Below are 57,671 nucleotides of genomic sequence, written 5' to 3'. Positions count from 1 at the left end.
GTCTTCTGCGTAGGGACTATGTGGGATTCCGTAATTCCATTCGTAAGCTACAATTGCCTGAAGCACAGGGGAACGTACTTGATGGTATCGTGCGATTACGTGGGGGTAAGGAAATATGTGAGCAGGCGTTGAAGCTAAGCTCTAACCTACGGGCTAGAGAATCGATTGATCATTTATGTAAGGTATGGGAAGTGCTTGAAGCCTATGGTGTCTCACAACATGTACTGATTGATCTAACGATGATTGGTGACTTCTCCTATTATACAGGCATGACATTCGAGGGGTATGCATCCGAATTAGGGTTCCCTGTATGTAACGGTGGACGATATGATAATCTACTACAGCAATTCGGGCGAGCTATCCCAGCTACAGGCTTTGCACTTAAGACGAATCGAATTCTAGATGGTGTACATGGATTCCAAGATGCAGATGAGAAGCCAATATTAATTCAGTATGATGCAGATCGGCGTCAAGAGGGACTAGCGAAAGCGAATCGTCTTCGGAGTGAGGGGCAGATCGTCATTACAGAATTAGTAACAGCAGCTAATGGTAGTTATGAATCATTACCCGAAGAACAGAATGCTAATAAAGAAAGAACAGGATATAGCCAAACGATCACGTACACTACACAGAAGTAATACATACCAAAGGATTGGAGGGGATGAGTTCGTGAGTGAAACGTTAAAAGTGGCAATGCCCAAGGGGCGTATATATACGAAGGCAGCAGCCTTATTTCGTCAAGCGGGATTAGCCATTCCATTAGAAGTAGATGAATCACGTAAACTGGTGGTTCCATTGCCGGAGATGGGGATGGAGTTTATTCTAGCCAAACCGGTGGACGTACCGACATACGTAGAATATGGTGTAGCTGATATCGGCATCGTTGGTAAGGACGTTCTATTGGAAGAGAGTAGAGATGTATATGAGTTGCTTGATCTTGGCATAGCACGCTGTCGAATGTCCGTTATAGGACTGCCTAATTGGGAACCAGGTATTCAGCAACGAGTAGCTACGAAGTATCCCAATGTCGCTTCCCAATATTTCCGCGAACAGGGACAACAGGTTGAAGTCATCAAATTGAATGGGTCAATTGAGTTAGCACCTTTGATCGGATTAGCCGATCGGATTGTGGATATGGTAGAAACGGGGCAGACGCTGAAGGATAATGGACTCGTTGAGATGATGAGTATTTTTGAAATTACGAGTCGTTTAATCGCGAACCGTGTGAGTTATCGAATGAAGAACACTCAGATTCAAGCGTTGTGCGATCTTCTCCAACAGGTCATTCCCGTACCCAGTATCAATAGTGTGAAGTTATAAAAGAAGCATAGAGCGGATGCATGGCAACAAGTAAACAGTAATAGGTAACCCTTGGGAGAGGAACGGATAAGGATGAAAATTGTACCGATTCAAGACTTTAATTTACAGCGTGAAGTGGACTATGGCACGCCTGAACAGAATGCCACCGTTAAACAAATTGTACGTGATATCAAAACAGAAGGTGACGCGTCCCTCCTACGTTATACCGAACAGTATGATAAGACGTTTCTATCTTCTGAACAGCTTCGGGTTACTCCCGAGGAATTGAAGGCTGCGTATGATCACGTGGAGCCATCCTTCGTTCAGGCAATTTCAGCTGCAGCGGCGAATATTAGAGCATTCCATATGCGGGAAAAGAGAAACTCTTGGATGGATCTACAACCGGACGGGACCATCTTAGGACAAATCATTCGCCCACTCAAACGTGTAGGCGTCTATGTTCCCGGCGGTAAGGCTGCTTATCCATCATCTGTCTTAATGAATGTTATCCCAGCCCAAGTAGCTGGTGTGCCTGAGATTGTTATGGTTACTCCACCCGCAACGAATGGAAAAGAGGGCATTGACCCTTATATTCTTGTTGCTGCTGCTGAAGCGGGTGTAAATGAAATATATAGAGTAGGTGGAGCACAGGCCATCGCTGCTTTGGCATACGGAACCGAAAGCATAGCTCCCGTTGATAAAATATGTGGACCCGGAAATATATATGTGGCTCTTGCGAAACGTGAAGTGTATGGTGCTGTCGATATCGACAGCATTGCTGGACCGAGTGAGATCGTCGTATTGGCTGATGAGACAGCAGATCCAGTCTATGTTGCGGCTGACCTGTTATCACAGGCAGAACACGATGAGATGGCCTCTGCCATCCTTGTGACACCCTCACAAGCATTCGCAGAAGCGACTTCAGTAGAAGTAACACGTCAGTTAGCTTTGTTACCGCGTCGAGATATCGCAGGTGCATCGATTGAGAATTATGGAGCCATTATTGTGGTGGAATCTATTGAAGAAGGAATATCGGTCGTGAATCGACTAGCCCCTGAGCATCTTGAGATCGTTGTTCAGGACCCGATGTCTTATGTAGGAAGTGTAGAGAACGCTGGAGCTATCTTCCTCGGACCGTATAGTTCTGAACCTGTGGGTGATTATTTTGCAGGTCCTAACCACATTATTCCGACGAATGGCACAGCAAGATTCTCTTCACCAGTGGACGTCGATGATTTCATTAAGAAATCAAGTATGATCTATTATAGTAAAGAAGCGTTGTTACAGAACGGTGCAATGATTATGGAGCTTGCGCGACATGAAGGGTTAGAAGGCCATGCTAGAGCGATTGAGGTTCGGCTAGAAAAGGAAGGAAAGGCGGGTATTCATAATGGACAATAATGTGAATGAGAACTTGCGTACAGCAAGTGTGAAACGTGTAACGAATGAGACGAATATCGAGCTTTCTTTTGGCATAGATGGTACTGGGGTTTCAGAAATGGAGACAGATGTCCCTTTCTTAAATCATATGTTGGATTTATTTACGAAGCATGGTCAGTTCGATCTTTCTGTGAAGGCTATGGGTGATATTGAGATTGATGACCATCATACGGTGGAGGATATCGGGATTTGCTTAGGGCAGACCCTTCGAGAAGCTCTAGGGGATAAGCGTGGTATTAAACGTTATGCTAGTGTCTTCGTACCGATGGATGAGGCTTTAGCACAAGTAATCATTGATGTTAGCAATCGACCACACTTCGAATACCGTGCAGAGTATCCATCATCGCAGGTTGGCAGTTTCTCTACAGAGCTAGTTCATGAGTTTCTGTGGAAGTTTGCGCTTGAAGCTCGTATTACGCTACATGTGATTGTACATTATGGACAGAACACACACCATATGATTGAGGCGGTGTTTAAAGCGTTAGGACGCGCGCTTGATGAAGCGACGAGCATTGATCCACGTGTTACAGGTGTACCATCCACGAAGGGAGTGCTGTAGTCGTGGCCATCGCGATTGTAGATTACGGGATAGGGAATCTTCATAGCGTGAGCAAGGCGATCGAGCGACTCGGATATGATGCGCTCATCAGTAGCGACGAAGGCGAGATTCTATCCGCCGATGGTGTGATTCTGCCAGGCGTCGGAGCCTTCGGCGACGCTATGGTGCATTTGCGGCAGAGCTCGCTCGATGCCACAGTGCAAAAGGCCGCAGCTGGCAATCAGCCGCTGCTTGGCATCTGCCTTGGCATGCAGCTGCTATTCAGCAGCAGCGATGAGCATGGTAGTCACGATGGCCTCGGCATTCTGCCAGGCTCAGTGGTTCGATTCAAAGGTGGCGATTATAAAGTGCCACATATGGGATGGAATAAGCTTCAGTATCGTGAAGAGGAGAGTCCATTATTCACTGGGCTGGAGGAAGGATACGTATACTTTGTACATTCCTATCATGTCCTTCCGGAAGTAAAGACGGATATTCTGGCAACAACGGATTATGGACAGCCGGTAACGGCGATTGTGGGACGGGATTCTGTCTTTGGGATGCAATTCCACCCAGAGAAGAGCGGGGATCTTGGAATGAGCTTGTTGCGAAATTTCCTTAAGCTTACGGGGGAGCCCGTGAAGGAAGCACGTGTATAGAAAGTGATGTAAGAACGAATAGAATGAACGAATTAAATGAACTGAAATTATAGGATTGTATTTACTATAGATCAAGAAGAAAGTGGGGCTACCGAAGATGTCTTCTTTTATCATTTATCCTGCTATTGATATTCGTGATGGGAAATGTGTAAGGCTAGTGCAAGGAGATTATAACCAAGAAACCATCTATAATGATAATCCATTGAAAGTAGCAAAAGAGTGGGAGGAACAAGGCGGAACATACATACATCTAGTTGATCTGGATGGTGCCAAGGCTGGCCATCCTGTGAATGACGCTATTATTGGTGCAATTACTAAGGGGGTAAATGTACCCGTACAGGTGGGGGGCGGGTTACGTACCCTAGAAGATGTAAAAAGGTTACTCGCACTTGGAGTGAGCCGGGTCATTATCGGTACAGCAGCGATAGAGGATCGCCCCTTTACCGAAGCGGTTCTAGGTACATTTGGAGATAAGGTAGCGATCGGAATTGATGCAAGAAATGGCTATGTGGCTACACGAGGTTGGCTTGAGACATCCGAAGTGAAAGCGGAAGTGTTGGCAAAGGAACTAGCTTCCAAAGGGGCAGAGACATTCATTTTTACAGACATTTCGCGTGATGGAATGATGCAAGGACCAAACGTTGAAGCCATCCGATCTTTGGCAGTGAGCAGTGGGCGTACCGTTATTGCTTCTGGAGGCGTTACGGTCTTAGATGACCTTCTAAGTCTTAGCGCTTACCACCATGAAGGTATAGGTGGAGCCATCGTAGGCAAAGCATTGTACACAGGAAGTGTTGATCTGGAGACGGCGGTACAAGCGATCAAACAGCAGGGATAGACTAGTCTGGACCTATTCTTATACACTGACGCAACTATTGAATTTAAAGGTAGAGGGGAAGAGAAGCATGCTAGCTAAACGTATCATTCCGTGTCTGGATGTGAAGGATGGTAGGGTGGTAAAGGGCGTTAACTTTGTCAATCTACGTGATGCGGGTGACCCGGTAGAACTGGCGGCGCTTTATGACCGCGAAGGGGCAGATGAACTCGTTTTTTTAGATATTTCAGCTTCTGTTGAAGGTCGGGCAACGATGATCGAAGTCGTTCGACAGACGGCAGGTGAAATTGCTATTCCGTTTACGGTTGGCGGAGGGATCTCCCATGTAGACGATATGAAGAGAATTCTACGTGCGGGTGCAGATAAGATTGGAATTAATACCGCAGCGGTGAAGAATCCACAGTTGATCTCTGAAGGAGCACTTCGCTTCGGTTCGCAATGTATCGTTGTAGCTGTTGACGCCAAGTACAATGAGGCTTGGGGTGAGTGGGAAGTCTATACCCATGGTGGCCGTACACCTTCGGGCATTCGAGCATTACAATGGGTTAAAGAAGTGGAAGCTTTAGGAGCGGGCGAGATTCTTTTAACAAGTATGGATGCCGATGGTACGAAGGATGGATTCGATATTCCACTGACTTCGGCTGTATCTGGACTTGTCGGGATTCCTGTCATTGCTTCTGGTGGTGCCGGAACGAAGGATCATTTCTATGACGTCTTTACAAGTGGTAAGGCTGACGCAGGGTTGGCAGCAACTATTTTTCATTATAAAGAAATGACGATTCAAGATTTGAAGTTGGATTTAAAGCAAAAAGGGGTGGAGATTAGATGAGTAACCTAAATCAAGAAAGTTCATTGAAACAATTACAGGAACAGATTCGTTGGGATGAAGCGGGACTTGTACCTGCGATCGTACAGGATATCACAACGAAAGAAGTATTAATGCTGGCCTATATGAATAAGGAATCACTTAAGCTTTCTGTAGAAAGCGGCGAAACGTGGTTCTGGAGTCGTTCTAGAAAAGAATTATGGCATAAAGGCGCTACTTCTGGTAATACACAAAGCATTGGTTCCATGAGCTATGATTGTGATGGAGATACCTTGCTACTTCAGGTTCAACCTCAGGGTCCAGCCTGCCACACAGGGAAGGTGACTTGTTTCTTTAACGAAGTTGCTGTGGAAAAGAAAGAAGATGTTAAACCAACAATTTCCTCAAGTGTCGATCGTTTCGCTGTGCTAGCGGAGTTGGAGCAGATTATTTCAGACCGTGAGAAGGAACGTCCAGAGGGTGCCTATACTACGTACTTGTTTGAAAAGGGTATCGATAAGATTCTGAAGAAGGTCGGAGAGGAAACATCCGAGGCAATCATTGCTGCTAAGAATAAAGATAACGATGAGTTACGGCTTGAAGTAAGTGATCTAATCTATCATTTGTTGGTATTGTTAGAAGAACGGAAGCTTCCATTAGATGAGATTATGACTGAACTTAGTCTGCGCCACGAGCGTCCTAGACGCGACTAAAGGAGGAAATACGTACAATGCTGATCGATTATCATACACATCACGTCCGTTGTGGGCATGCAGTCGGAGAACTAGAGGAATATGTTCTTAGAGGTATTGAGATGGGATTATCCCAACTCGGACTATCGGATCATATGCCTCTGCTTCACGTGGACCCTGCGACATATTATCCAGAGATGGCTATGCCTATGGCAGAACTTCCACGTTATGTAGAAGAATGCCTTGCGCTTAAAGAGCGCTATAAGGACCAGATTGATATACGTTTGGGACTCGAAGGGGACTACATTGAAGGGTATGAATCAGAGATTGAGCAGATCATTACATCGTATCCCTGGGATTATGTGATAGGGTCTGTTCATTTTCTAGGAGAGTGGGATATAAGTGATTATCGTCAGACGCATAACTGGGATGGCAAGAATATCCTTGCTGTATATGAACAATATTATGATGCTGTAAAAAAAGCCACCGCAACTGGCTTCTATGACATTATGGGTCATATCGATGTGATTAAACGATTTGGTTACCAACCACAACCGGAAGCCTACAACGATGTAATTTCACTAGAACATGCTGCGCTCGAAGCTGTAATGAAAAGTGGGATGGCAATGGAGTTAAATGCATCGGGCTTATCCAAAGCTTGTGAGGAGATGTTTCCTAGTAAACGAATGGTATCAGAAGCGTTTAAGCTGGGTATACCTGTAACCGTGGGTTCTGATGCACATGATCCGCTAAAACTTGGAGAACACTTGAAACAAGCTAGGGCTTTACTATGGGAAGTGGGTTATCGACAACTGTCCGTATTTGAGAAACGGATAAGAACTGAGGTTCCTTTTGAAATCTAGCTTAATCCTGTATAATACAATTACATATTGATTTAACTCAAGTCTGGTATAGTCTTGAAATCAGGAGGATGCTATGCAACACAAGATGCGTATTTTTACGGGCTCGTCCAATCCAAAGCTTGCAAAGGATATTTGCAGTCAACTAGGTGTGGAATTGGGAAGTGTCAAGGTTTCACGGTTCAAGAGTGGTGAAATCTATGTTAACTATGAGGAAAGTATTCGCAATTGTGATGTGTTTATAGTTCAGTCGTTATCGCATCCGATTAATGAGATGTTTGTAGAATTGCTTGTGATGATAGATGCAGCCAAAAGAGCCTCTGCCCATACGGTTAACATTATTGTCCCTTATTACGGCTATGCAAGGCAGGAACGGAAATCAGCACCACGTGAACCTATTTCTGCGAAAATGGTAGCGGATGTTCTAACAACAGTGGGTGCTAACCGAGTAATCACGATGGATTTACATGCCCCGGCCATACAAGGGTTCTTTAATATACCTGTGGATCACTTAACGGCATTAGACTTAATTAGCCAGTATTTGAGATCTAAGAATATTGCTAATCCAGTCATTGTCTCGCCGGATGCTGGTCGTGCTTCAACAGCAGAGAAATTGGCGAACCATCTTGATTCTCCATTTGCAATTATGATTAAGAAGAGACCTTCACATAATGAATCTGTGATCACGCATGTGATCGGAGATGTTGAGGGCAAGACGCCTATCATTATTGAAGATATTATTGATACAGGTACGACTATTGTGAATGTAGTGGAAGGGCTGAAGGAACGTGGAGCAGAAGACGTGTATGTCTGTGCTACACATGGCCTCTTCTCGGGTGATGCCTTAGAACGTTTGAATCATTCGAACATTAAAGAAGTTGTTGTGACGGATTCTATCGTACTTCCCGAGAATTATAGTGGATCGGTCAAAGTGCTATCTATAGCTCCAATGCTAGCACAGGCAACTCGTATTATTATAGAAGGTGGATCGATCGCGACTTTATTTAAAGACTCCGGCATTTAATAGATGCGGTGTCTTTTCTGCGTTTATGAAGAAGAACTTCCCTACTTAAAAGGACTCATGAACTTGTGGTATACTATGAGGAGCAATAGGTTAGTAGGAAAAGGAGGTGCCTTGCTTCAATGAACGATGATACACTACGGACAAATGTCCTACACAATAAAATAATACCGGTCCATTTGGACGCGAACTTCTTCTTTGAGAGGGCTGTTCAATCGTTAGATCGCAATCATTATGCTAAGGCATTGAAATATTTCAGTAAAGCGGTAGAGTATGAACCAGAGAATCCAGTGAATCATTGTAACATGGCCGGAACCATGTCAGAGATGGGGGACTACGAAGGTTCCAATTCCGTACTTGTCGATATTATAGAGCATATTGATCCAACAATGACGGAATGCTATTTCTATATGGCTAACAATTTCGCTAATATGGAGAAATTTGAAGAAGCCGAGAAAGCATTAGTCACCTATCTAGAAGAGGATTCAGACGGTCAGTTTCTAAATGAAGCTGAAGAAATGATGGATCTGCTCCTATATGAGTTAGATCGTCCAGCTAAATTGACTCGAATAAAAAGTCGCCAAGGCATGGTGGAACATGAACATGCCCGTACACTTTTAGAACAGGGCAAGTTCGCTCAAGCTGTAGATCTACTTGAAGAAATTGTAGAGAACTATTCTGATTTCTTAGCAGCACGTAATAACTTAGCCCTTGCTTATTATTACGTTGGATTATTCGATAAAGCGAAGGAAACGATCCAGCAGGTGTTAGAACAGGAGCCGGGAAATCTACATGGGTTATGTAATTTAGCCATCTTCTATCAACATGAGAACAATCTAGAACAATTGCTTCCGTTAGTACATTTACTTACGGTTACTGTGCCATTCCATCAGGAGCACTTATTTAAATTGGCTACAACGATGGGAATCTTAGGTCAACATGAACTAGCCCATCGGCATTTCCGTCGGTTGCTGAAGGATGAAGAGCTAAGTGGCGATCCGAGTCTATATCACTATACGGCGACAGCTGCATTCAACTGTGGACGGTATATTGAGGCAGAGAGATACTGGCGATATACAGCGAAGCTTGATCCAGATTCTGATGTTCCGAGATTCTACTTGTCTCAGCTTCAACAGTTTCAAGAAGGGAAGACGCAGCAACCTAAGATCAGCTACCATTACCATCTACCTTTTGAAGAACAGATGAAGCTGTGGGAGAATAATGGTGAAGGAATCACGGATGAAGTTAAGCATAATCCGCTTCTTCGCTCGTCTTTTTTCTGGGCGTTACGGCATGGTGATCATGCGACGAAACTACAAGTGATTCAGTCCTTTGCATGGATTGGAGATGAAGAGGTAAAACAGGTACTAGAAGCCTTTTTACTTGATCCAGATGAGGATCCCCAGCTAAAAGAGGCAGCCCTGCTGGTTCTACAAGGACTAGGGATTGACAAATCGCTATTGGATTTCCCAATACAGGAAGAAGTGTTATCTCAACAACAAGTATCGACAACGAACGATCTTCCTATGGATTGGGAACAGCCATCGCATATGGTCGTAGATAAGACGTTGCAAATGATGACTCACTCATGGGATCTGAATCAACAGCAAGAGATACAGAACTTATGGACTGAATTCCTGCATAAGAGCTATCCTAATACACCAGAATTTCGCCATCCAGAAGGTTGGTCAGCAGCGCTTGAATATTGGGCTTTCAAAATGGTTGGTCTTCCGACTACCTTCGAGGAAGTAGCACGACGATATGGGCTGTCTCCTTCTACTGTCAGTCGATATGCGCGGCGTATCGATAGTGTATGCCATATGAAGGATAGAAACGGATAATCTAATATATAATTATAGGTATGCAAAATCAGTAATAGGAGGTCACACGTATGTATAAATCAATCGTCATCGGAACAGGTCCTGCAGGATTAACTGCAGCTATATACTTAGCACGTGCGAACATGAAGCCACTCGTAATTGAAGGTATGCAACCAGGTGGTCAGTTAACGACAACTACTGAAATTGAGAACTTTCCAGGATTCCCAGAGGGGATTATGGGACCTGAATTAATGGATAATATGCGCAAGCAGGCTGAGCGTTTCGGAGCTGAATTCAAAACAGGTTGGGTAGAGAAGGTGGATTTCTCGCAACGACCGTTTAAGGTTCAAGTAGACGGCATGGGCGAATTAGTAGCTGAGACGATTATCATTTCAACAGGTGCATCGGCGAAATACCTAGGTATTCCAGGTGAGCAAGAGAACATTGGGCGTGGTGTCAGCACATGTGCGACATGTGACGGGTTCTTTTTCCGTGGGAAAAAGATTATCGTTATTGGAGGCGGAGACTCCGCTATGGAGGAAGCTAGCTTCCTAACGCGTTTTGGTTCTAGTGTAACCCTAGTACACCGTCGTGAAGAGATGCGTGCTTCTAAGATCATGCAAGATCGTGCTCGTGAGAATGAGAAGGTCCTGTGGGCATTGAATCGTACTCCACTGGAGGTTGTATCTGAAGGAATGGGTCTCAAAGGACTAAAGGTCCTGAATAATGAGACGAATCAAGAAGAACTGATCGAAGCAGACGGCGTATTTGTAGCGATTGGACATACACCAAACACGAAGTTCTTGGATAATCAGATTACTACGGATGATGTAGGTTATATTCTCGTAAAACCAGGTACAACAGAAACCAACATTCCAGGAGTATTCGCTTGCGGTGATGTACAAGATACTCGTTATCGCCAGGCAATATCGGCAGCTGGATCAGGATGTATGGCAGCGATGGATGCTGAGAAATTTATTGAAGGCAACATGGTACATGACTGGAGCGAGACTCTAGATAAGTAACTATAATGGTCACTTAATTAAAAAGACCCTGACGGATAAACGTTCCGTCAGGGTCTTTGTGTTGTATTTAAGACTCTCAATATTTATAACCACCCCTTCTCCTCGGCCGTCCGAATGGCCTCCATTCGATTATTAGCGCCTAGTTTATTCAACGCTTCGGAGATATAATTGCGTACCGTTCCATAGGAGAGATGGAGCATTAATGATATTTCATTAGCCGACTTTCCTTGGGAAGACAGGGATAGAATCTCACGCTCGCGAGGATTGAGAGGATTTGCTTCCTTTAGAGTTCCGAAAATGAGCTCAGGGGATATTTCTCGATGTCCCATCATGACCCGTCGTATAGACTGGGCAAGTTTTTCACTAGGTTCATCTTTTAATAAATAACCCTGCACGTCAGCCTTTATGGCACGTTCGAAGTACCCTGGGCGGGCAAAGGTAGTTAGAATAATGACTTTACATGGGGAACCTTGTTGATATAGCTGTTCAGCAACATCAAGACCTGTCCTAACGGGCATCTCGATATCTAGCAAGCAGACATCAGGTACATGAGAAGCGATGAGAGTGAGGGCTTCTTGCCCGTCTGAAGCCTGACCGATCACCTCGATATCACTTTCTAGATTTAATAATAAGGCTAACGCACCACGCAACATCCGTTGATCTTCGGCAAGAAGAACCCGTATCATGCTGTCTCCTCCTCTGAATGATCTTTCATAATAATAGGTATAGTAATTGTTAAGGTAGTGCCTTCCTCCGAAGATAAGATTAGAGAACCGTCAATTAAAGAAAGCCTCTCACCCATCCCTTTTAATCCATTGCCATCTTGATGATCTTCACGTAACCCTATACCATCATCGCTAATGATAAGGGTGACCTTCGACAATTGCTGTTCGATCCGTATCATACAACGATTGGCTCGGCTATGTTTCACCATATTTGTGACGGATTCCCGCAGGCATAGGCTAAGAATATTTTGAGTGAGATCGGGAACCCCCACTAACGTAACATCACCTTCGAAGGAGGATATGATATTGGCATTGTGCAAAATAACCTGAACATCTATTAACTCCTCAGCAATGGTCACTGCCCTCATGTCCGATACAAGTTCACGAACCTGTCGAAGAGCCGCTCTTGAGGTACGTTCAATTTCCTTAGCTTCAAGCTGTGCCCGCTCTGGATCCATGGTAATGAGCCGATTCACGATCTGGCTTTTCAAAGTAATTAAAGACAATGTGTGCCCCAATGTGTCATGTAGATCTCTAGCAATGCGCATCCGTTCTTCCCGCTTAACGAGTTCTCTGATATGTTCGTTAGCTTCATCTAACTGGATCTCCAATTGCTGATGCTTATTCATAGATCGTATTCCAAAAGGAGTAATAAGCATGATGATAATAAACGGGAGTAAAATCAAATATTGCATTGGTGGAATGGTCTTCAAATGTAGAATAAGCGGTAGAAATTCAATGATGGCTAATATACATAAGGAGACTTTGAATTTTAGTGAGTTGGTGTAATATCCAATGAAGTTAGCGGTAAAGAAACCCATAAATAAGTTGTATGGATTATAAAATAGGCTAAGAATAAAAATAATAACCATTTGTGAGGCAAGCCAATAAGAGAAGCTTCTATGTTCTGAGGCGAAATAAAGTTGGCGATAGGAGACTACGAATATACCAATCATCAAATAACCATATACCATCTTCATCCCCTGCTCCTGGGACATAATAAAGATAGGTATGAAGATATAAATTAACCAAACGTAAGGGTAGAATCCTAGTTTCTTGGGGAAAACTTGAAATCTCTCGGGCATGAGGTAGTTTACACCGCTTCCTGTTTTTTACGAATATATGTCGATAATACCATGAAAAATACAAGATATCCCAGCAGAATCCATATGTTATTCCACTCGGGTGTATTCCCACGTACAATCTCCCAAGCACCATTCCCAAAATTATAAGAAGGAAGCCAGTGGCCAATAGTCTGTAACACCTTAGGGAAAGCATCGATAGGAAACCACATTCCACCCATGATTGCCATGATCATGTAAATCGCATTACTAACGCCACTTGCCGTATCTACTCTTTTCATAGTTCCAACTAAGGTTCCTAGGGCTAAGAATGGTGAGCATCCGATTAATATCCATAGTCCACTGAGAATCCATTGCCATGCAGATAAGGACACGCCATTCATTAAATATCCTGAAGCAAAAATAACAATAATAGAAAATAAATGCATCATCGTTTGCCCGAACATTTTGCCGAAGAAATAGATGCCATCAGGAAGTGGTGTTATGCGAATGTAGGTAGACCATCCATGCACTCGTTCTTGAACAATACGAATGCCTAACGTCATAATTGATGAACCCATGACACTAAATGTGGTCATAGACATCAAGTAATGTGCCTGCCAAAGTTCATTATCATCGGTATTGGTGTTTATAAGTTTCGTAAATACGTAATAAAACAGAATAGGTAATACTAGTGACCAGAATACATAATAAGGATTGCGGAAAATTCTTCGTATCTCTGCCTTACACTGCATAGTTAACGCATACATGTTAGATAGCCCCCTTCTTGTGATTCATAGAATCAGGATGAAGTGTTAATTGTTCGAAGGCGTCATCAAGACGGCCATGCTCGACGCGAATATCATTGACTGCAAACTTATGTTTAAAAAGTGACGCCAACATCCTGTCTGTATTCTCGGTCACAGCATAGATTCGCCCTTCTTTTTCATATACATCCACAACCATTGATAAATTGAGAAGTGCCTCAGTCAGATGAGGGTCATTCGATTTGAAGGAGACAGAAGATTTCGTGAGTTTAGATTTGATATCATCAGGAGTACCATCAGCTATAATGACACCTTGGTCAAATAAAATAACACGATCTGCACAATCTTCAGCTTCGGAAAGGTAATGTGTGGTAAATAGAATGGTTTTGCCCTGATTAGTCAGTGAACGAACTTGATCCCAGAACAACCGACGAGCGGTAACATCTAAACCTACGGTTGGTTCATCTAAGAAAATGAGATCAGGATTGCCTATAAGAGCCAGTGCGAACCCAAGTCTTCTTCTTTGTCCTCCAGATAGCTTATATGCGAATCGATTGAGATCTTCCTCGTTCAGTCCAGTTAGTGGTATTAGTTGATCAAGATCAAGTGGATGCGGATGATAACTTCGAATTAAGGTAATCAACTCACGTACTTTCAGACCATCCATGACACTCACTTCTTGGAGCATTGCCCCAATCTTCTTGCGCACTTCGATATCCTTAGGGTCTTTACCTAGAACGCGTACCGTACCCTGACTTGGTTTAATTAGGCCTAATAACATCGACAGGACAGTGGTTTTCCCTGCACCGTTAGGACCTAGAATGGCAACGATGGAACCTTTCTCAATTGAAAAAGACACATGATCAACTGCCTTTTTTGTTCCGTAAAGTTTGGTAACGCCAGTCACATCCACAATTGAATTCATAATGAACCCCCTCATTTATATTTTAAACTCCTTATATTTCCATATTAAAAGATAGGATATGTTTGCGTTAGTTAAAAGTGTCAGTAAATCAAGATGACAATTGTCATCATATCCAACAACATGTTTGTGCATCAGTTCACAAATAAGTTTGCAACCTAAGGTGATATCATCTTAAAAATGCTATATAAATGAAGTATTAATTCTATCCGTGGGGATTGCGCTAGAGTTGTGCTTCTCTTGACCATATTGAGGGCATCAATTATAGTGGGTACGTAGGCTCAAAACTATTTTAGAGTGAAAAAGGTGGCTTGTTACATGTCTGAAAGTATCTATGTAGGTGTGGATTTAGGCGGAACGGCGATAAAAGTTGGGATTTGTGATAAAGAGGGGAAGCTTCTTCTGACGCATGAAGGACCCACAGAAAGTGCAAAAGGCGTTCAGGTCGTTATTGATAATATTGTGAAATATGTACGAGACATTGTGGAGAATTCTTCATATAGTTGGGACCAGCTTGAGGGTGTAGGTGCTGGGGTTGCTGGCTTTACGAATGTCCGTGAAGGGATTATCATTCAAGCACCGAACTTAGGCTTTCGTGATGTTCCGATACGTTCACTCTTAGAGGAACGTCTGGGCAAGCCGGTCAAAATAGATAACGATGCTAACGTGGCTGCTCTGGGTGAAGCTTGGAGTGGTGCCGGACGTGGAGTAGATAATTGTGTGTGCTATACACTTGGAACAGGTGTAGGTGGAGGCATTATTTTAAATGGTAAAATATATCAAGGTTTCTCAGGGATGGCAGGAGAGATTGGACATATTGCAGTTGTGCCTGATCTAGAAGCTATTCAATGTGGATGTGGTAAAAAGGGTTGTGTTGAAACCGTATCTTCTGCAACAGGTATTATTCGTATGGCGAAGGATGCTGTTGAACGTGGAGATCGTACAACACTTTCTACAGTAGAGAAAATGAATGCTAAGGAAGTATTCGATGCAGCTAAAGCTGGTGATGAAGTTGCCATGCGTATTGTGAATCGTGCCGCTTTCTATTTGGGTAAATCGATGGCAGCTGTAGCTGCAGTACTGAATCCAGAAGTATTCATTATTGGTGGCGGAGTTGCCTATGCAGGAGATATTCTGTTTAATGAGGTTCGTGCAGTATATGCGAAGTACACACCAGATCCTTTACTACAGGGTGTTTCGATTCTACCTGCTCTATTAGGAAACAATGCGGGGATCGTTGGAGCAGCAGGTCTGCACCTTCGTTCGTAGAAACTACTTCATATAAAACCCGTCAAAAGCTTGTGAACTCATGGACAAGGGAGTGAAAGCTGATGCTGGAAAATGACAATGCTGCGTCGGCCGTGGCCACCTTAATAATTATTACGGGTATGTCAGGCGCGGGAAAAACACTTGCGGTACAAAGCCTAGAAGATCTAGGGTTCTTCTGTGTGGATAATCTTCCACCGGTATTAATCCCAAAGTTTGCAGAACTCATTGAACAATCAAACGGTAAGATTGCTAAGGTTGCCTTAGTGATTGACTTACGTGGACGTGAATTCTTCACGGCTCTATCGGAATCTTTATTATATATTAAAAAGCATTTCACCATGCGTTGCGAGATTCTGTTCCTTGATGCGACCGACTCTGTTCTTGTACAACGTTATAAAGAGAGTCGTAGACGCCATCCGTTAGCTCCTGAGGGGATGCCATTAGATGGTATTCGCCTAGAGCGTAAGATGTTGGAGGAACTTAAAGTCTCTGCGACGCAGTTGATTGATACAAGTAGCACGAAGCCTGGACAATTGAAGGAGAAAATTATTTCTCGCTTCTCGCATCTTGAACCAAATACCTTGTCAGTCAATATTACATCCTTTGGATTTAAATATGGAATACCCATAGATGCAGATTTAGTATTTGATGTAAGGTTCTTGCCAAACCCTCACTACGTAGATCACTTACGTCCACGAACGGGGCAAGACAATGAAGTGTATGAGTATGTGATGAAGTGGGCTGAGACCCAATTGTTCCTAGTTAAACTGTTGGATATGCTCCATTTCTTAATTCCACAGTATTATAAAGAAGGTAAGAGCCAGGTCATTATCGCTATTGGATGTACGGGTGGCAAGCATCGCTCTGTTGCTATTGCGGAGTACTTAGGTAAGATGCTGAGTACCAGCGAGACTGAGACCGTCTCCGTTAGCCACCGAGACTCTGAACGAGATCGTGACCGGCATTAATGAGGTGAAGTCTGATGAAAGTGGCAGAGCCAACAAGATCGCGTCCACGAATTGTTGTAATGGGCGGAGGAACGGGATTGTCCGTCATGCTTCGGGGACTAAAGGAAAAGCCTCTGGATATTACAGCGATTGTTACGGTAGCTGATGACGGGGGAAGTTCGGGCATATTGCGAAGTGAGTTGCAGATGCCCCCACCTGGTGATATTCGGAATGTGTTAACTGCACTTGCAGACGTGGAACCGCTACTTTCGGAAATGTTGAGCTATCGGTTTAACAATGGTACTGGACTTGCTGGTCATAGCTTAGGCAATTTAATATTGGCAGGGATGACAGACATTACGGGAGACTTTGTAACGGCTGTTCGAGAGTTGAGTAAGGTATTTGCTGTTCGTGGTCAGGTGCTGCCTGCAGCAGGTGTTGCTGTAACTCTCCATGCAGAGATGGAAGATGGAAGTATTGTCATCGGTGAGTCCAAAATTCCAGAAGCCGGAGGTAGGATTAAGCGTGTCTTTCTTGATCCGACTCACGTGGAGCCGTTGCCAGAGGCTGTGGAGGCGATTCGTCAGGCAGATGCAATTTTGATTGGACCAGGTAGCTTATATACAAGTATTCTTCCAAATCTACTCGTTCCCAAGCTTGCGGAAGCGGTGTGTGCATCAGACGCAATTAAGATTTTTGTGTGTAATGTCATGACGCAACCTGGAGAAACAGATAACTATACAGTCAGTGACCATTTGAATGCAATCTATGATCATATTGGTACACAACTATTTGATTATGTCATTGTAAATAATGGTGATATCCCGACTCAAGTTCAAAATAAATATGCTGAGAAGGGTGCAAGGCCCGTCCAATTGGACATGGATGAATTGACCGGGCAAGGCTATAAAGTGATAGCTGACACGCTAGTCCTATTTCGGACATATCTACGGCATGATGCAGAGAAGTTAAGTCAACATATATATCAACTAGTACAAAATTGGATCTTACGAGAGAGGTGAGTCCCTTGTCATTTGCGGCACAGACCAAAAAAGAATTGACTATGGTTGAAGGACAGGCATGTTGTGAGAAGGCTGAATTATCAGCATTAATTCGAATGAATGGTTCAGTTCAGCTGTCCAACAAAAAGGTCATTTTAGATATCTCGACAGAAAATGCCGCGATAGCAAGGCGAATTTATACCTTGATCAAAAAATACTTTCAAGCGCATACTGAACTACTTGTCCGTAAAAAAATGAGATTAAAAAAGAACAACGTCTATATCGTACGTATTCCAGCCCAGGTACAGGAAATTCTGAAGGAACTTCATATTGTTTCCGAAGGTTTTATATTTACACCAGACATTCAACCTGATCTTATTCGTAAAAATTGCTGTAAACGGGCATATTTACGAGGTGCATTCATGGCAGGTGGATCAGTGAATAACCCAGAGGGGTCCTCTTATCATTTGGAGATTTCCTCCATGTATGAAGACCATTGTAAGGCACTAGTAGATCTGGCTAACGAGTTCAATTTGAATGCACGTTTTATTGAGCGTAAAAAGGGATTCGTTCTTTACATTAAGGAAGGCGAGAAGATTATCGAATTTCTCAGTATGATCGGTGCACATCAATCGTTATTTAAGTTTGAAGATGTTCGTATTATGCGTGATATGAGAAATTCCGTAAATCGGATTGTAAACTGTGAGACCGCCAACTTGAATAAAACAATTGGTGCAGCAGTGAGACAGATCGAGAATATTAAGCTATTACAACGTGAAATGGGATTAGAAAATTTACCAGAGAAACTGCGAGAAGTAGCAGAGGTTCGGCTTGTTCATCCTGATATGAACTTGAAAGAAGTCGGTGAGATGCTCAAAGGCACAGTCAGTAAATCAGGCGTAAATCATCGTTTGCGTAAGATTGATGAGATGGCCGATAAAATTCGCAATGGTTAAGTTTTTACTCTAGTGTCCTTCATGTTATAATGGTATAATGTTATTAATAAAAATGGTAATTCAGTGTATAGATTTATAAATAGGGGGTAAGTTTCCATGACAAAACACCCAGTAGTTGTCCGTCTAAAGACGGGTCTTCACGCGAGACCGGCAGCATTGTTCGTTCAAGAAGCGAACAAGTACTCGTCCGAAATTTTCGTGGAAAAAGACGATAAAAAAGTGAATGCTAAAAGTATCATGGGTATAATGAGTCTTGCAATCAGCTCAGGTACGGAAATCAACATTAGTGCTGAAGGTGCTGATGCTGAGCAGGCTGTAACTGCTTTAGTCAATTTGGTGAGTAAAGAGGAATTAGAGAACCAGTAATCGACCCATAATCGATGCGTTCTCGACATTCAATTGCATACATTAAGGAGCCGATCCCTAAAGGATTAGCTCCTTTTTGTTATTGTGATGCCTCCTAAATCTTATTAATTAAATTTATTTCTCCCCTTATGCAACCTTTCCTAATAAACCTCGTCTAAAGGGTAAATAAAGGAATAATTTTACGAGTGCGGATAAAATTAACTCAAACAAGATAAAGATGATGCATACGGGGCAAGCTTTACTTCGTGATGCTCAGACTATGCTTACGAAGTTAGCTTTACTCCGTAAAACTTTTAGGAGGCGAAGGTCATGCAAAGATGGGTGAAGAAAACGGGGAGTTTATTAGTAGCAGGTGCATTGGTGTTAGGATTAACAGGGGTTACGGGTTCGTTAACTAGTACTTCTAAGGTGTATGCAGACGAAGTACAACGTAATGTAATTAATGTTGTAGGTACAGGTGAAATCTCGATTACACCAGACATTGCGTATTTATCTATTGGTGTAACTTCGCAGGCGGATACGGCTCAAGCAGCACAAAAGGCAAATGCAGCTAAGATGAAGAAGTTGAATGATCTATTGAAGAACACATGGAAGATCGCTGATAAAGATATTAAGAGCACACAGTTCTATGTGCAACCTAACTATACCTATACAGAAAAAGAAGGACAAAAAGTGAAAGGGTATAATGCAAATCATACGATTCAAGTGACTTATCGTGATCTTGCTAAGATTGGTGAACTACTTGATGCGGCATCAAATGTAGGGGCAAATAACATTGATAATGTTCGCTTCTCGATAGAGAATCGTGATCAGTTCGAGACGCAAGTGATTGAGAAGGCGATGGCTAACGCTAATCTGAAGGCTAGTGCTATTGCGAAAGCAGCGAATCGACAATTAGGTATGGTTCTAACCGTTAGTCAGGGAGATATGAGTAACCCAGTCGTGTACGCGCAAACTGAAATGTTAATGAATGCGAAGTCGAGCATGGACTCAGCAGGTTCGTCAGCTGTTGAAGCTGGGGAAGTTAAAGTAGCAACACAGCTTAGCGTACAATATGAAATTAAATAACATCTAGGTTAAATGAATAATTGTGTTCACTAGAGTCACCTTCCTTCGACGAAACGTTGTCGCGGGAGGGTGACTTTTTAAATGCTGATTAATGTTTTGTGACGAATGTAGATTTGTTATTGTCGAAAACGATAGAAAGTTGTTGTACCTCAAGGCGAAAAACGTTATAGTGAATATGCGAAAATGGTATGTGCATGTTTAGGATTAAATGATTGAATAATAAGAATGAAAGAAAGCCATACAGATGATATGGCTTTTTAAAAATGTTAGAAGCTATGAACATAATGTAAACGGAATCTATACGATGAAAAAAGGGGTTGGTACTTATGATTGAACTCGTCAAGATCGAGAAGCAATTTGAAGGGCAAGTGGTGGTAAAACCATTATCCATGAACATTAAGGAAGGTGAATTCCTTACGTTGCTGGGTCCAAGTGGATGTGGGAAGACGACTATTCTTCGCATGATTGCGGGTTTTGAGCAACCTACGGATGGGGATATCGTACTTGCTGGGAAAGTTGTGACGGATAAGTCTCCTAACGAAAGAGACTTGAATTTGGTATTCCAGCACTATGCGCTATTTCCACATATGACGGTGGAAGAGAATATTGCCTTTGGATTAAAAATGAAAAAGATACCAAAGAATGAACAAAAGGTACGGATTGCAGAGGCAGTTGCCATGACGCAGCTAACGGCTCTAACCGGACGTTATCCTCATCAACTATCGGGAGGCCAACAACAGCGGGTAGCTATAGCCCGAGCTATAGTGAATAAACCGAAAGTGTTGTTACTCGATGAGCCACTTGGGGCACTAGATTTACAGTTGCGCAAAAATTTACAAACCGAATTAAAGCACCTTCAGCGTACATTGGGTATAACTTTTGTATATGTAACACATGATCAAGAGGAAGCTATGATGATGTCTGATCGAATCGTTATTATGAATAATGGGCAAGTTGAACAGATCGGAACCCCTAAAGAAATCTATTCTTCACCACGTACACTATTTGCAGCAACCTTTGTTGGTGAGAATAATATCTTTACATCACCCCAAGGTTTATTTGCAGTAAGACCTGAGAAGTTACGCCCACAACGAAGCGTAGAAGGTTCGATGAAGTCAGGTGTTATTCAAGATGTTCTGTATCTGGGAAATGTGCATAAATTATTGGTTGAACTAGATCAAGTAGGTGAGCAAGCAGCCATGATAGTGACGATGGTTCTGGATTCAACGGATGAAGAGGCATGGCAAGTAGGGGAACGGATTGGGGTGAGCTGGAACCCTAAGGATGAGGTGGTGATCCAACCGTGAACAAGTCCAAATGGTTCTTTACACCTGTATTGATATGGTTAGGATTATTCTTGATTGTCCCCATGCTTATCGTTGTGGCCATGTCTTTCATGCAACGCGACACACTGGGTAATGTTGTCTTTAGTTTCAGTTGGGAAGGTTATAAGACATTCTGGGATTCCCTTTATCTAGGGATCTATTGGGATACAATCGTATTATCCTTCATGACGACCTTGATATGTCTAGTTGTAAGTTATCCATTAGCCTATTATTTAGCCAATGCTTCTCCTCGAATGCAGAATTGGGGTATGATACTAATTACGATTCCTTTCTGGATTAATTTCTTGATACGGACTTACGCTTGGGTATTACTGCTTCGAACACAGGGTGTGGTGAACAGTTTACTGATCCATTTTGGATGGATAGATGAACCATTGCAAATGCTCTATACCAAGGGCGCTGTTCTGTTAGGGATGGTATATAATTTCATTCCTTTTATGGTGCTACCTTTATATGTGGCTATCGAGCAGATTGATCGACGTTTGCTTGATGCTGCAAGTGATTTAGGAGCCAGTCGATGGAAGGCATTCTGGCATATTGCTTTACCACAGAGTAAGGCAGGTATTATGACGGGGTCTGTGCTTGTCTTTGTATCTACTGCGGGAATGTTCGTTGTTACAGATATTCTAGGAGGATCGAAATCCTCTATGATTAGTAACATTATTCAGGCACAGTTTCTTGGAGCGCGTAATTGGCCCTTCGGTTCAGCGCTATCCGTTATTTTTGTATTGACTTCGCTTATACTGATTGTATTATTTAGTCGAGCTATGAAGTCACGTAGCGATCGTACAAGGGAGGGTGGAAGCAAATGAAGAAGAAAGGACATCCACTTCTCGGTATTCATTCTGCATTAATGATGATATTCATCTACGTACCCATTGTGCTCGTTATTGTGTATTCCTTCAATAACACACGCCTAAGTGGGGATTGGAAGGGTTTCACGCTTGATTGGTATTCCTCTTTAATGAGAGATCGCCACGTTATGGAAGCTTTAACTAATAGTCTTATCATTGCTGTTGTTTCAACTATTGCAGCGACTTTATTGGGTACGATCTCAGCTTTATCTATGCGCGAAATGGCGAAGAAGTGGAAAACTCCACTAAATGGGATGTTGTATATGCCTGTAATTATCCCGGACATCATCATGGGCTTGTCGTTACTAGTGCTATTCAGCCAACTTCAAATCCCTTTAGGGAAGTCAACAGTCATGATTGCCCATATTACGTTTAGTCTGTCTTATGTATACGTTCTTGTGACCGCAAGATTAGCGGGAATGGGTAGACAACTTGAAGAGGCAGCTCAGGACCTTGGAGCTAGTTATTGGCAGACTTTCCGACACATCACATTACCACAGATTACACCTGGTATTATCTCAGGGGCCCTTATTGCATTTACACTTTCACTTGATGATTTCATGGTTAGTTTCTTCGTGGCTGGGCCTAGCTCGACGACGCTCCCCATCTATATTTATGGGCAAGTGAAACGAGGAATATCACCAGAGATTAATGCATTGTGTACGTTGCTTATACTGGTTAGCATCACCTTGATATTGTTGGCGCAATACGCGTTGAATCGAGGAAAAGGACAGAAGAAACATAAGATGTTGCCCTTTTAATACCGTAGTTTGAGAATATATCATTACAAATGATGGATGGCCAAGTTGTAAGAGTAACTTGTACATTTGCCATATAAAAAGGTTTAACGAAAGAGAGGAGATACGTAACTGTGAAAAGAACTGGATTTTTTAGTATGCTTGGAGTTGGAGTTTTGGCAATTTCCCTTTTGGGTGGTTGTTCCTCCAAAGAGAAGTTGCATATTTACAGCTGGGCGGACAATTTTGATGAATCGGTGATATCGGATTTCGAGAAAGAGTTCAATGTGGACGTAACATATGATATTTATGCAAATAATGAGGATCTATTAGCCAAGATTAAAGCTGGAGGCGGAGGTTATGATCTAATCCAACCGTCAGACTATATGGTGGAGACGATGATCAAGAACAATCTGCTAGAACCATTGGATAAGAGTAATATCCCGAATTTCACTAATATTTCGGATACATTCAAAGACCCAACGTTCGATCCAGAGAATAAATATTCCATTGTCTATACTTCTGGTGTAACCGGAATTGCATATAACAAGAAATATATCAAAGATCCAATTGATAGTTGGGAAGATCTATGGAATCCAGCCTATAAGGGAAAAGTATTGCTATTAGATGACAACCGTGAAGTAATCGGTATGGCTCTTAAGAAGCAAGGGTTCTCAAACAGTTCTACCAATGAAGCGGAGATTAAAACAGCCGTAGACGATTTGAAGACATTACTCCCAAGCGTCCTAGCTTTTGATACAGATACTATTAAACAAAAGATGATTCAAGAAGAGGGATGGATCAGTACAGTATGGTCCGGAGATGCTGCGTATATTGTAAAGGATAACCCGGATATTGCGTACGTTGTGCCTAAAGAAGGGGCGACGATATTCTCTGATAACTATGCGATCCCTAAAGGGGCTAAGAATAAAGCATTAGCAGAGAAATTCATCAATTATATGCTGGATCCTCAAGTGAGTGCGACCAACTATGAAGCTATTGGTTATAGTGATCCGAATACCAAAGCGATGGAGTTCCATAGTGAAACCTATCGTAGTAATACGATGATCAACCTGACAGAAGAAGAACTAAATCGGACAGAATGGTTGAGTGATGTAGGGGATACCCTGCAGATCTATGATCGGTATTGGACAGAATTGAAAAGCGGTCGGGAATAACATTCTGTACACATAAAAGAGTAAGTGATATTTGGAAGCAGTTCGAAGCTACAGTCGTAGCTTTGAATTGCTTTTTTTGTTAAAATCTAAACGTTTCTTCGCCGCTAAAGGACGGCGAGGCCGTTTATGCTTGTAAGGATAACGCTGCTTAGATGAATCAAGTCAGACTAACTTGATTAAAAACAAACGATAACATATAATGTCTATTAAATAAGCAAACAATATTGGAAGGTGTCTATAATTATGGGGTATTTATCAAAATATTTCTGGAACGCGAGTGTTGAGGAAATTAAGCAAGGTTATGTGTACGATGCAGAACAGGAGGCATATGTTTGTTTAGTCTGCGGGTTGCGATATGAGAAGGGTATTATCTATAAGGAAGAAGAGGTATTCTACGAAGCGGAGAAATATGTACGTCGGCATATTGCAGGGGAACACACGTCAATGGTGGACTTTTTACTAGGATTAGATAAGAAATGGACGGGATTAACAGATTTGCAGCGAACGTTATTGAACTATTTTCAAATGGGGTTAAGTGACCAAGAGATCGTTAAAGAACTAGATGGAGGAAGTGCCTCAACTATTCGGAATCACCGCTTTACTTTACGTGAGAAGATGAAGCAAGCAAAGGTGTTTCTGTCCATTATGGAGCTAGTGGAGGAGAGATCAAGCAATAAGAACAAGTATATCCATATTCATGATTCTCCTTCGCTGTTGGATGAACGACACTCGATCACGCAGCAAGAGAATGAAGATATTCTTAATACGTATTTTAGTCAGGGTCTAGAGGGCCCGTTAAAAGAATTTCCCAAGAAAGAAAAGCGAAAGATCGTAATTTTGCGTCATCTTATTCAATTGTTTGATGTTCAAAAGTACTATACGGAAAAAGAGGTCAACGCAGTCCTTCAAGCTCGGTTAGATGACTATGTTACATTAAGACGTTATTTGATTGAATATGGATTCATGGAGCGGGAACCGGATGGCAGTCAATATTGGGTGAAAAGTAAGACGAAATAACAAACGATGATGAAGGAAGGGATCGACATGGATCAGCAAAGACGTAAACAATTAGTAACAGAGTATCAACAACGTCCACGTGAAATCGGAGTATATCAAATCTACAATTTGGCGAATCATAAAATATGGATCGGAAGTAGCCTGAATTTACATGGAGCGCTCAATAAAGATGTGTTCATGCTAAATATGGGGAATCATGACTGTAAGGCATTGCAGAAGGAATGGAAGGAATACGGTGAACATCAATTTAAGTTGGAAATATTGGAGAAATTGAAACTGGAGGAAGGTGAGTCTCTAATCGGTATGGTCCCAGTGAATGTACCTGTAAACCACCCATCGAATAAAAAAATTAAGAAAGAGCTCGAGGAATTAGAACAGAAGTGGCTACTTAAGCTTCAACCCTATGGAGATAAGGGGTATCACGAACAGAATTAACGATTTATTGATGGCTGATTAACTCTTACAACTAACGACAATACTGTTACTCAGATGTTACTTTATTCATTTTCCGTTTCGATATACTATGAAGTAATACCATTAATTAGTTGTTGAAGGGAGTATTGGAAAATGAATAAGGTAATGAGATATAGTGTGGCAGTTTTATTAGCTGGTATTCTAGGTACTAGTCTAGGATATACAGGACAAGCATCCACATACGCAGCACCGAATGCGACAAAAGGTACTATTCAACAAACCTCTGTGGTTCTGAAATGGAAGGGAACGACGTTATCCCAGAAAGGGCTAATTCATAATGGGAATACTTTGATTCCCGTGACTGTACTGAGAGATCAAATGGGGCTCCCTTTAACATATAATCCAGGCACAAGAACTTATAGTGTTGGTAGTGGGCATAGACAGTTGAATATCGATGTAATGGAGTATGGGGTTAACACAAACATTAATAACTATTACGTTAATAACTATGAAGTTCAGAATATCAAAGGCAAATTATATGTCCCGTTCAAGTTGATGAGTGATTACTTGGGGTATCAAGGCGTATGGAATCCATCACTTAAATCTCTGAGTATTACTCCAAGAGTGGAGAACCATACGATCATTAAATCAGAATCTGATGAGACGAAGACGAAGGATGCCCTTTTCTTGTTACGCTACCCTATCATTAGTGGACTTGAGAATGCAGACGCGGAGAAAGAGATTAACACTATCCTAGAGAAGCTCAAGGACCAATTCGTAGATGCCTCTAAAGAACAGGCTGCTAAGAGAGATAGTTCTGTCGAGCACACCTACCAATTCTTTCAGAACTATATTGTGACATACAATGAGAATGGAATGCTAAGTATCGTTGTAGATCAGTATAGTTATACGGGTGGAGCACATGGGGGCACATGGCAGACAGGATTAACCTTTTCCTTAAAGAATGGAAAGCTACTTTCGTTAGATGACCTATTGAAAGAGAAAAAGCCCACCTATAAAGTGGAGTTAAATCAATTTGTTGTGAAGAGTCTCAAAGAAATAAATGGGCACTATGAAGATTTTAAAGGGCTTAAAGATGATGCAGACTACTTTCTCAAAACGGATGGCTTAGCGTTGTTCTTTCAACAATATGCCTATACACCCTATGTTGCAGGTATTCCAACATTTGTGATCCCCTATAATCAAGTGCTACCTACTTTAAAATAATAAAACAAAAAACCATGTTCCTCTAGGGAACATGGTTTTTTATAGAGAAAAGTTCTTATTTTATAGAGCTAATGGCTTTTCGATAACTTTGTCGATGATGCCGTACGCCGCAGCATCTGCAGCACTCATGAAGTAATCACGATCGGTATCTTTCTCGATACGTTCAAGTGGTTGCCCTGTACGTTCGGACAATATTTTGTTCAACTTATCACGCATTTTGAGAATACGACGAGCACGAATTTCTATATCCGATGCTTGACCTTGTGCACCACCTAGAGGTTGGTGAATCATGATCTCACTGTTTGGAAGAGCATAACGTTTACCAATTGCACCTGCGTTCAATAGGAAAGCTCCCATTGAAGCAGCCATACCTACACAAATTGTAGATACATCAGGCTTGATATACTGCATCGTGTCAAATATTGCCATTCCGGCTGTAATGGATCCACCAGGACTGTTTACATATAAAGAGATATCTTTCTCTGGGTCTTCAGCAGCTAGAAATAGCATTTGTGCGATAATGGAATTGGCAACCATGTCATTTACATCAGAACCTAAGAAAATGATGCGATCTTTCAAAAGTCTAGAATAGATGTCATAAGCGCGTTCACCGCGGTTGCTTTGTTCAACGACCATAGGAATATAACCCACGTTGAAAACCTCCCTTTATTTAGCTAAATTATAACCTTTATTATACATACGATTACCGTATTTACCACATGATAAACATTTTAAATGAAAAAGTCAAAGAAAGTCAAACTCTGAACAAAAAAAATAGCCCTGATTGGACTTTGAGCGTTTGGTTAAAGATATTATAGAGACAAGCTACTGCAATAATAATGGCGCGCCCGCGAGGAATTGAACCTCGATCTCAGGCTTCGGAGGCCTACGTCATATCCATTTGACCACGGGCGCACGTTAAGCAATAGCAAAAATCATTATATGATAAATACGCAACAATAGCAAGGACTATCATGATGTATCTTCATTTTACTTTGCATAATAAGTAGAAGATAGATAGCGAAGATATGTAGTATGAGGGATTGGTACTTATTATGTATAAGAATTTCAAAACTTGTGAAATATACTCAGGGAATGCTTGCAACAGGAGCAAATATTGGTTACAATAGAGGTGGGACTTAAAAAGTTAACCCGGGACATTTTAAGGCCATGGAGAATGTAGCAGGAGTGGAAAGCATGCGAAATTTATTGGAAATACAAAAGCAGCTTCTGCCTGATCTCATGGAAACACTCAAGACAAGGTATAGTATTCTTCAACGAATCATGCTGTTTGATATGATTGGTCGTAGAACGCTCGCCGCGTCGCTTCATATGACGGAACGTGTATTACGGTCCGAGACAGATCTATTGAAATCGCAAGGACTAATAGAGATTGAAAGTACGGGGATGAAAATTAGTGATTCAGGTAGAAAATTGCTGGAGTCGCTAGAGCCCATTGCTAAGAATCTATTTGGACTCGCTGATTTGGAAGATAGAATTCGTCAAGCATATGGACTACGTAAGGTAGTGATTGTGCCTGGTGATTCTGAGTTATCGACGTTCTCTAAACGAGAATTGGGGCGTGCAGGTGCAAAGGCCCTGCTAAGCGTCATGAGTAATGAGGATATAATCGCTGTTACAGGAGGTTCAACACTTGCTGCAGTCGCTGAGCAACTGACTCAACAGTCATCATCCCACGCTAAGCGAACTTGGTTCGTACCAGCTCGTGGTGGACTAGGTGAGAGCATGGAGTTCCAAGCGAACACCGTTGCTTCTACGATGGCTAAGAGTGTGGGAGCCCAATATCGATTATTGCATTTGCCGGATTTACTCAGCGAAGATGCTTATCAATCGCTTGTCCAAGATAAGAACATTCAGGAAATTGTTCAGTTAATCAGACAGTCAAGAATCATCGTGCACGGCATTGGTGATGCCATGGAAATGACACGTCGCAGAAAGCTTGATGCAGCTACAATTGAAGCTATTAGAGTGGATGGCGCAGTTGCTGAGTCCTTTGGTTATTATTTCAATGATAAAGGTGCTATGGTTCATAAGATGATGATTTTAGGTCTTCGACTGGAAGATATCATGAACACTGAAATTGTAATTGGGATTGCAGGCGGTAAGAGTAAGGCCAGAGCAATACACGCCGTTCTTAGGTTTGGTCAGGAAGATATACTCGTCACAGACGAGGCTGCCGCCTTAGAAATTGAGAGAGAGATGGAAGAACAGGCTCTCACAACTTAGAAGATTGACTATTATTTTGTTGTCACGACAGGCTTAATAACCCGTCTTGAATAAATAAAAACGAATTTCGGGAGGAAATATTAAATGACTGTAAAAGTTGGTATTAACGGATTTGGACGTATTGGTCGCCTTGCATTTCGTCGTATTCAAGCTGTGGAAGGTATCGAAGTAGTAGCTATTAATGACTTAACAGATGCTAAAATGTTAGCTCATCTTTTAAAATATGATACAACTCAAGGTCGCTTTGATGGTGACGTTGAAGTACATGACGGTTTCTTCAAAGTAAACGGTAAAGAAGTTAAGGTTCTAGCTAACCGTAACCCTGAAGAATTGCCTTGGGGAGATCTTGGTGTAGAAATCGTACTAGAATGTACTGGATTCTTCACTACTAAAGAAGCAGCTGAGAAGCATTTGAAAGGCGGAGCTAAAAAAGTCGTTATCTCTGCTCCAGCTACAGGCGACATGAAGACTGTTGTTTACAACGTTAACCATGAAATCCTTGATGGAACTGAAACTGTAATCTCTGGTGCTTCTTGTACTACTAACTGCCTAGCTCCTATGGCAAAAACATTACAAGATAATTTCGGTATTGTTGAAGGTTTGATGACAACAATCCACGCTTACACTGGCGACCAAAATACTTTGGATGCTCCTCACGCTAAAGGAGACTTCCGTCGTGCTCGCGCAGCTGCTGAGAACATTATTCCTAACACAACGGGTGCTGCTAAAGCAATCGGCCTAGTTATTCCTGAACTTAAAGGTAAATTGGATGGTGCTGCTCAACGTGTTCCAGTTGCAACTGGTTCATTGACTGAGTTGGTTACTGTTCTTGAAAAGAATGTAACTGTTGAAGAAATTAACGCTGCTATGAAAGCTGCTTCTGATGTGGACACTTATGGATACACAGAAGACGAAATCGTATCTTCTGATATCAAAGGTATTACATTCGGATCATTGTTTGACGCTACACAAACAAAAGTATTGACTGTTGGCGACAAACAATTGGTTAAAACAGTAGCTTGGTATGACAACGAAATGTCCTACACAGCACAACTTATTCGTACTTTGGAATACTTCGCTAAATTGGCTAAGTAATAAAGACAAAGCACTTAGAAAACTTAAAGAGCGGAAACGGGTAATATGGTTTCCGCTCTTTATAAAATAACGAAAAAATATCTTAAATTTAAGATATGGGTTTATAGAACGGTTACGCTCCTTCATGGGCGTCATGCTGTAGATGCTTTAAATGTTATTCCTTAGATTCCAATCGATAAAAATATAATGGGTGTGGGGGAACGTGGAGATGAATAAGAAGAGTGTACGGGATGTAGAGGTTAATGGATTAAGAGTATTTGTTCGTGTCGATTTCAATGTACCACTCGAAGATGGTAAAATTACCGATGATACACGTATTCGTGAAACTCTACCAACGATTAAATATTTGGTAGAACACGGAGCTAAAGTTATTTTGGCAAGTCATATGGGGCGTCCAAACGGACAAGTGGTAGAATCCATGCGTTTGACTCCTGCAGCTGAGCGTTTGTCTGAGTTGCTCGGTAAGAAAGTGATCAAAGCTAATGAGTCTGTTGGCGAAGCTGTTAAATCCCAAATTGCTGAAATGACTAATGGTGACGTATTATTGCTTGAGAACGTGCGGTTCTATCCTGGAGAAGAGAAGAATGACACTGAACTAGCGAAACAATTTGCTGAACTAGCAGATTTGTTCGTGAATGACGCCTTTGGCGCTGCTCACCGTGCTCATGCTTCTACAGAAGGTATTGCTCATCTTCTGCCAGCAGTATCCGGACTATTGATGGAAAAAGAATTGTCCGTGCTAGGTAAAGCATTCTCTACGCCTGAGCGTCCTTTTACAGCGATCGTTGGGGGATCGAAGGTTAAAGATAAAATTGACGTAATTAACAACTTGCTAAATCTTGCTGATAACGTGCTTATCGGTGGTGGATTAGCTTATACGTTCTTCAAAGCACAAGGACATGAAATTGGTCTATCCCTGTGTGATGATTCTAAACTTGACACTGCACTAGGATTCATTGAGAAGGCTAAAGAGCTTGGTAAAAACTTCATGCTTCCGGTCGACATTGTCATTGCTGACGACTTCAGTGCTGATGCAAATGTTCAAATCGTTGACATCGATAGCATTCCTGCAGGTTGGGAAGGCGTAGATATCGGACCGAAGACTCGTGCTCTTTATGCTGATGTAATCAAAAACTCCAAATTGGTTGTATGGAATGGACCAATGGGAGTTTTTGAAATGGAACCATTCGCTAATGGTACACTAGAAGTAGCTCAGGCATGTGCTACTACGGATGCTTATACGATCATTGGTGGTGGAGATTCAGCTGCAGCAGCTGAGAAATTCCATTTAGCTGATCAAATGAATCATATCTCTACGGGTGGCGGAGCTTCCCTTGAGTTCATGGAAGGCAAAAAACTTCCTGGTGTAGAGGCATTGAACGATAAATAAATCCTAAATATTCGTTTATAAATGACGGATTGCTTCACCTAGCATGTTGAGGGTGGACAGCCCGTCAGATATAAATGTGTAGGGAATACAAGGAGTGAATAGCATGAGAACACCTATTATCGCAGGTAACTGGAAGATGTTTAAAACAGTTCCAGAGGCTGAAGCGTTTATTGAAGAAATCAAAGGTAAAGCAGAAGTAACTGGTGTTGAGAGTGTTATTTGTGCACCATTTACCAACCTTCCAGCATTAGTAGAAGCTGTTAAAGGAACTGCTATCAAGATTGGTGCGCAGAATTTACATTTCGAAGACAACGGTGCTTACACTGGTGAAATCAGTGGCGTTATGTTAAAAGATCTAGGCGTTGACTATGTCATTATTGGTCACTCCGAACGTCGTGCTTATTTCGCTGAATCCGATGAAATTGTAAACAAGAAAGCACACGCTGCGTTTAAACATGGCATTACACCGATCATCTGCGTTGGTGAGAAGCTAGAAGAACGTGAAGCTGACCAGACTAAAGCAGTATGTAAAGTTCAGACTGAAGGTGCCTTGAAAGGGCTGACTGCTGAACAAGCAGCTCAAGTCGTTATCGCATACGAACCAATCTGGGCTATTGGTACAGGTAAATCTTCAACTGCACAAGATGCTAATGAGGTTATTTCCTATATCCGTGATCTAGTTAAAGGTTTATATGGTGAGAATGTTGCGAATGCTGTACGTATTCAATATGGCGGTAGTGTGAAGCCTGAGAATGTGGTAGAATACATGGGTCAAAGCGACATTGACGGAGCATTAGTCGGCGGAGCTAGCTTGCAACCTGATTCATTCGTTCAGCTTGTTGAGGGGGCGAAGTAAGATGCCAGCACCAAGACCGGTAGCCTTAATCATCATGGATGGTTTCGGACTTCGTAATACTCAAGAGGGTAATGCGGTAGCACAAGCCAAAAAGCCTAACTATGAACGGTTGATGAGCCAATATCCTAACTCTACTCTTATTGCTTGTGGTGAAGAAGTTGGATTGCCAGCAGGACAAATGGGTAATTCTGAGGTAGGTCATCTTAACATTGGTGCAGGCCGTATTGTTTATCAGGACTTGACTCGTATCTCCAAATCCATTCGTGATGGCGAGTTCTATGAGAATCCTACATTGGTGGAAGCTGTTCGCGCTGCCAAGGTAAACAATAAGAAATTCCATATCTATGGTCTATTGTCCGATGGAGGTGTACATAGTCACATTGAACATGTCTTTGCGATGCTCGATTTGGCTAAGAAGGAAGGTCTGGACGAAGTCTATATTCATGCCTTTCTAGATGGACGTGACGTATCTCCAGACTCAGGTAAGCATTTCGTTGAACAATTGAATGCTAAGATGGAACAAGTTGGGATCGGTAAAATTGCGACAGTACAGGGCCGTTATTATGCTATGGACCGTGACAAACGTTGGGAACGGGTTGAGAAGTCATACCGTGCTATCGTTTATGGAGATGGACCACAGTATACAGACGCGCTTCAAGCTGTGACGGAATCATACGAGAAATCGATTTTTGATGAATTCGTAGAACCTACCGTTATTGTAGATGAGCAGGGTAACCCAGTATCTACAGTTGAAAGCGGAGATTCAATTGTATTCTTGAATTTCCGTCCTGACCGTGCAATTCAATTGTCTCAAGTGTTCACGAACAAGGATTTCCGCGGTTTCGATCGTGGACCTAAGTTCCCTGAGAATCTACACTTTGTATGCTTGACGATGTTCAGTGAAACCGTAGAAGGTTATGTTGCATATGAACCGAAGAACCTAGATAATACGCTTGGGGAAGTATTGGTACAGAACAACAAGAAACAACTACGTATTGCTGAGACAGAGAAATATCCGCATGTCACTTTCTTCTTCAGTGGTGGGCGCGATGTTGAACTGCCAGGTGAGACTCGTATTCTGATTAATTCACCAAAAGTAGCTACGTATGATTTGCAACCAGAGATGAGTGCTTATGAAGTAGCTGATGCTGCAGTGAAAGAGATCGAAGCTGAGAATCACGATTGCATCATTCTTAATTTCGCGAATCCGGATATGGTAGGACACTCAGGTATGCTTGAGCCTACGATTAAGGCAGTTGAAGTGACGGATGAATGTATGGGTAAAGTGGTTGATGCTGTCATTGCTAAAGGCGGGGTAGCCATTATTATTGCTGACCACGGTAACGCTGATATGGTATTTGATGAGCAAGGACGTCCATTTACTGCACATACAACTAATCCTGTTCCGTTCATTCTGACAGCTTCTGATGTTGTGTTACGCGATGGTGGTATATTGGCAGATGTTGCACCTACGATCCTAGATCTAATGCAATTGCCTAAACCTGTTGAAATGACTGGCGTATCTATGATAGCTAGTCACAAATAAGTGAATTTTTACAAAAAAATGATGTTCAAACAAAGGAGAAAAAACACATGACTATTATTTCTGACGTGTATGCTCGCGAAGTCCTAGATTCTCGTGGTAACCCAACAGTTGAGGTTGAAGTATATTTGGAATCAGGCGGTCTTGGCCGTGCAATCGTACCATCCGGTGCATCTACTGGTGCTCATGAAGCGGTTGAGCTTCGTGACGGTGACAAATCTCGTTACCTTGGTAAAGGTGTATTGCAAGCTGTTAAGAACGTAAACGACATTATTGCTCCTGAAGTTATTGGTATGGATGCATTGGATCAAGTCGGTATCGACAAAATGATGATCACTCTTGATGGAACACACAACAAAGGTAAATTGGGTGCTAATGCTATTCTAGCTGTATCCATGGCTGTAGCTCGCGCTGCTGCTGACGCTTTGGATCTTCCTTTGTATGTTTACCTTGGCGGATTCAACGCTAAAGTTCTTCCAGTACCAATGATGAACATCATCAACGGTGGTGAGCATGCTGATAACAACATCGACGTTCAAGAGTTCATGGTTCTTCCAGTAGGAGCTCCAAGCTTTAAAGAAGCTCTTCGTGTTGGAGCAGAAATCTTCCACAACTTGAAATCCGTATTGAGTTCTAAAGGATTGAACACAGCTGTAGGTGATGAAGGCGGATTCGCACCGAACCTTAGCTCAAATGAAGAAGCAATCACAACAATTATCGAAGCTATCGAAAAAGCTGGTTACAAACCAGGCGTTGATGTATTCCTAGGTATGGACGTTGCTTCTACTGAGTTCTACAAAGATGGTAAATATACACTTGCTGGTGAAGGTAAATCTTACACTTCCGCTGAGTATGTTGATCTTCTTGCTTCATGGGTTGAGAAGTACCCAATCATCACAATCGAAGACGGTATGTCCGAAGATGACTGGGATGGATGGAAATTGCTTACTGAAAAATTGGGCGATAAAGTTCAATTGGTTGGTGATGACTTGTTCGTTACGAACACTGAGCGTCTTGCAACAGGTATCGAAAAAGGTATCGGTAACTCCATCTTGGTTAAGGTTAACCAAATTGGTACATTGACTGAAACTTTCGATGCAATTGAAATGGCTAAGCGCGCTGGTTACACAGCTGTTATCTCTCACCGTTCTGGTGAATCAGAAGATAGCACAATCGCTGATATCGCTGTTGCAACAAATGCTGGTCAGATCAAAACAGGTGCTCCTTCCCGTACTGACCGTATCGCTAAATACAACCAATTGCTTCGCATCGAAGATCAATTGGGTGAATTAGCTCAATACAACGGTATGAAATCTTTCTACAACTTGAAAAAATAATTTAACATAGATAAAAAAGGCCAGATCGGGTGCACACCGACTGGCTTTTTTTTAATATAAGAAATGAGTACGTTTGGCTTGACCCTCTAGGTTATGGATATTCCCCCTAATTGAGGAGGTAATCTTGTCAAATATAGGCTCATGTGATACAATAAGAATGCTGTTTTCCGTAAATAACTAATTAATTCAACTTGGAATACATTAGAATGTTTGACACGTTTAGGAGGTGGAATGAATGGAACTCTTTTTACAAGTATTACTCGTTATTTTCTCCATTGGTTTAATCGCGGTGGTTCTCTTACAAAAAGGGAAAAGTGCAGGGCTTTCCGGCGCCATCTCCGGCGGTGCTGAACATCTTTTTGGTAAAAGTAAAGCTCGTGGTATGGACTTGGTCCTACAGCGTGTAACGGTTGCATTGGCAGCAGGATTCTTTATCCTTGCTATTGCAGTAGCTGTTGTTAGCTAATGAGAATTTCCGAAACCTTCGCTCTTACATATCCTATGTGGAGTGAAGGTTTTTTTGTTAAATAAAAATAGCAATCCTCATCCTCGTTCACTGACATTTGTAAATAATTCTTCTAACCCTTCATGTTAACTCTCCTATACAAACTCTATTTTGAATCTTGATATCCCAAAAATTTGAAACACTTCCTCGTAGAACACTTCCTCGTAGTTTGACTAATGTTTCCCTGTCTTTATTCATATGTAATTGGTGTGATGGTGTTGAACAATGAAGAGGTACATAGATGGAAAAGGGATGTTTGGGATTGAAATCGTGTATACTAGGGTAAGGGTATAGTAAAGAAATAAATGGTAAACAAATAAATAATAAAGAAATAATATGAAGCAAAGGATACATAAGAGCTTGCATTGCATCTATATTGCAAGTCATCTGAGGTGATAAATATGATATCAGAAGAAGAGATACTGAATTTTATGCGTGAAACAGCTTATAAGCCAATGACATACCAAGAGCTGGAACAGCATTTTGGGATTAGTCAGGCTCAGGATTTCAAGGAATTCGTGAAACTGTTGAACGCCATTGAACAAGACGGAAAAATTATACTAACACGTACCAATCGTTATGGTGTACCGGAGCGTATGGATCTTATACGTGGTCGCGTACAAGCGCATGCCAAAGGTTTTGCATTTCTAATTCCAGACGATCGGGACCACCCCGATGTCTACATCAACGCTAACGACCTTAAGAGTGCTATGAACGGTGACATTGTCCTTGTTCGTGTTACTTCAAAGAGTGCAGCTGGAGGTAAGTTAGAAGGCGAAATTATCCGTATAGTGAAACGGGCAATTACACAAGTGGTTGGGATATTCCAGAATAACGAAGCGTATGGTTTCGTATTGCCTGATGACAAGCGAATTAACCGTGATATTTTTATACCTAAGAATGCATTTAATGGTGCTGTGGACGGTGAGAAGGTCGTTGTACGGATTGTGAACTATCCAGAAGGGCGTTCTGCTGCAGAAGGCGAAGTAGCTGAAGTACTTGGTCATAAGGATGATCCGGGTGTAGACATTATCTCTATTATTCGTAAACATCAATTACCAGAAGCATTTCCTGAGGAAGTATTGGCTGAAGCGGAACAAGCGCCGGATTCCATTACTGATGAGGAGATTGCTCAGCAAGGCAGACGTGACCTACGTAATAAAACCATTGTAACAATTGATGGTGAAGATGCTAAGGATCTAGATGATGCTGTTAATGTTGAGCTTTTACCGAATGGGCACTATCTCCTTGGAGTTCATATCGCCGATGTAGGTTATTATGTGCGAGAGGGCTCTGAGCTGGATAAGGAAGCTTACAATCGTGGATGCAGCGTTTATTTGGTTGATCGCGTTATTCCGATGTTGCCACATCGCCTATCGAATGGGATCTGTAGTCTTAATCCCCAGGTGGACAGGCTAACGTTATCATGTGAGATGGAATTCGATGAGAATATGAAAGTCGTTAATCATGATGTGTTTACGAGCGTAATTCGAACGAAAGAACGCATGACCTATACGAATGTACGCAAAATTCTAGAGGATGAAGATCCTGAGTTAATGGAGCGTTATAGTGACTTAGTTGATACCTTCCGACTGATGAAAGAATTGGCTTTGAAGCTTCGTGGTAATCGCATGCGCCGTGGCGCTGTGGATTTTGACTTCCAAGAATCTAAAGTCATTGTGGATGAGAAGGGTAAGGCTGTAGATATTGTCAAAAGAGAACGTTCAATCGCGGAGCAAATGATTGAAGAGTTCATGCTTGCGGCGAATGAGACGGTAGCTGAGCATTTCCATTGGCTAAAAGTACCGTTCATCTATCGTATCCATGAGAATCCAGATCCAGAGAGACTACAGAACTTCTTGGCTTTTGCTGAGAATTTTGGCTTTCATGTCAAAGGTCGCGGAAACTCTATCCATCCAAGAGCTCTACAAGGGTTACTTGAAGATATTCAAGGAACAAAGGAACAAACGGTTATCAGTACGATGATGCTTCGTTCGATGAAGCAAGCGAAATATGATGCAGAGACGTCAGGTCATTTCGGGCTCGCGGCTGAGTACTATTCACACTTTACATCACCTATTCGTCGATATCCTGACCTTGCAATACATCGTGTCATTCGAGAAGTGATCGAGAACAAGGGGATGTTAAGTAATAAGCGTCAGGAATACCTTGCTTCACGTATGCCGGATGTAGCTCAACAATCTTCCGAGCGTGAGCGCGTTGCGGTGGAAGCAGAACGAGATACGGATCAGCTTAAGAAGGCTGAGTATATGTTGGATAAGGTTGGCGAAGAATTCGATGGAATGATCAGCAGTGTGACTAACTTCGGTATGTTTATTGAGCTAGAGAATTCAGTCGAAGGTTTAATTCGTTTGAGTGCGCTGACAGACGACTATTATCACTTTAATGAACAGATGATGTCATTAATTGGTGAACGTACTTCTAAAGTATTCCGCATTGGTGACGAATTGAAGATTCGTGTAGCACGTGTGAATATGGACGACCATACGATCGATTTTGAATTGATCGATATGAAGCCGCGGAAGGAAGGTAGCCGAGGCGGAAATGGGGGTCGTCCAGCAGGGGCAAATGGCAGTTTTGGTAAAGGTCCGGGCCGTGGAGGTAACAAGAACGGAGCTCGTGGTGATAAGGGAGCTTCAGGAAAGACAACTGGTGGGAAAATCGGATCTAACAGCAGAGGCACAAAGGCGCCTGGTGCACATGGTGGAGGTAAGAAGAAAGCGATGAATATGGGGAATAATACAATGGTTAACGGTGCAGCTACAGATGCAGGGAGTAAGCCATCTGAAGGCAGAGGTAGTAGAGGTAAAGGTAAATCGGGCGGTTTCAACAACCGTAAAGGCAATAAGGATGTTGCTTTTAAACCTGTAAATGACAATGTAGTTGTTGCTGAGGGTGGTAAAACCGCTACTCCAAGTGAAAATACGAAACCAGCTAGTCGTGGAGCAGCTCCTAGACGTGAAGGTGGAAATAGTGGTAATAAGGATAAGGGCGCAGGACGTAAACGTGACCGTGGTCCAGGTGCTCCAGCAGGTCGTTATGATGCTTTACAGACAACGCGTGGTCCTGGATTTGCATTCGGATCAGGTAAGGGAGGATACGGAGCAGGAGCAACTAGCGAGACAACACGTAACGATAGTTCACCTTCCAATGGGAATGGACGTAAACCTTCAGGTCGCGGTGGAATCTTTCTAGGTGGAGAAGCAACACCGGGAAGTGGTGCTGGAGGCAATTCACGTAAACGCCCAGCAAGAGAAGAGCAAAGTAAGACAAACGAAACCTCAAGCGAAGAGAAGTAGTAGATACCTTTAGAAGCTTAGAGGGCTTGCCTCATCTTGATTTTGAAGGATGCAGTTGATACAATGGATTTCTGGTATATTCTTTGTTGGATGAGGAATATGTACCAGAATCCATTTTTTATCATGATGTAAGGGGTTGAGGACATGGGTAAGAATAATAGTGACGGGAAAGTCTTGGCCCAGAACAAGAAAGCTTCCCATGATTATTTCATAGAAGAAACGTATGAAGCTGGAATGGTCTTAACGGGTACAGAGATTAAGTCACTTCGTAATGGTAGATCGAACATTGGTGATGCGTTTGCTACGATTCGTAATGGTGAGATTCATATTCATAATATGCACATCAGCCCTTTTGAACAAGGGAATCGGAGTAATCCGACGGATCCAACGCGAACACGTAAACTTCTTATGCATAAAGTACAGATTAAGAAGTTAGTCGGGTTGTTGAAGCAAGAAGGTTACACGGTTGTTCCACTTAAGATCTATATTAAGAATGGCTATGCAAAGCTACTTATTGGTCTAGGTCGAGGGAAGAAACAATACGATAAAAGAGATACTGCTGCTAAACGTGATGCACAGCGTGATATTCAACGTGCTTTACGAGAGAAGCAAAAGATTGCACGATAACGGTTTGATGCAGGATGGTAAACGGCTGAAGTTTCTTTAGGCTCACATGTCTGGCAATCTTGACCTATATTTCCTTGAACTAAGTTTCATAATGTATGCCATATGTGATATACTTAGTTATACGAGATCACTTGATCTTGTTGATTGATTACCTTCTAGTTGTCCTTTTTCATGGAGGAAAAGGATACTGAATAGAACATCATGTCTTGACTACTCAAGATTCTATCCTAGAAGCCCTTTATATTAAGGGGGCGTTTATGGATTCGACGGGGATAGTTTGAGCATGAGTAGCGGGTAGTGGGGACGCGTCCGCTTTATCAACGCTAAAGCCTATTAAATGGCAAAACACAAAACAACTACGCATTAGCAGCTTAATAACCTGTTAGCGTGCTCCTACCTAGCATCGTCCATGTGACTAGACTAGGGGCTAACAAATAGTGGAATACGCTGTCTCATCTCCGCCTGCGGTGAGCTGAAGAAGATAATCAGGCTGACCCAACGTATAGCCGGTTACGGGGCGATACTCGGGTGACATCAAAACTGTGACTACACCCGTAGAATCTTATGTGTCGATATTTTCGGACAGGGGTTCGACTCCCCTCGCCTCCATTTGAAAGACCCGCTGATCTAGCGGGTTTTTTCTTGTTTAGGGAGTGAATTGTAGACGGGCGCCTTAAATGTGGCGTTCTTTTTATTGGCTATAAGGATACCCAAAAGGTGTCCTTTTTTTCGTTGTATGGAGGAGGTGCGAGACAAGAATTGGGCACATCCATATCCTCGTATTTGGATAAATATACAAATTTGTCATGTGACAATATTGATGACAGCAGTCACTATTTTCTAAAATGCTGTAAATATATAATAGATTGATTACATATAAAGATGGGACAGTACGTATACGCTTTTCATGTATAAGTTTAGATAGACACGTATAAGTGAAGTTCATCGCCAAGTGTGAAATGAATTATATTATATTGATATTTTTTTTGATGAAAAGGAGAGTAATCATGAAAGAAAAAATTCTAGTTCTATTAATGATTATTGTTATTGTATTCACGACAATCACACCCGGGTTGATACTAAGAGTTGAGGCGGCAGTGGGGACAGTTACAAAGACCTTTACAGCTACGAAGGATACGATGGAGTTAAACGGTCATATTCAGTATGACGGCATTCATGATAATGATGGGAATGGCTTTCTTGGTATTGGCAGGATTAATGACCAATACGGGAATGTTCGGCAGAGGGCTGGCATAACGTTTGATTTGGGTGTGCCCGAAGGGAATGTTGTATCAGCAGAGTTGGTCTTGACTGTTGCTACTGTTATCAGAAATCCTAACCATACTTTGTATATGGAAGCCAGAAGATCTGCGACGAATGATTTGAATTATGTAACCTTTCCATCTTTAGATACGAGTAGTCCTTATGCAGATAAATTCATTGCGAAGAGTACTGATGAAGTGCCTATGGGTACTTATCTTGAGAATCAATCCATTACTTTTAATGTGAAAAGTGCTGTAGATGCTTTCACAGATGTCACGGATCGTAAAATCACCTTCTTACTCAATGGGAATGAGGCAGACGCTGACAGCGGCTGGTTCTCCATTCACTCCTTAGAGACTCATGAGAATGCTGCATACCGTCCGAAGCTAGTCGTTACTTATGAGACTGGACCGGTTAATACTCCCCCTGTGGGTTCTTTTATGATTTCGGAGGGAGTAGCGACAAACATAAGCACAGTTAATTTATCCGTAATAGGATCAGATCCTGATGCAGGGGATAGTGTTACCCATATGAGATTTGCGGATAGCGTTGCTAACTTGTCAGCGGCTTCTTGGCTGCAATACAGCAACATTTAGTCTAACTGGAGGAGATGGATCGAAGACCATCTATATGCAGCTTAGGGATTACAACAATGGGATCTCAACCAATTCTTCTCAAACCATTCTATTGGATCAAACAGCACCAACAGGTACACTGATCATTAATGATGGTGCCTCATGGTCGAAATCACACACGGTCACTTTGAAAGGAACCTATACGGATGGAAGCGGCTCAGGAGTTGAGCAGGCACGCCTTTCTAATATTAACGGCAGTTGGCAGACCAGTTGGTTCAGTATCGCTGACCTGAACGGGAGGTCATGGGTCCTTCCAGCTGGCGAGGGAGCTCAGACCGTATATGTACAATATAGAGATAAAGTCGAAAATTCGAGCAGTTCTGTTATTAGCAGTACGATTGCAGTAGATATAACCGCACCTGTTATTACGAATGTAGTCAATGGCAAAGCATATAACAGCACAGTTACCCCTCTTTTTAACGAAGGCAGCGGATTGCTTAATGGGAGCCCTTATTCCAGCGGTACAGATATTACGCAGGATGGAGCATATACGTTAATCGTCACCGATCCAGCAGGTAATAGTGCTACGGTGAGCTTCCGTATTGATACGGCGTTACCTATAGTGGTGGGAGTATACAATGGCGAAATATACAACACGAGCAAAACGATTACCTTTAACGAAGGGACAGCGACCTTAAACGGAGCAGTTTTTGTGAATAATACACAAGTTACACTAGAAGGTGTGTATACTCTAGTCGTAACAGATGATGCAGGCAATAAAGCAATTATTAGCTTCGTGATTGATAAGACAGGACCGATGGTGATGGGAGTTAGCAACGGTGGATTCTATAAAACAAAAGTATCTGTGGGCTTCAACGATGGAACGGCTACGCTGAACGGTGTGGCATTTGCTAATGGTACGGATATTGATCAGGATGGCAATTATACTCTGGTCGTAACGGATGCTGTAGGAAATGTAACGACCGTAAGCTTCATGATTGACACGGTAGCTCCAGTTGTAACGGGAGTAGCAGATGGAGGAGTTTACAAGTTAAGTAAGACGGTAGTTTTTAACGAAGGAACCGCAACGTTGAATGGGGCGGCCTTTACAAGCGGGACAGAAGTTACACAAGATGGTATTTATACGCTAGTTGTCACGGATCAGGCAGGTAATGTGACGACGGTTAATTTTGAGGTTAATAATGTCGGACCAACGGTTACGGGAGTAACGGAGGGTGAAGTCTATAAGTCAGTAACTCCTATATTTATGAAAGGAACGGCGAAGCTGAATGGAACAACCTTTGTCAGCGGTACGGAGATCATACTGGAGGGGGATTACACACTTGTTGTAACGGATGCAGCGAGTAACGCGACAACCATTAAATTTCAAATTGATGTAACTGCCCCAGAGGGTACGGTAAGTATCCAAGCAGGTGCAGAATGGACAAATGTGACGGACGTTACACTCACTCTGACTAGTAACGACGGAAACAATGGTAGCGGAATAGCGGAGATGCGCTTTTCTAACAACGGAAGTGATTGGGGAAACTGGGAACCATCAGTTATAACAAAGGCTTGGAGCCTTGTAACGGGGGACGCGGAGAAGACGGTTTATGTACAGTTTAAAGACAAGGTTGGCAATGTGAGTGGAACCATTAATGACGTTATTAAGCTGGATCAAACGATTCCTACAGGAACAATCGCTATAGACAAGGGTGAAACCACGACAAGCAGCAAGTCAGTGGCAGTAACTTTAACTTCTTCAGATGGTGCAGGTAGTGGCGTGACTGAAATGCGTTCTCCGAAGATAGTGTGACGTGGTTGAGTTGGGAGGCCATATCATCTGAGAAAAAATGGCGTTTTACGGGTGAAGCGGGATTAAAGAAACTTTACGTCCAATTCCAAGACGCAGTAGGTAATATTAGTACGTCAAACTTGGCTTCAATTACCTATCAAGAAAGCTCGGGTGTTAGCGGCGGGGGTTCTAACGGGGGTGGTTCTAGCAGCGGTGGTTCTGTAAGTGAGGGGAGCACAGAAATTCTTCCTAGTGTTGATGCTGTCATTATTAGTACAGGGGGGAAGTCGGAGGTAGCAAAAGTTGATGTTAAAATGGTCGAAGGAAAAAAGGTAACAACGGTCTTCTTGGAAGAAGCTCAACTTCAAGCGATGCTGAATAAATCGGACAACAAACCGATTATTACGATTACGGTTCGTAACCATTCTGAAACCGTCAATTGGGAGATGAACTCTGAACTCCTACAAATCTTGGAGAACAACAATGCAATCATTCAAGTGATTACGGAAACGGTAGTGTATACTCTTCCCTTGGATCAAGTTAGCGTTAATAAATGGCGTAATCAACTAGGAACCGATATTCCTTTAAAGGACATGAAGATCAAGGTGCAAATAATTAATCTTCCTATATCGGGATTTGAGAATTTGGGTCATGGGCAGGTTTCATTTGTCGTTCCGCCGATTAGTTTTTCTATAAAGGGGTTATATGGAAACAAGGAAATAGAATTAAATCAATTCGATACTTTTGTGGAAAGGCGCTTGTACCATCCGACATGAGCTTAACTCCCGTCGTAATACGTGTAGGATCTATCCCTGTGGGTAATACAATTATTATTAATGGAGCAGACGAGCAACAGTTTATACCGGATAGTGATATTACACGCGCAGAGTATATAGCGATTATTACTAGATCATTAGGCTTAAGCTCAGCAAACAAGACATTTCATTTCAATGATATAGAGGAGAAAGCCTGGTATCATCAATCCGTTCAGATCGGGTTTTCTTATGGTTTGGTCGATGGATATAACGATGGTTCCTTCAGCCCTAATGAGAAGATAACTAGACAGGAAGCGATGGTTATTCTATCTAGGGCAATGAAGCTTGTGGAGTTGAATAAGGAGATAGACGGTACGAAGCAGCAAGAGTTAGTCAGCAATTTCGCAGATAGTGAACAATTGGCCTCTTGGGCTCGTCAAGCTGCAGCAATCATTCAGCGATTACTTCAACAAGCTGAATTTGTTTAAAATAACTACAGCGTATGGTGATCTTGTACAGCCAAGCTCCTCGCCTCCATTTTTAAATCCACAACCAAATCCGGTTGTGGATTTTTCATTTTAGGGATAAGAGACTATAAGAAAAGGTCAACATGCCTTATATAGACAATCCTCACTACTTCAAATCAAAACCTTTACTTTTTACGTATTCGGTATATCCGCCCAACGGCAAATCTTTTTCTAGCATGGCAATAAATTTGCCGGACCAGCTTGCCTTCTGTTTGTTATTCGTTCGTGCGCCATAGTATTCCTCGATTTCCCGGTCATAGCTTTCGACCTTTGCTTTAAGATCGTGATCATACTGGTTTTCAAAAAATACGGCAGACTGGGGCAACCGTGGCTTTTGCTCAGGGAATTCATCGGGAATCCCTACTGCAAGACCGACCAAAGGAATGACGAGGTTCGGCAGGTCAAGCCATTTGTCGAGGGCAGGCAAGGTTTCGTTTATTCCACCGATAATTACGGCTCCGAGCCCCATTGATTGGGCAGCCAAATTGGCATTTTGCAGAGCAAGCGAGGCACTCAGTACAGCGGTTTGATAAAAATACGAGAAGCTCAGGGTATGACTCATTTTCTCTTGTTGTTCCGGGCTGGCGGCTAGCATCATCCGATGTAGATCGGTGCAAAAAATAAAAAAGTACCCGCATTCCCCAATTGAGGGATTTTTCGAATGCACTGCGATATTCTTCAGCAGTTCCTGATCAGTAATGCCGATGATTGTGAACGGCTGCATATGCGCCGAGGTTGGTGCCATCTGCGCTGCATCGACAATGGCTTCGATTTGCTCGCCAGTCAACGGAATATTTTGAAACTTACGGATGGAGCGATGTTCGCGGATCAGTTGAATAACCTCATTCATTAAAATTCCCTCCCAATAGATAGTTTCTGCTGAAGCTATAGGAAGACCCCGTTTCACCTTATGGTTTCCATGGAAACCATATTACCAAGAAAAAGATATTGTGTCAAATAGTTTCCATGGAAACTATGATATAATTAAAATAAAAAAAGGTAGGCTTCCCTTATGGCAGAAGATATGAATGATGATTTACTTCAGCTCAAAAACCGCATCGAAAAATCAATCTACCGGATCCTCATTAGCGAAGCCGACGAGGACCAGGATCGACTGTGGCTCATGGACCGTATTTCTGACGACCGGCTAAAAAAGATGCTGCCCAGCCTATCTGTCTCAAGTCTCCATGTTTTGGACGTCATCAATACGCATGAAGGCATTATAGGGGCTGATATTGCCCGCGATATGGAGTTAACAAAAGGCGCCGTCTCGAAAATCACCCGTAAATTGTTGGATCAGGGCCTGATTCAGAAGAAACAACTGCCGGACAACCTGAAAGAGATTTACTTCTCCGTGAGTCCGCTCGGTGCCGAATTGGCCGAACTGCATCGGTTATTCCACCAAGAGCAGGATAAGAAAGCGATGGGATTGTTAACAAGCTTCGACGTAGCGTCGTTGGAAATCGTGGCAGACTTTATGGAGAAGCTAGCCAGCTTGAAATAGGGGAAATATTTTAAGATACCTTTAGATATTTATTTAGTTTTATAGTATATTTGTAATTAATAGGAATATTATGCGTCTATTTTAAAGGTTCAGGATTTTGTCACTCTATAAGAGAGATCACTCCATCATCATCTTGAGGAAGTGAATACTCTGGTTCAATTCGAAGCATAATGTGTAATGAAATTAACATGTAATTTAGAGCGTAGTTTAGAGAGTTCACAAAATGTTAATTATAATTATTCTAAACTAACTTGACGGATTATATTATTTAGTTAATAATAATGATTATAAAGTATATTCACAGTTAGTTGTTTTAAGGCTTGAATATACTATATTAATACTAATACAACTTAAAAGGAGATTATAAATATGTCACTTATCGGAACAGAAGTACTACCATTCACAGCATCTGCATTTCAAGACGGTAAATTTATTGATGTTACAGAGGAAAATTTCAAAGGTAAATGGAGTGTAGTGTGCTTTTACCCAGCTGACTTTACATTCGTATGCCCTACAGAACTAGAAGATCTACAGAACCAATATGAAACTTTAAAAGGTCTTGGTGTTGAAGTGTATTCCGTATCAACAGATACTCATTTCACACATAAAGCATGGCATGCAAGTTCTGATGCTATTGGTAAAGTTAAATACATTATGATCGGTGATCCTTCCCATGTTGTTTCTCGTAACTTTGATGTATTGATCGAAGCTGATGGTCTAGCTGATCGTGGTACATTCATTATTGATCCAGACGGCGTTATCCAAACGGTTGAGATTAATGCAGGAGGCATTGGTCGTGATGCTAGTGCTCTTGTTAACAAAATCAAAGCTGCGCAGTATGTACGTAACCATCCAGGTGAAGTTTGCCCAGCGAAATGGTCTGAAGGTGCTGCAACACTTAAACCAAGTCTTGATCTTGTAGGTAAAATTTAAGGTAGGTGTAGAAGATGAGACTAGATCCAGAAATAAAGTCCCAACTAGAACAATACCTCCAGCTCTTGGAAGGTAATATCGTGTTAAGGGTTAGCGCAGGCGATGATGAGGCATCTGAAGAAATGTTGTCACTGATCGATGAACTCGCTACCATGTCTTCCATGATCACTGTGGAAAACACACAATTACCTAGAACGCCAAGCTTTAGCGTAAATCGTGTGGGTGAAGAAACAGGCGTAACTTTTGCTGGAACACCATTAGGCCATGAATTTACTTCATTAGTACTCGCTCTATTACAAGTTAGTGGACGAGCTCCTAAGGTTGAACAGAATGTTATTGATCAGATCAAGAACATTCGTGGTGAATATACGTTTGAAACTTATATCAGCTTAAGCTGTCATAATTGTCCTGATGTTGTACAAGCCCTGAACTTGATGTCCATCCTTAATCCTGGTATTTCTCATACGATGATTGATGGTGGAGCCTTCAAAGAAGAGGTAGAACGCAAGGAAATTATGTCTGTACCAAGTGTTTACCTTAACGGTGAATTCTTCGAAAGCGGTCGTATGACCGTAGAAGAGATTCTTGCCAAAATGGGTAATGGTCCTGACGCGTCAGAGTTTGACAATAAAGAACCTTTTGACGTACTTGTTGTTGGTGGCGGTCCATCAGGTGCAAGTGCAGCAATTTATGCAGCACGTAAAGGAATTCGCACAGGTATTGTTGCTGAACGCTTTGGCGGTCAGGTCAATGATACTGTGGGTATTGAGAACTTTATCAGTGTTAAATATACTGAGGGTCCTAAGCTCGTGGCTAGCATTGAAGAGCAGGTTAAAGAATATGGCATCGATATAATGAATCTACAGCGTGCAAAACGTCTTGAGAAGAAGGATCTAATCGAAGTTGAACTCGAGAATGGTGCGATTCTGAAGAGTAAGGCAGTTATCCTATCAACAGGTGCACGTTGGCGCAATATGGGTGTTCCTGGTGAAACAGAGTTCAAGAACAAAGGTGTGGCTTATTGCCCCCATTGTGACGGTCCTTTATTCATAGGAAAAGATGTTGCCGTTGTTGGTGGCGGTAATTCAGGTATTGAAGCTGCAATTGATCTTGCAGGAATTGTGAAACATGTGACAGTTCTTGAATTTGCACCAGAACTAAAAGCTGATGCTGTGTTACAAGATCGCCTTTACAGTCTGCCTAATGTTACTGTACTGAAAAACGTTATGACAAAAGAAGTGACTGGAACTGATAAAGTTAACGGTATTTCTTATGAAGAACGTGATACAGGAGCAATCAAGCATATTGAATTGCAGGGTGTGTTTGTACAGATCGGTCTTGTACCTAATACCGATTGGTTAGGTGACATGGTTGAACGAACTCGCATGGGTGAGATTGTTGTAAACAGTCACGGTGCTACAAACATACCTGGAGTATTTGCTGCAGGAGATTGTACGAATAGTGCTTATAAGCAGATCATCATTTCTATGGGATCTGGTGCTACTGCGGCGTTAGGTGCTTTCGATTATTTAATCCGAAGCTAATAAGCTAGAAATAGCGAGCCCTCATTTTTCACAAAATGGGGGCTTTTTGTTATGAATAAGGATCAATAGTATTCACATTTTAACTTGTCAGTAAAACCTATTCCTGCTATTATCGTAATAACTTATTAAATGAGTTTAATAAGTACATCAACACTAAGGAGTACATACAAAGATGGCAACGTTCTTTTTGATTATTATTTACTTAGCGTTTATTAGTTTGGGGCTACCTGATTCATTGCTAGGATCAGCATGGCCTGTGATGAGTATGGATCTGAATGCATCACTAGGAACTGCAGGAATTATTTCAATGGTTATTGCAGGTTGTACGATTGTATCAAGCTTGATAAGTGGTACCGTGCTCCATCGTTTTGGTACGGGGAAAGTGACACTTGTGAGTTGTATCATGACAGCAGCAGCGCTATTTGGTTTTACATGGTCTCCTTCACTTATTTGGTTGGTTATTTTTGCGATTCCACTCGGAATAGGCGCTGGGTCTGTAGACGCAGGATTAAATAATTACGTGGCTATTCATTACAAAGCACATCATATGAGTTGGCTGCACTGTTTTTGGGGAGTAGGTGCTACACTGGGTCCGATGATTATGGCTTCGTCTATTTCAGGCACCAATCAGTGGAGACAAGGATATCTCATCGTTGCGGTTATTCAACTTATTCTAGTAGTTATTCTATTCGTTACGCTTCCTCTGTGGGATCGAGTTGCAAACCGTAGTCACGTCATGAATACGGAAGATGAACATGAGTCGGGTAATCAGGAGTTAGATCCCATTGCTGAGAATAAGAAGCCGTGGAATATAAAAGGAGTCAAATTAGCGATGCTAACCTTCTTATTCTATTGTGGAATCGAGGCAAGTATGGGGTTATGGGGCAGTAGCTTTCTTGTAAATATAAAAGATTTATCCGCAGCAACGGCAGCACAATGGGTCTCATGGTTCTATATAGGCATCACCGTTGGGCGAATGATTACTGGATTTATTACGTTTAAAATGAGTAGTCGAATGCTAATTAGGTATGGTCAGCTGATCGCTTTATTCGGAACATTATTGCTTGTATTACCATTTCCACCGATCCTCTCGCTTATAGGATTTACAGTTGTAGGATTGGGGTTAGCACCCATATTTCCTTGTATGCTACATGAGACCCCTGCCCGATTTGGGAAAAAAAAGGCGCAGTCCATTATGGGTTTTCAAATGGCAGCTGCTTATACGGGAAGTACACTAATCCCTCCCTTTCTTGGTTTGCTTGCAACCAATATAAACATTAGTATCTTTCCGTGGTTTATTATCATGTTTGCCATCGCGATGCTGTTGTGTACAGAGAAACTAAATCATTTCTTGAAGAAATCGTTGCGTGGGTGACGAGACAGGAAGTGGTCTTCTACTCCGCGAAATATGAGGCATGTTAATTGTATACTCTGTTTGAAAAGTTATTAGAGCTAATTATTCCAGTTAATGGTATGTTGTTCCGTGATGGACGTCATACTATAGGGGCTGCATAAGAATGATAGGGAATACGACAGAGAAGGAACGGACGATATTTGATCATGCTGGAAATACAATCAAGACCGAAGATCGAGAGATTCGAATGATTGCCAAGTATGAGGAGCCTCTGGTTGTCGTATTAGGAAATGTGCTTAGCGATGAGGAATGCGATGAGCTAATAAAGCATTCTAGTGAACAATTGCAGCGTTCAAAAATAGGCCAAGATTATGAGGTCAATTCAATTAGAACGAGCAGTGGTGTATTTTGTGAAGAGAATGAGATGGTTACAAGAATCGAGCAGCGACTCTCTCAAATTATGAATATCCCTATTAAGAATGGCGATGGCTTGCAAGTTCTGCAATATACCCCTGGCCAAGAGTATCAACCTCATTTTGATTTCTTCGCAGAAACAAGTCGAGCAGGTGCCGCCAACAATCGAATTAGTACGATCGTGATGTATTTGAATGATGTGGAGGAAGGTGGAGAAACAACATTCCCTAAGCTGCATTTATCTATTTTTCCTAGCAAAGGTATGGCGGTCTACTTCGAATATTTCTACAGTGATCAGGAATTAAACGACCTCACACTGCATGCAGGTACACCCGTGATCAAAGGAGAAAAGTGGGTTGCAACGATGTGGATGAGAAGGCAATCTTTTCGCAGCTAGTTTGAGGGGATAATCCCTGTCGACTCCTTTATGAAAGCCCCGCCCCGATTGGGGTGAGGCTTCATTTCTTATTTATAGTAGGAGGTCGTTAATGGGACGAATATGCTCCCACCTTCCTTAAGATCTGAATGTATAAAAAGACTTTCCACGCCACTAATGTCAATCTCGAACGTTTTTAGTCCTTCCGCCATATCAATAGTATCGATTTCAAGTTTAGCATCCGTCTTAGTATCTTGAACGGAGAAATTCTCAATATCTTTGCCCACTGCTGCGACTTGAAGGTACAATTTTTGATATTTTCCCTTAGGATAGAGCATGAATCCGCTTGAGCGGTTGCCACTGGCGTTATTGAAGAAAACATCTTTATAGTCTTTACCATTATAACTCGTTAACTGGGGATCCTTAGTCCGATAATCGGCGTCAAAACCTTCAGCAATCGAGACCCCTACCCCTTTTTCACCAAGAAAGATAGTATTGGTTGTATTATCATATTCGATTGCAACGCCGAGTGCCTTCGACATGGCACGTACTGGAAGATATGTACTTCCGTTATATGAGATGGGTGCCATAACTGCACCTTTATCGTTCAGTGGTTGAAACGGTTCTCCATTCACCTGAAACTTCATGGTTGGATTCAAAAATGCTTTAATCTGCTGCAAATTTGACCCCGCATACACACCAGCACTGGTACTCATTAATAAAATAGCAGTGGCTCCAGCTGTGAGCCATTTCTTCCGCATGTTAATAGCCTCCTTAGAAACAAATTTGGTATAATTAGCAATTGATATGTGTTAATTGCACTTGAAAACCTCCTATCATATGAATAGTCCGAATCCTCATAATTCAGACCTCTTTTCCGCTATAATACAATTTCCAATACACATAAGTTCATTTAGACATGGCAAGTCCTAGTCTAAAGTCTAGGTTAAGCCCCCCCCTTAGGACGGTTATGTCAGGCAAATAAGACGGATATAATGAATTTATATCGGAAAGCGTGACTTATGAAGCCAAAGGAGTGTTTGAATATGAAGGCAATAGGTGCTACTGCAAATACACCGACAGGGAAGGTGCATTGGGTACTTTTTAATCCAAAAACCTATGCAGCCATCCTCTATTTATTGTTATCTCTCCCATTAGGGATTATCTATTTTACAGTAGCGATAACGGGAATTGCACTATCAATCGGATTAGCTCCAATTTTTATTGGAATACCACTTTTTTTTGGAGTAGCTAAGCTGTTGAATGGGATTATAAGCTTTGAACAAAGCATGATAAGGCAAATTTTACGTTTACCTACTCCTCCTGTTTCATCCAACAATCAACAGTCCGAAACAGGACGAAACTGGTTGATGCAAATGGTGAGAGGTTTTGATGGTGAGCTATTCATTCGAAATCTGATGCTTGTATTACTAAGATTTGTAACAGGTATTGTATTCTTTATTATTATGGTAACGGCGATATCATTAGGGCTAGGATTTATTGCTCTTCCAGTCGTACATATCATTTTGATGAATGAGATGAAGCTTGATATTTTAGAAAATACCTTGTTTAGTTATTTTCATATCGATTGGACCTATAATCAGCAATATATGCTGTATGTAGGCGTTGGTCTTGTGCTTTTCTGGATCGCGCTTCGCGTCGTGAATGGGCTTATGCAAATTCAGCGCAGAATCATGTATGTGGATGAGCCCTATCAGCAGTCGTCCGTACCCGTGGAGACGCAATCACATGCGACGGTTCAGTCGCAATATTATGAGTACGAAGAGAATCAACCTACTCAAGGGATGATGCAGCCAGTCTATAGAGAGCTTTAGAGGATCTCTTTTATCTACAATCCAATAAAGTACTTTGATTTCATGTAATCATGGAGAAAAGCTGTCGAGAATAATCTCTCGACAGCTTTTCTTTTGCGTAAATGTAAGGGATGCATACGAATAAGAGTATGGAGAGAGCGATGATGAGAAGAAGGTTTGCCTTGCAGTGCAACAACCAATTGTCGCCATCTTTGTGGAGGTTGTTTTATGGGGAAGTTAGTTGATATAAATTATAGAGTGTATAATAAAATGATTGTTGAATGATATAATACAGTAAAAGTATTTGCGTTAGATTATAGGAGGATAGCGCTTTGAGTGATAAGCTTGATCCAAGACAAATACGTTCTAAAAAGAAGCTTCATGAAGCGTATTTAGCACTAATAATGGCTACGAATTCAACTCTTTCAATTAAAGAAATATGTGATAAAGCAGGCTGACAAGGCCTACCTTTTATAAGCTTTATAATGATGTCTATTCTTTGAGAACAGCTATATATAAGGAAATGTTACTTGAGTTAAATCAAATGTTAGTGATTAAAGAACAGATGAGAGTGGAAGATGTTAGACTTAAAAATTTACCGATTAATATGGTGAATTTATTTCAACATATTTCAGATAATGATATATTTTACCATTCATTTCTTCTTTTCAGTCCAGACTCTGATTTCATTAATGAATTAAAGAGCATATTAAAAAATTACATTGAGGATGGACTTCGTATTGCAAATTCGGAAGAAGATAAGGTAAGCATACCATTGGAATTTGCAATTAATTATGCAGTGGGGGCTTATTTTGAGAGTATTTTATGGTGGATACAGAATAACTATAAATTTTCTGCCGAAGAAATGACTATGTTATTACTACGAATATCATTAAAGGGTCCATTCACGGACGAAATTCAACGATTGTTTAAATTAGAAAAATAAGAAATTCCTTAATGATACAATTACGAAATTTTTTCGTATCATCAAGGAATTTTTTTTGTTTTTAAAGGGTTGTCCAACCGTCATCGATACCTAACTTTAGCTGCAGTTACAAATTGAACTTGTCACTAGCTAAGTACAAGACACCGTGAACGGCATCTTCGGCTACCCACAAGTGGTATTCACCTCGCCACCAATGGAGATAATGTTATCTACCGCAGCATCGGTAATGATTGTAACTTTAAAATATTTTTGTTAACAAGTTTACACTTGTAAATTAGTTGGTATGCTATACATATTGTTTTATGTTAATAAATAGTCAATGGGAGGAATTAATATGGGTCGTTTAGAGAATAAGGTAGCAATCGTAACAGGAGCAGCCTCTGGAATGGGGGAAGCGACAGCTAAGTTGTTTGCAAAAGAAGGAGCTAAAGTCGTTGTTGCTGATATTAACATTGAGAGTGCAAAGCGAGTTGTTGCAGAGATTGAAGCTATGGATGGAATAGCACTTGCACAATACGTTGATATTGGTATACCTGAACAAATAGAAGAAATGGTTTTAGCAGCTAAGAATGAATTTGGTCGCTTAGACATTCTTCACAATAATGCCGCTCGTCTTAATTTTAAAGGTGATGTAGATGTAGTGGGAATGGATTTGTTCGAATGGAATGAAACGATGCGATTTAATCTAAAATCGGTTCTTTTAGGAACAAAATATGCGATTCCAGTCATGCTTGAAAATGGTGGAGGCTCGATCATTAATACTACTTCAATGGGAGGATTGGTTGGTGAACTTGGAAAATCCGCGTACGCAGCTGCAAAAGCAGGGGTTATATCATTAACGAAGTCAACGGCGGTTCAATATGCAATGCAATTGCACCAGGTATGGTACTAAGCGATACGATGGTAGAAAATGCGCCAGAGTCATTAAAAAAATTAATAGATATCTATACAGATTTAAAATGTACACCACGTATTGGTAATCCTGTAGATATTGCTAATTTAGCTGTGTTTCTAGGTAGTGATGAATCTACATTTATTACAGGTCAAGTCATTAGTGCGGATGGTGGATTGCTTATTAAAAATCCAGCTGTTGCCGAAGTACAAAAACAAAATTTAAATTGGTAATTTCAGCAATGAACCCACAACCGCAACAGGTTGTGGATTTTTGCTGTCCTCCATGTGAGGTTCTTTTAGTTAATCATGAATATTTCCTCCCAAGACGAAGCGGTGATTTAACTGCCGCCACGTCAATTCGCCAATATGGACCCCGCCGCTGTTTTTGGAAGGTGAATGAATGATCTTTCCATTACCCATATAAATACCTACATGGGTAATGATCCTATCGGATGGCTGTAAATTTTCATAGTCAGATGCGTTGTTTCCTCTATAGCTAGAGAAGAATAACAAATCCCCACGTTTGGCTTCTTTCAGTGAAGTATATTTTTTCTTGGAAAAGGCTTTAACGTATGCAGCTTGACTCCTCGAATCCCACGGTAAATCCATCTCTAATGAAGTCATAAACACCCACCGTGTATAGTCGGAACAGTCGAATGTAGAAGGCTCAGTTCGATCAGAACCATATAAATAGGGGGTTCCTATAAAAGATTCAGCGGTCGTAATAAGCTTCTTCACAAAATTCTTATGGCTCGGATGAATGGAAGGGGTAGGGTGTTGCTTGATGAGTGGAAATCCATTTGGATCTAGTAATACCTTTTTACTCGGATCAGCAGTTAAATTCCGTATGCGGTGAGCATTAGGTAGTTGCTCAACACCTAAATCTCCGAAATATAGATCGGGGTCATTGGTTTGTTCTTCTGTAACTATTTTCGATTTGTGGTCATTGGCGGAATGTGGGCGTATTTCATTGTTTGACGAGCAAGCAGAGAGAATAATAATACAGCTTAATCCCAATGTAAGCACCTGAATCATTCGTTTTCTCACTAAATCACGTACCTCTCTAGGTCATATGATTTTAGAATGTCTAGATTTGTTTTTTTGATTCACGTAGAGGGGAAATAAGAACCTAAATAGTTAAAGGCGAATTTCCATTCAAACTGAATGAGAATTCGCCACTGAGCGGGACTTTTTTATTTCTGATATCGAAATTAGACTATGGTTTCTATAATTACTTTTTCAAATAATTAATAAATAGAGATTTAAGAACGGAGAGTTCCTCTTGGGGAGCTAAGTCGAGTTCGACCATAAGAATGTTTTGCTGTAAAGATAGCTTTCTAGTAAAAGTGAAGAATGTGTGGATGATCGTAGTTAGCGTCTTCTCTATCGATATATCGGATCGAATCGATCCGTCGCGAACACCTTGTTCGGTAATAGTCGAGAATACCTTAGAAATTTCCCGATAGACGGCATTGAATGTGTCGATATCTTCCAGGGGATCTTTGTAGTGAGCGGCATAACTATCGAAATTCTCTAACATTTTTACATTCGAACTGTCGTGCTGATCTAGCGTTGAAATAGAGCTTTCGAATAGCAACTCCAACTTCTGAAGACAGGATAAAGGTAGAGCAGCGATCGATTGGTATGTGTGAAGGACTGTTTCTAGGTTTCTTGTAGCGACCGCAACGACCAACTTATCTTTTCTTGGAAAAAATCGAAATACGGTGGCTACTCCGAGGCTAGCCTTGGTTGCAATATCCTGCATGGTGGTTTTCTCAATACCTTTATGTGTAAACACATGTTCAGCTGCTTCAAGAATGACGAGTGTCCGGTTTTGTTTGCTACTTAGGAGTTCGTTCTCATATCTTTTTTTTGGATTCATGAGGTTAGCCTCTCAGTTCATAGGGTTTTCTGTTCCTCGTATTATATCGTTCTATTATTTTTGAAACAACAATTGAAGTTTTTGTGACAATTTGATATGATAAATATCACAGTGATAGACACTATATCATTTGTATATAAATGGAATGATCATGGAACGAAGAAGAGCTAAAATATTTTTTTATAGTTCTATGACAGCGCTTACTTTTTGAGGGGTATGGAGCTAGTCAGTAGGTAACAAAAAATACAATCAGAATGGAGATGCGACAGTGCCAGCTAAAAAACCTGCTCAGTGGGATCGCGAAGTGGATGTTGTTGTTATGGGAACCGGGGGTGCGGCGTTAGTAGCTGCGATTACGGCTCATGACCAAGGTGCAAAAGTGTTAATTCTAGAAAAAATGTCCCAGATTGGGGGAACAACTGCATTCTCCGGAGGGATTCCATGGATTCCGATGAACCGTTATATGCAAGAAGCGGGAATCGGAGATACTCGTGAGGATGCACTCACCTATATCCGCCGTCTGACTGGGGGTAAAGAGCCAGATTCATCACTTCTCGAAGTCTTTGTTGATAATGGACATAAAATGATTGATTATCTTCATGAGAATACACCATTGAGATTTGCTGTTCCGTTGTCCTATCCTTCTTATTACGGTAATCTTCCAGGAGCTAAGAATGGTCGTTCCCTTGATCCAGTTCCTTTTGATATGACTCAAATTAATGAATGGGGAGATAAGATTCGTCAGAATCCTATATTTCCACCGCTAACACTTGAAGAGGGTGGCGCAATTGGCGGAGTCGATTTTGCTAAAGTAGCAGAGCGTATGGAGAATAACATTGTAACGATGGGTCGCTCGTTGATTGCTTCTATGTTCAAAGCTATTCTAGATCGTGGAATCGAAACGTTGGTAGAAACACCAGGTAAAGAATTGGTACTTAATGATGATGGCGAAGTCATTGGACTTGTTGCCGAGCAAAATGGTGAGAAGTTGTATATCGGTGCACGCAAAGGGGTCGTTCTTGCTTCCGGTGGATTTGAATGGAATCAGGAACTTGCTAAGACGTTCTTAAAGGGTGAAATTACACATCCGATGTCACCTCCAGGTAATGATGGAGATGGCTTGATCATGGCGATGGAGGCAGGCGCAGCTCTTGGAAATATGAGTGAAGCTTGGTGGTATCCAGCGATGCAAGATCCTACTTTTGAATATGAAGATCACGTCATGAACCAACTCGGCGGTGGACGTAATGGTCCAAACAGTATTGTAGTTAACCGTCATGGCAAACGTTTTGTCCATGAGGGAACGACATATAACGATATGCCTAA

The 57,671-nt window shown here is 41.7% G+C and carries 56 protein-coding genes, 1 tRNA gene, 1 other RNA gene and 1 pseudogene (2 of these 59 cut by a window edge); 49 read left to right on the top strand and 10 right to left on the bottom strand.

The window, feature by feature from the left end; all coding sequences use genetic code 11:
* From AC1D69_RS20280 to trxB, 12 genes are all read left to right on the top strand, one after another.
* Window positions 1-638, top strand: partial view of an ATP phosphoribosyltransferase regulatory subunit gene (locus AC1D69_RS20280; RefSeq protein ID WP_495457954.1) — the 3' portion only. Its footprint begins 565 nt before the window's first position; the window shows 638 of its 1,203 coding nt (coding positions 566-1,203); the start codon falls outside the window, past its left edge; it ends in the stop codon at window positions 636-638.
* A gap of 31 nt (window positions 639-669) precedes the next feature.
* Window positions 670-1,320 (top strand): ATP phosphoribosyltransferase, encoded by a 651-nt coding sequence (gene hisG / locus AC1D69_RS20275; protein ID WP_495457953.1) that lies wholly within the window; start codon window positions 670-672, stop codon window positions 1,318-1,320.
* Between the two features lie 72 nt (window positions 1,321-1,392).
* On the top strand, window positions 1,393-2,700 hold the full coding sequence (hisD, locus tag AC1D69_RS20270) for a histidinol dehydrogenase (protein ID WP_495457952.1): 1,308 nt from the start codon (window positions 1,393-1,395) through the stop codon (window positions 2,698-2,700).
* Window positions 2,690-3,298 (top strand): imidazoleglycerol-phosphate dehydratase HisB, encoded by a 609-nt coding sequence (gene hisB, locus AC1D69_RS20265; protein WP_495457951.1) that lies wholly within the window; start codon window positions 2,690-2,692, stop codon window positions 3,296-3,298. The genes hisD and hisB overlap by 11 nt, the downstream gene beginning before the upstream one ends.
* 2 nt (window positions 3,299-3,300) lie before the next feature.
* The gene (gene hisH / locus AC1D69_RS20260; protein ID WP_495457950.1) at window positions 3,301-3,936 is read left to right on the top strand and encodes an imidazole glycerol phosphate synthase subunit HisH; all 636 of its coding nucleotides are present in this window, start codon (window positions 3,301-3,303) and stop codon (window positions 3,934-3,936) included.
* A 97-nt stretch (window positions 3,937-4,033) separates the two neighbouring features.
* Window positions 4,034-4,774 (top strand): 1-(5-phosphoribosyl)-5-[(5-phosphoribosylamino)methylideneamino]imidazole-4-carboxamide isomerase, encoded by a 741-nt coding sequence (gene hisA / locus AC1D69_RS20255; protein WP_495457949.1) that lies wholly within the window; start codon window positions 4,034-4,036, stop codon window positions 4,772-4,774.
* Window positions 4,775-4,841: 67 nt separating this feature from the next.
* Window positions 4,842-5,600 (top strand): imidazole glycerol phosphate synthase subunit HisF, encoded by a 759-nt coding sequence (gene hisF / locus AC1D69_RS20250; RefSeq protein WP_495457948.1) that lies wholly within the window; start codon window positions 4,842-4,844, stop codon window positions 5,598-5,600.
* Window positions 5,597-6,289, top strand: a complete 693-nt coding sequence (gene hisIE / locus AC1D69_RS20245) for a bifunctional phosphoribosyl-AMP cyclohydrolase/phosphoribosyl-ATP diphosphatase HisIE (protein WP_495457947.1) — start codon at window positions 5,597-5,599, stop codon at window positions 6,287-6,289. The genes hisF and hisIE overlap by 4 nt, the downstream gene beginning before the upstream one ends.
* 17 nt (window positions 6,290-6,306) lie before the next feature.
* Window positions 6,307-7,131, top strand: a complete 825-nt coding sequence (gene hisJ, locus AC1D69_RS20240; protein WP_495457946.1) for a histidinol-phosphatase HisJ — start codon at window positions 6,307-6,309, stop codon at window positions 7,129-7,131.
* A 73-nt stretch (window positions 7,132-7,204) separates the two neighbouring features.
* A complete protein-coding gene (locus AC1D69_RS20235) occupies window positions 7,205-8,152 on the top strand; it encodes a ribose-phosphate diphosphokinase (protein ID WP_495457945.1) in 948 nt (315 codons plus the stop codon).
* Window positions 8,153-8,271: 119 nt separating this feature from the next.
* Entirely contained in the window at window positions 8,272-9,990 is a 1,719-nt protein-coding gene (locus AC1D69_RS20230) for a tetratricopeptide repeat protein (RefSeq protein WP_495457944.1), read from the top strand.
* 50 nt (window positions 9,991-10,040) lie between these two features.
* Window positions 10,041-10,994: a thioredoxin-disulfide reductase gene (gene trxB, locus AC1D69_RS20225; RefSeq protein ID WP_495457943.1), complete on the top strand. Its 954-nt coding sequence runs from the start codon at window positions 10,041-10,043 to the stop codon at window positions 10,992-10,994.
* A gap of 83 nt (window positions 10,995-11,077) precedes the next feature.
* Here trxB and AC1D69_RS20220 read toward each other — a convergent pair whose 3' ends face one another.
* The 4 genes from AC1D69_RS20220 to AC1D69_RS20205 are packed head-to-tail and all read right to left on the bottom strand — an operon-like array spanning window position 11,078 to window position 14,472.
* The gene (locus tag AC1D69_RS20220; protein WP_495457942.1) at window positions 11,078-11,680 is read right to left on the bottom strand and encodes a response regulator transcription factor; all 603 of its coding nucleotides are present in this window, start codon (window positions 11,678-11,680) and stop codon (window positions 11,078-11,080) included.
* Complete coding sequence (locus AC1D69_RS20215) at window positions 11,677-12,804, bottom strand: sensor histidine kinase (protein ID WP_495457941.1); 1,128 nt, start codon at window positions 12,802-12,804, stop codon at window positions 11,677-11,679. Before AC1D69_RS20215 ends, AC1D69_RS20220 begins: the two co-directional genes overlap by 4 nt.
* Before the next feature lie 8 nt (window positions 12,805-12,812).
* The gene (locus AC1D69_RS20210; RefSeq protein ID WP_495457940.1) at window positions 12,813-13,550 is read right to left on the bottom strand and encodes an ABC transporter permease; all 738 of its coding nucleotides are present in this window, start codon (window positions 13,548-13,550) and stop codon (window positions 12,813-12,815) included.
* A gap of 1 nt (window position 13,551) precedes the next feature.
* Window positions 13,552-14,472, bottom strand: coding sequence for an ABC transporter ATP-binding protein (locus tag AC1D69_RS20205; protein ID WP_495457939.1), 921 nt, complete (start codon window positions 14,470-14,472; stop codon window positions 13,552-13,554).
* Between the two features lie 315 nt (window positions 14,473-14,787).
* Here AC1D69_RS20205 and AC1D69_RS20200 point away from each other — a divergent pair, with 315 nt between their 5' ends.
* The 13 genes from AC1D69_RS20200 to AC1D69_RS20140 all read left to right on the top strand — a co-directional run bounded on the left by AC1D69_RS20200 (window position 14,788) and on the right by AC1D69_RS20140 (window position 26,849).
* A complete protein-coding gene (locus tag AC1D69_RS20200) occupies window positions 14,788-15,738 on the top strand; it encodes an ROK family glucokinase (protein ID WP_495457938.1) in 951 nt (316 codons plus the stop codon).
* Window positions 15,739-15,800: 62 nt separating this feature from the next.
* Window positions 15,801-16,706: an RNase adapter RapZ gene (gene rapZ / locus AC1D69_RS20195; protein WP_495457937.1), complete on the top strand. Its 906-nt coding sequence runs from the start codon at window positions 15,801-15,803 to the stop codon at window positions 16,704-16,706.
* A gap of 14 nt (window positions 16,707-16,720) precedes the next feature.
* Entirely contained in the window at window positions 16,721-17,707 is a 987-nt protein-coding gene (locus AC1D69_RS20190; RefSeq protein WP_495457936.1) for a gluconeogenesis factor YvcK family protein, read from the top strand.
* A 5-nt stretch (window positions 17,708-17,712) separates the two neighbouring features.
* Entirely contained in the window at window positions 17,713-18,642 is a 930-nt protein-coding gene (gene whiA, locus AC1D69_RS20185) for a DNA-binding protein WhiA (RefSeq protein ID WP_495457966.1), read from the top strand.
* 96 nt (window positions 18,643-18,738) lie between these two features.
* Window positions 18,739-19,008, top strand: a complete 270-nt coding sequence (locus tag AC1D69_RS20180) for an HPr family phosphocarrier protein (RefSeq protein WP_429374001.1) — start codon at window positions 18,739-18,741, stop codon at window positions 19,006-19,008.
* 309 nt (window positions 19,009-19,317) lie between these two features.
* Entirely contained in the window at window positions 19,318-20,076 is a 759-nt protein-coding gene (locus tag AC1D69_RS20175) for an SIMPL domain-containing protein (protein WP_495457935.1), read from the top strand.
* Between the two features lie 326 nt (window positions 20,077-20,402).
* Window positions 20,403-21,383 (top strand): ABC transporter ATP-binding protein, encoded by a 981-nt coding sequence (locus tag AC1D69_RS20170; protein ID WP_495457934.1) that lies wholly within the window; start codon window positions 20,403-20,405, stop codon window positions 21,381-21,383.
* Complete coding sequence (locus AC1D69_RS20165) at window positions 21,380-22,234, top strand: ABC transporter permease (RefSeq protein ID WP_495457933.1); 855 nt, start codon at window positions 21,380-21,382, stop codon at window positions 22,232-22,234. The genes AC1D69_RS20170 and AC1D69_RS20165 overlap by 4 nt, the downstream gene beginning before the upstream one ends.
* On the top strand, window positions 22,231-23,037 hold the full coding sequence (locus tag AC1D69_RS20160; RefSeq protein WP_495457932.1) for an ABC transporter permease: 807 nt from the start codon (window positions 22,231-22,233) through the stop codon (window positions 23,035-23,037). The genes AC1D69_RS20165 and AC1D69_RS20160 overlap by 4 nt, the downstream gene beginning before the upstream one ends.
* A gap of 134 nt (window positions 23,038-23,171) precedes the next feature.
* The gene (locus tag AC1D69_RS20155; RefSeq protein WP_495457965.1) at window positions 23,172-24,191 is read left to right on the top strand and encodes a polyamine ABC transporter substrate-binding protein; all 1,020 of its coding nucleotides are present in this window, start codon (window positions 23,172-23,174) and stop codon (window positions 24,189-24,191) included.
* A 243-nt stretch (window positions 24,192-24,434) separates the two neighbouring features.
* Window positions 24,435-25,208, top strand: coding sequence for a DUF2087 domain-containing protein (locus tag AC1D69_RS20150; protein ID WP_495457931.1), 774 nt, complete (start codon window positions 24,435-24,437; stop codon window positions 25,206-25,208).
* 27 nt (window positions 25,209-25,235) lie between these two features.
* A complete protein-coding gene (locus tag AC1D69_RS20145) occupies window positions 25,236-25,643 on the top strand; it encodes a GIY-YIG nuclease family protein (RefSeq protein WP_495457930.1) in 408 nt (135 codons plus the stop codon).
* Between the two features lie 132 nt (window positions 25,644-25,775).
* Window positions 25,776-26,849, top strand: a complete 1,074-nt coding sequence (locus AC1D69_RS20140) for a DUF3298 and DUF4163 domain-containing protein (protein WP_495457929.1) — start codon at window positions 25,776-25,778, stop codon at window positions 26,847-26,849.
* Window positions 26,850-26,909: 60 nt separating this feature from the next.
* Here AC1D69_RS20140 and clpP read toward each other — a convergent pair whose 3' ends face one another.
* Window positions 26,910-27,500, bottom strand: a complete 591-nt coding sequence (clpP, locus tag AC1D69_RS20135) for an ATP-dependent Clp endopeptidase proteolytic subunit ClpP (protein ID WP_495457928.1) — start codon at window positions 27,498-27,500, stop codon at window positions 26,910-26,912.
* A gap of 189 nt (window positions 27,501-27,689) precedes the next feature.
* Window positions 27,690-27,764: transfer RNA gene (locus AC1D69_RS20130), tRNA-Arg, on the bottom strand.
* Between the two features lie 282 nt (window positions 27,765-28,046).
* On the opposite strand from AC1D69_RS20130, the gene AC1D69_RS20125 reads away from it, so the two are divergent.
* The 14 genes from AC1D69_RS20125 (at window position 28,047) to AC1D69_RS20060 (ending at window position 44,645) form a co-directional block, all read left to right on the top strand.
* On the top strand, window positions 28,047-29,096 hold the full coding sequence (locus tag AC1D69_RS20125) for a sugar-binding transcriptional regulator (RefSeq protein WP_495457927.1): 1,050 nt from the start codon (window positions 28,047-28,049) through the stop codon (window positions 29,094-29,096).
* 84 nt (window positions 29,097-29,180) lie between these two features.
* Entirely contained in the window at window positions 29,181-30,191 is a 1,011-nt protein-coding gene (gap, locus tag AC1D69_RS20120) for a type I glyceraldehyde-3-phosphate dehydrogenase (RefSeq protein WP_495457926.1), read from the top strand.
* 208 nt (window positions 30,192-30,399) lie between these two features.
* Entirely contained in the window at window positions 30,400-31,581 is a 1,182-nt protein-coding gene (locus AC1D69_RS20115; protein ID WP_495457925.1) for a phosphoglycerate kinase, read from the top strand.
* Between the two features lie 103 nt (window positions 31,582-31,684).
* On the top strand, window positions 31,685-32,437 hold the full coding sequence (gene tpiA, locus AC1D69_RS20110; RefSeq protein ID WP_495457924.1) for a triose-phosphate isomerase: 753 nt from the start codon (window positions 31,685-31,687) through the stop codon (window positions 32,435-32,437).
* 1 nt (window position 32,438) lies between these two features.
* Entirely contained in the window at window positions 32,439-33,983 is a 1,545-nt protein-coding gene (gpmI, locus tag AC1D69_RS20105) for a 2,3-bisphosphoglycerate-independent phosphoglycerate mutase (RefSeq protein ID WP_495457923.1), read from the top strand.
* Window positions 33,984-34,030: 47 nt separating this feature from the next.
* On the top strand, window positions 34,031-35,317 hold the full coding sequence (gene eno, locus AC1D69_RS20100; protein ID WP_495457922.1) for a phosphopyruvate hydratase: 1,287 nt from the start codon (window positions 34,031-34,033) through the stop codon (window positions 35,315-35,317).
* 235 nt (window positions 35,318-35,552) lie between these two features.
* On the top strand, window positions 35,553-35,783 hold the full coding sequence (secG, locus tag AC1D69_RS20095) for a preprotein translocase subunit SecG (RefSeq protein ID WP_495457921.1): 231 nt from the start codon (window positions 35,553-35,555) through the stop codon (window positions 35,781-35,783).
* 440 nt (window positions 35,784-36,223) lie between these two features.
* Window positions 36,224-39,142 carry a ribonuclease R gene (rnr, locus tag AC1D69_RS20090; RefSeq protein WP_495457920.1) on the top strand — a complete coding sequence of 973 codons (2,919 nt, stop codon included), beginning with the start codon at window positions 36,224-36,226 and terminating at the stop codon, window positions 39,140-39,142.
* Between the two features lie 144 nt (window positions 39,143-39,286).
* Complete coding sequence (smpB, locus tag AC1D69_RS20085) at window positions 39,287-39,769, top strand: SsrA-binding protein SmpB (RefSeq protein WP_495457919.1); 483 nt, start codon at window positions 39,287-39,289, stop codon at window positions 39,767-39,769.
* Window positions 39,770-40,016: 247 nt separating this feature from the next.
* Window positions 40,017-40,381, top strand: a transfer-messenger RNA (tmRNA) gene (gene ssrA / locus AC1D69_RS20080).
* 395 nt (window positions 40,382-40,776) lie between these two features.
* Window positions 40,777-41,628 (top strand): DNRLRE domain-containing protein, encoded by an 852-nt coding sequence (locus AC1D69_RS20075; RefSeq protein WP_495457918.1) that lies wholly within the window; start codon window positions 40,777-40,779, stop codon window positions 41,626-41,628.
* Complete coding sequence (locus tag AC1D69_RS20070) at window positions 41,570-43,423, top strand: autotransporter outer membrane beta-barrel domain-containing protein (RefSeq protein WP_495457917.1); 1,854 nt, start codon at window positions 41,570-41,572, stop codon at window positions 43,421-43,423. Before AC1D69_RS20075 ends, AC1D69_RS20070 begins: the two co-directional genes overlap by 59 nt.
* Complete coding sequence (locus AC1D69_RS20065) at window positions 43,420-44,178, top strand: hypothetical protein (RefSeq protein WP_495457916.1); 759 nt, start codon at window positions 43,420-43,422, stop codon at window positions 44,176-44,178. Before AC1D69_RS20070 ends, AC1D69_RS20065 begins: the two co-directional genes overlap by 4 nt.
* On the top strand, window positions 44,175-44,645 hold the full coding sequence (locus AC1D69_RS20060) for an S-layer homology domain-containing protein (protein WP_495457915.1): 471 nt from the start codon (window positions 44,175-44,177) through the stop codon (window positions 44,643-44,645). Before AC1D69_RS20065 ends, AC1D69_RS20060 begins: the two co-directional genes overlap by 4 nt.
* 145 nt (window positions 44,646-44,790) lie before the next feature.
* Here AC1D69_RS20060 and AC1D69_RS20055 read toward each other — a convergent pair whose 3' ends face one another.
* Window positions 44,791-45,534, bottom strand: coding sequence for a nitroreductase family protein (locus AC1D69_RS20055; RefSeq protein ID WP_495457914.1), 744 nt, complete (start codon window positions 45,532-45,534; stop codon window positions 44,791-44,793).
* Between the two features lie 162 nt (window positions 45,535-45,696).
* Here AC1D69_RS20055 and AC1D69_RS20050 point away from each other — a divergent pair, with 162 nt between their 5' ends.
* The 5 genes from AC1D69_RS20050 (at window position 45,697) to AC1D69_RS20030 (ending at window position 50,830) form a co-directional block, all read left to right on the top strand.
* Window positions 45,697-46,188, top strand: a complete 492-nt coding sequence (locus AC1D69_RS20050; protein ID WP_495457913.1) for a MarR family transcriptional regulator — start codon at window positions 45,697-45,699, stop codon at window positions 46,186-46,188.
* Between the two features lie 369 nt (window positions 46,189-46,557).
* Complete coding sequence (ahpC, locus tag AC1D69_RS20045; RefSeq protein WP_495457912.1) at window positions 46,558-47,121, top strand: alkyl hydroperoxide reductase subunit C; 564 nt, start codon at window positions 46,558-46,560, stop codon at window positions 47,119-47,121.
* 14 nt (window positions 47,122-47,135) lie between these two features.
* Complete coding sequence (ahpF, locus tag AC1D69_RS20040) at window positions 47,136-48,665, top strand: alkyl hydroperoxide reductase subunit F (RefSeq protein WP_495457911.1); 1,530 nt, start codon at window positions 47,136-47,138, stop codon at window positions 48,663-48,665.
* A gap of 172 nt (window positions 48,666-48,837) precedes the next feature.
* Window positions 48,838-50,040 carry an MFS transporter gene (locus AC1D69_RS20035; protein ID WP_495457910.1) on the top strand — a complete coding sequence of 401 codons (1,203 nt, stop codon included), beginning with the start codon at window positions 48,838-48,840 and terminating at the stop codon, window positions 50,038-50,040.
* 142 nt (window positions 50,041-50,182) lie between these two features.
* Complete coding sequence (locus AC1D69_RS20030; protein ID WP_495457909.1) at window positions 50,183-50,830, top strand: 2OG-Fe(II) oxygenase; 648 nt, start codon at window positions 50,183-50,185, stop codon at window positions 50,828-50,830.
* 68 nt (window positions 50,831-50,898) lie between these two features.
* On the opposite strand, the gene AC1D69_RS20025 is transcribed toward AC1D69_RS20030, so the two are convergent.
* Window positions 50,899-51,570 (bottom strand): stalk domain-containing protein, encoded by a 672-nt coding sequence (locus AC1D69_RS20025; protein WP_495457908.1) that lies wholly within the window; start codon window positions 51,568-51,570, stop codon window positions 50,899-50,901.
* Window positions 51,571-51,855: 285 nt separating this feature from the next.
* Here AC1D69_RS20025 and AC1D69_RS20020 point away from each other — a divergent pair, with 285 nt between their 5' ends.
* The 4 genes and pseudogenes from AC1D69_RS20020 to AC1D69_RS20005 all read left to right on the top strand — a co-directional run bounded on the left by AC1D69_RS20020 (window position 51,856) and on the right by AC1D69_RS20005 (window position 54,694).
* A complete protein-coding gene (locus tag AC1D69_RS20020; protein WP_495457907.1) occupies window positions 51,856-52,644 on the top strand; it encodes a sensor domain-containing protein in 789 nt (262 codons plus the stop codon).
* A gap of 311 nt (window positions 52,645-52,955) precedes the next feature.
* The gene (locus AC1D69_RS20015) at window positions 52,956-53,081 is read left to right on the top strand and encodes a hypothetical protein (protein ID WP_495457906.1); all 126 of its coding nucleotides are present in this window, start codon (window positions 52,956-52,958) and stop codon (window positions 53,079-53,081) included.
* Between the two features lie 41 nt (window positions 53,082-53,122).
* The gene (locus AC1D69_RS20010) at window positions 53,123-53,569 is read left to right on the top strand and encodes a TetR-like C-terminal domain-containing protein (protein ID WP_495457905.1); all 447 of its coding nucleotides are present in this window, start codon (window positions 53,123-53,125) and stop codon (window positions 53,567-53,569) included.
* Window positions 53,570-53,888: 319 nt separating this feature from the next.
* Window positions 53,889-54,694: pseudogene (locus AC1D69_RS20005) on the top strand (SDR family NAD(P)-dependent oxidoreductase).
* Window positions 54,695-54,763: 69 nt separating this feature from the next.
* Here AC1D69_RS20005 and AC1D69_RS20000 read toward each other — a convergent pair.
* Window positions 54,764-55,510, bottom strand: a complete 747-nt coding sequence (locus AC1D69_RS20000; protein WP_495457904.1) for a C40 family peptidase — start codon at window positions 55,508-55,510, stop codon at window positions 54,764-54,766.
* 184 nt (window positions 55,511-55,694) lie between these two features.
* Window positions 55,695-56,345, bottom strand: coding sequence for a TetR/AcrR family transcriptional regulator (locus tag AC1D69_RS19995; protein WP_495457903.1), 651 nt, complete (start codon window positions 56,343-56,345; stop codon window positions 55,695-55,697).
* 268 nt (window positions 56,346-56,613) lie between these two features.
* Between AC1D69_RS19995 and AC1D69_RS19990 the strand changes: the two genes are divergently transcribed.
* Window positions 56,614-57,671: the 5' portion of an FAD-binding protein gene (locus AC1D69_RS19990; protein ID WP_495457902.1), read on the top strand. Its footprint extends 580 nt past the window's final position; the window shows 1,058 of its 1,638 coding nt (coding positions 1-1,058); the start codon lies at window positions 56,614-56,616; its stop codon lies off the right edge, out of view.

Source organism: Paenibacillus sp. Y301, from assembly GCF_059445505.1.
This window is presented reverse-complemented; position numbering and strand designations above follow the sequence as displayed.

Coding starts and splice junctions, on each gene's coding strand:
- AC1D69_RS20035 (WP_495457910.1), top strand. CDS start 48,838: ATGGCAACGTTCTTTTTGATTATTATTTACTTAGCGTTTATTAGTTTG.
- ahpF (WP_495457911.1), top strand. CDS start 47,136: ATGAGACTAGATCCAGAAATAAAGTCCCAACTAGAACAATACCTCCAG.
- tpiA (WP_495457924.1), top strand. CDS start 31,685: ATGAGAACACCTATTATCGCAGGTAACTGGAAGATGTTTAAAACAGTT.
- hisIE (WP_495457947.1), top strand. CDS start 5,597: ATGAGTAACCTAAATCAAGAAAGTTCATTGAAACAATTACAGGAACAG.
- AC1D69_RS20210 (WP_495457940.1), bottom strand. CDS start 13,550: ATGTATGCGTTAACTATGCAGTGTAAGGCAGAGATACGAAGAATTTTC.
- ahpC (WP_495457912.1), top strand. CDS start 46,558: ATGTCACTTATCGGAACAGAAGTACTACCATTCACAGCATCTGCATTT.
- AC1D69_RS20175 (WP_495457935.1), top strand. CDS start 19,318: ATGCAAAGATGGGTGAAGAAAACGGGGAGTTTATTAGTAGCAGGTGCA.
- AC1D69_RS20150 (WP_495457931.1), top strand. CDS start 24,435: ATGGGGTATTTATCAAAATATTTCTGGAACGCGAGTGTTGAGGAAATT.
- rnr (WP_495457920.1), top strand. CDS start 36,224: ATGATATCAGAAGAAGAGATACTGAATTTTATGCGTGAAACAGCTTAT.
- hisD (WP_495457952.1), top strand. CDS start 1,393: ATGAAAATTGTACCGATTCAAGACTTTAATTTACAGCGTGAAGTGGAC.
- AC1D69_RS20215 (WP_495457941.1), bottom strand. CDS start 12,804: ATGCCCGAGAGATTTCAAGTTTTCCCCAAGAAACTAGGATTCTACCCT.
- AC1D69_RS20205 (WP_495457939.1), bottom strand. CDS start 14,472: ATGAATTCAATTGTGGATGTGACTGGCGTTACCAAACTTTACGGAACA.
- eno (WP_495457922.1), top strand. CDS start 34,031: ATGACTATTATTTCTGACGTGTATGCTCGCGAAGTCCTAGATTCTCGT.
- AC1D69_RS20060 (WP_495457915.1), top strand. CDS start 44,175: ATGAGCTTAACTCCCGTCGTAATACGTGTAGGATCTATCCCTGTGGGT.
- smpB (WP_495457919.1), top strand. CDS start 39,287: ATGGGTAAGAATAATAGTGACGGGAAAGTCTTGGCCCAGAACAAGAAA.
- AC1D69_RS20220 (WP_495457942.1), bottom strand. CDS start 11,680: ATGATACGGGTTCTTCTTGCCGAAGATCAACGGATGTTGCGTGGTGCG.
- AC1D69_RS20075 (WP_495457918.1), top strand. CDS start 40,777: ATGAAAGAAAAAATTCTAGTTCTATTAATGATTATTGTTATTGTATTC.
- hisF (WP_495457948.1), top strand. CDS start 4,842: ATGCTAGCTAAACGTATCATTCCGTGTCTGGATGTGAAGGATGGTAGG.
- AC1D69_RS20230 (WP_495457944.1), top strand. CDS start 8,272: ATGAACGATGATACACTACGGACAAATGTCCTACACAATAAAATAATA.
- AC1D69_RS20200 (WP_495457938.1), top strand. CDS start 14,788: ATGTCTGAAAGTATCTATGTAGGTGTGGATTTAGGCGGAACGGCGATA.
- trxB (WP_495457943.1), top strand. CDS start 10,041: ATGTATAAATCAATCGTCATCGGAACAGGTCCTGCAGGATTAACTGCA.
- AC1D69_RS20030 (WP_495457909.1), top strand. CDS start 50,183: ATGATAGGGAATACGACAGAGAAGGAACGGACGATATTTGATCATGCT.
- AC1D69_RS20115 (WP_495457925.1), top strand. CDS start 30,400: ATGAATAAGAAGAGTGTACGGGATGTAGAGGTTAATGGATTAAGAGTA.
- AC1D69_RS20125 (WP_495457927.1), top strand. CDS start 28,047: ATGCGAAATTTATTGGAAATACAAAAGCAGCTTCTGCCTGATCTCATG.
- AC1D69_RS20055 (WP_495457914.1), bottom strand. CDS start 45,534: ATGAATGAGGTTATTCAACTGATCCGCGAACATCGCTCCATCCGTAAG.
- hisJ (WP_495457946.1), top strand. CDS start 6,307: ATGCTGATCGATTATCATACACATCACGTCCGTTGTGGGCATGCAGTC.
- AC1D69_RS20050 (WP_495457913.1), top strand. CDS start 45,697: ATGGCAGAAGATATGAATGATGATTTACTTCAGCTCAAAAACCGCATC.
- AC1D69_RS20190 (WP_495457936.1), top strand. CDS start 16,721: ATGAAAGTGGCAGAGCCAACAAGATCGCGTCCACGAATTGTTGTAATG.
- AC1D69_RS20155 (WP_495457965.1), top strand. CDS start 23,172: ATGCTTGGAGTTGGAGTTTTGGCAATTTCCCTTTTGGGTGGTTGTTCC.
- gpmI (WP_495457923.1), top strand. CDS start 32,439: ATGCCAGCACCAAGACCGGTAGCCTTAATCATCATGGATGGTTTCGGA.
- secG (WP_495457921.1), top strand. CDS start 35,553: ATGGAACTCTTTTTACAAGTATTACTCGTTATTTTCTCCATTGGTTTA.
- gap (WP_495457926.1), top strand. CDS start 29,181: ATGACTGTAAAAGTTGGTATTAACGGATTTGGACGTATTGGTCGCCTT.
- AC1D69_RS20170 (WP_495457934.1), top strand. CDS start 20,403: ATGATTGAACTCGTCAAGATCGAGAAGCAATTTGAAGGGCAAGTGGTG.
- hisB (WP_495457951.1), top strand. CDS start 2,690: ATGGACAATAATGTGAATGAGAACTTGCGTACAGCAAGTGTGAAACGT.
- AC1D69_RS20140 (WP_495457929.1), top strand. CDS start 25,776: ATGAATAAGGTAATGAGATATAGTGTGGCAGTTTTATTAGCTGGTATT.
- AC1D69_RS20235 (WP_495457945.1), top strand. CDS start 7,205: ATGCAACACAAGATGCGTATTTTTACGGGCTCGTCCAATCCAAAGCTT.
- AC1D69_RS20025 (WP_495457908.1), bottom strand. CDS start 51,570: ATGCGGAAGAAATGGCTCACAGCTGGAGCCACTGCTATTTTATTAATG.
- hisA (WP_495457949.1), top strand. CDS start 4,034: ATGTCTTCTTTTATCATTTATCCTGCTATTGATATTCGTGATGGGAAA.
- AC1D69_RS19995 (WP_495457903.1), bottom strand. CDS start 56,345: ATGAATCCAAAAAAAAGATATGAGAACGAACTCCTAAGTAGCAAACAA.
- AC1D69_RS20020 (WP_495457907.1), top strand. CDS start 51,856: ATGAAGGCAATAGGTGCTACTGCAAATACACCGACAGGGAAGGTGCAT.
- rapZ (WP_495457937.1), top strand. CDS start 15,801: ATGCTGGAAAATGACAATGCTGCGTCGGCCGTGGCCACCTTAATAATT.
- AC1D69_RS20160 (WP_495457932.1), top strand. CDS start 22,231: ATGAAGAAGAAAGGACATCCACTTCTCGGTATTCATTCTGCATTAATG.
- AC1D69_RS20145 (WP_495457930.1), top strand. CDS start 25,236: ATGGATCAGCAAAGACGTAAACAATTAGTAACAGAGTATCAACAACGT.
- AC1D69_RS20180 (WP_429374001.1), top strand. CDS start 18,739: ATGACAAAACACCCAGTAGTTGTCCGTCTAAAGACGGGTCTTCACGCG.